The 44,490-nt window shown below is 71.7% G+C and carries 36 protein-coding genes and 3 tRNA genes; 25 read left to right on the plus strand and 14 right to left on the minus strand.

Features of this window, described 5'->3' with window-relative positions:
* Window positions 1-1,566 (minus strand): metallophosphoesterase (locus C1A38_RS21225; RefSeq protein ID WP_102659512.1); only part of this gene is annotated, 1,566 nt, incomplete at its 3' end.
* 66 nt (window positions 1,567-1,632) lie between these two features.
* On the minus strand, window positions 1,633-2,808 hold the full coding sequence (locus C1A38_RS21230; protein ID WP_373306938.1) for a PQQ-dependent sugar dehydrogenase: 1,176 nt from the start codon (window positions 2,806-2,808) through the stop codon (window positions 1,633-1,635).
* 87 nt (window positions 2,809-2,895) lie between these two features.
* On the opposite strand from C1A38_RS21230, the gene C1A38_RS21235 reads away from it, so the two are divergent.
* Window positions 2,896-3,822 carry a 2-hydroxyacid dehydrogenase gene (locus C1A38_RS21235; protein WP_102659514.1) on the plus strand — a complete coding sequence of 309 codons (927 nt, stop codon included), beginning with the start codon at window positions 2,896-2,898 and terminating at the stop codon, window positions 3,820-3,822.
* On the opposite strand, the gene C1A38_RS21240 is transcribed toward C1A38_RS21235, so the two are convergent.
* Complete coding sequence (locus C1A38_RS21240) at window positions 3,816-4,214, minus strand: PH domain-containing protein (protein WP_102659515.1); 399 nt, start codon at window positions 4,212-4,214, stop codon at window positions 3,816-3,818. The genes C1A38_RS21235 and C1A38_RS21240 overlap by 7 nt on opposite strands.
* 220 nt (window positions 4,215-4,434) lie before the next feature.
* Here C1A38_RS21240 and C1A38_RS21245 point away from each other — a divergent pair, with 220 nt between their 5' ends.
* Window positions 4,435-6,771: a bifunctional diguanylate cyclase/phosphodiesterase gene (locus tag C1A38_RS21245; RefSeq protein WP_102659516.1), complete on the plus strand. Its 2,337-nt coding sequence runs from the start codon at window positions 4,435-4,437 to the stop codon at window positions 6,769-6,771.
* A gap of 13 nt (window positions 6,772-6,784) precedes the next feature.
* Here C1A38_RS21245 and C1A38_RS21250 read toward each other — a convergent pair whose 3' ends face one another.
* Window positions 6,785-7,807 (minus strand): LacI family DNA-binding transcriptional regulator, encoded by a 1,023-nt coding sequence (locus tag C1A38_RS21250; protein WP_102659517.1) that lies wholly within the window; start codon window positions 7,805-7,807, stop codon window positions 6,785-6,787.
* A gap of 299 nt (window positions 7,808-8,106) precedes the next feature.
* On the opposite strand from C1A38_RS21250, the gene C1A38_RS21255 reads away from it, so the two are divergent.
* From C1A38_RS21255 to C1A38_RS21275, 4 genes are all read left to right on the plus strand, one after another.
* Window positions 8,107-10,668, plus strand: a complete 2,562-nt coding sequence (locus C1A38_RS21255; protein ID WP_102659544.1) for a glycoside hydrolase family 2 protein — start codon at window positions 8,107-8,109, stop codon at window positions 10,666-10,668.
* A 254-nt stretch (window positions 10,669-10,922) separates the two neighbouring features.
* Window positions 10,923-11,654 carry an alpha/beta hydrolase family protein gene (locus C1A38_RS21265; protein WP_102659519.1) on the plus strand — a complete coding sequence of 244 codons (732 nt, stop codon included), beginning with the start codon at window positions 10,923-10,925 and terminating at the stop codon, window positions 11,652-11,654.
* A 106-nt stretch (window positions 11,655-11,760) separates the two neighbouring features.
* A complete protein-coding gene (locus C1A38_RS21270; RefSeq protein ID WP_102659520.1) occupies window positions 11,761-12,099 on the plus strand; it encodes an ArsR/SmtB family transcription factor in 339 nt (112 codons plus the stop codon).
* 50 nt (window positions 12,100-12,149) lie between these two features.
* Window positions 12,150-13,796 (plus strand): SulP family inorganic anion transporter, encoded by a 1,647-nt coding sequence (locus tag C1A38_RS21275; RefSeq protein WP_102659545.1) that lies wholly within the window; start codon window positions 12,150-12,152, stop codon window positions 13,794-13,796.
* Between the two features lie 39 nt (window positions 13,797-13,835).
* On the opposite strand, the gene C1A38_RS21280 is transcribed toward C1A38_RS21275, so the two are convergent.
* The 3 genes from C1A38_RS21280 to ilvD all read right to left on the minus strand — a co-directional run bounded on the left by C1A38_RS21280 (window position 13,836) and on the right by ilvD (window position 18,156).
* On the minus strand, window positions 13,836-15,077 hold the full coding sequence (locus tag C1A38_RS21280) for an endonuclease/exonuclease/phosphatase family protein (RefSeq protein WP_102659521.1): 1,242 nt from the start codon (window positions 15,075-15,077) through the stop codon (window positions 13,836-13,838).
* A 105-nt stretch (window positions 15,078-15,182) separates the two neighbouring features.
* On the minus strand, window positions 15,183-16,292 hold the full coding sequence (locus C1A38_RS21285) for a DUF4037 domain-containing protein (RefSeq protein ID WP_102659522.1): 1,110 nt from the start codon (window positions 16,290-16,292) through the stop codon (window positions 15,183-15,185).
* 16 nt (window positions 16,293-16,308) lie between these two features.
* A complete protein-coding gene (gene ilvD / locus C1A38_RS21290) occupies window positions 16,309-18,156 on the minus strand; it encodes a dihydroxy-acid dehydratase (protein WP_102659523.1) in 1,848 nt (615 codons plus the stop codon).
* Between the two features lie 110 nt (window positions 18,157-18,266).
* Here ilvD and C1A38_RS21295 point away from each other — a divergent pair, with 110 nt between their 5' ends.
* The 5 genes from C1A38_RS21295 (at window position 18,267) to serA (ending at window position 26,204) form a co-directional block, all read left to right on the plus strand.
* The gene (locus tag C1A38_RS21295; protein WP_233196938.1) at window positions 18,267-20,612 is read left to right on the plus strand and encodes a putative bifunctional diguanylate cyclase/phosphodiesterase; all 2,346 of its coding nucleotides are present in this window, start codon (window positions 18,267-18,269) and stop codon (window positions 20,610-20,612) included.
* Between the two features lie 224 nt (window positions 20,613-20,836).
* Window positions 20,837-22,699, plus strand: coding sequence for an acetolactate synthase large subunit (locus C1A38_RS21300; RefSeq protein WP_102659525.1), 1,863 nt, complete (start codon window positions 20,837-20,839; stop codon window positions 22,697-22,699).
* On the plus strand, window positions 22,699-23,214 hold the full coding sequence (gene ilvN / locus C1A38_RS21305; protein WP_102659526.1) for an acetolactate synthase small subunit: 516 nt from the start codon (window positions 22,699-22,701) through the stop codon (window positions 23,212-23,214). The genes C1A38_RS21300 and ilvN overlap by 1 nt, the downstream gene beginning before the upstream one ends.
* Window positions 23,215-23,292: 78 nt before the next feature.
* Window positions 23,293-24,306 (plus strand): ketol-acid reductoisomerase, encoded by a 1,014-nt coding sequence (gene ilvC / locus C1A38_RS21310; protein ID WP_102659527.1) that lies wholly within the window; start codon window positions 23,293-23,295, stop codon window positions 24,304-24,306.
* Between the two features lie 299 nt (window positions 24,307-24,605).
* Window positions 24,606-26,204 carry a phosphoglycerate dehydrogenase gene (gene serA, locus C1A38_RS21315; protein WP_102659528.1) on the plus strand — a complete coding sequence of 533 codons (1,599 nt, stop codon included), beginning with the start codon at window positions 24,606-24,608 and terminating at the stop codon, window positions 26,202-26,204.
* Between the two features lie 84 nt (window positions 26,205-26,288).
* On the opposite strand, the gene C1A38_RS21320 is transcribed toward serA, so the two are convergent.
* Window positions 26,289-26,645 (minus strand): hypothetical protein, encoded by a 357-nt coding sequence (locus tag C1A38_RS21320; protein ID WP_102659529.1) that lies wholly within the window; start codon window positions 26,643-26,645, stop codon window positions 26,289-26,291.
* Window positions 26,646-26,998: 353 nt separating this feature from the next.
* Window positions 26,999-27,841: an FAD:protein FMN transferase gene (locus C1A38_RS21325; protein ID WP_102659530.1), complete on the minus strand. Its 843-nt coding sequence runs from the start codon at window positions 27,839-27,841 to the stop codon at window positions 26,999-27,001.
* Window positions 27,842-28,061: 220 nt separating this feature from the next.
* On the opposite strand from C1A38_RS21325, the gene C1A38_RS21330 reads away from it, so the two are divergent.
* Both C1A38_RS21330 and C1A38_RS21335 read left to right on the plus strand, forming a co-directional pair.
* The gene (locus tag C1A38_RS21330; RefSeq protein WP_102659531.1) at window positions 28,062-29,093 is read left to right on the plus strand and encodes a 3-isopropylmalate dehydrogenase; all 1,032 of its coding nucleotides are present in this window, start codon (window positions 28,062-28,064) and stop codon (window positions 29,091-29,093) included.
* Window positions 29,094-29,284: 191 nt separating this feature from the next.
* Window positions 29,285-30,382 (plus strand): branched-chain amino acid aminotransferase, encoded by a 1,098-nt coding sequence (locus C1A38_RS21335; protein WP_102659532.1) that lies wholly within the window; start codon window positions 29,285-29,287, stop codon window positions 30,380-30,382.
* 95 nt (window positions 30,383-30,477) lie between these two features.
* On the opposite strand, the gene C1A38_RS21340 is transcribed toward C1A38_RS21335, so the two are convergent.
* Together C1A38_RS21340 and C1A38_RS21345 are read right to left on the minus strand one after the other, a co-directional pair.
* Window positions 30,478-31,218, minus strand: coding sequence for a tyrosine-protein phosphatase (locus C1A38_RS21340; protein ID WP_102659546.1), 741 nt, complete (start codon window positions 31,216-31,218; stop codon window positions 30,478-30,480).
* A 71-nt stretch (window positions 31,219-31,289) separates the two neighbouring features.
* Entirely contained in the window at window positions 31,290-31,754 is a 465-nt protein-coding gene (locus C1A38_RS21345; RefSeq protein WP_199180276.1) for a PRC-barrel domain-containing protein, read from the minus strand.
* Between the two features lie 305 nt (window positions 31,755-32,059).
* Here C1A38_RS21345 and cimA point away from each other — a divergent pair, with 305 nt between their 5' ends.
* Window positions 32,060-33,637, plus strand: a complete 1,578-nt coding sequence (cimA, locus tag C1A38_RS21350) for a citramalate synthase (protein WP_102659533.1) — start codon at window positions 32,060-32,062, stop codon at window positions 33,635-33,637.
* Here cimA and C1A38_RS21355 read toward each other — a convergent pair.
* Window positions 33,616-34,605 (minus strand): endonuclease/exonuclease/phosphatase family protein, encoded by a 990-nt coding sequence (locus C1A38_RS21355; RefSeq protein WP_102659534.1) that lies wholly within the window; start codon window positions 34,603-34,605, stop codon window positions 33,616-33,618. The genes cimA and C1A38_RS21355 overlap by 22 nt on opposite strands.
* Before the next feature lie 376 nt (window positions 34,606-34,981).
* On the opposite strand from C1A38_RS21355, the gene C1A38_RS21360 reads away from it, so the two are divergent.
* From C1A38_RS21360 to arfB, 7 genes are all read left to right on the plus strand, one after another.
* Window positions 34,982-35,476 (plus strand): hypothetical protein, encoded by a 495-nt coding sequence (locus tag C1A38_RS21360; protein WP_102659535.1) that lies wholly within the window; start codon window positions 34,982-34,984, stop codon window positions 35,474-35,476.
* 202 nt (window positions 35,477-35,678) lie between these two features.
* Complete coding sequence (locus tag C1A38_RS21365; RefSeq protein ID WP_102659536.1) at window positions 35,679-36,728, plus strand: AAA family ATPase; 1,050 nt, start codon at window positions 35,679-35,681, stop codon at window positions 36,726-36,728.
* A 26-nt stretch (window positions 36,729-36,754) separates the two neighbouring features.
* Window positions 36,755-37,741, plus strand: coding sequence for a DUF58 domain-containing protein (locus tag C1A38_RS21370; RefSeq protein ID WP_199180277.1), 987 nt, complete (start codon window positions 36,755-36,757; stop codon window positions 37,739-37,741).
* On the plus strand, window positions 37,738-38,697 hold the full coding sequence (locus C1A38_RS21375) for a VWA domain-containing protein (protein WP_102659538.1): 960 nt from the start codon (window positions 37,738-37,740) through the stop codon (window positions 38,695-38,697). The genes C1A38_RS21370 and C1A38_RS21375 overlap by 4 nt, the downstream gene beginning before the upstream one ends.
* A 79-nt stretch (window positions 38,698-38,776) precedes the next feature.
* The gene (locus C1A38_RS21380; RefSeq protein ID WP_102659539.1) at window positions 38,777-39,622 is read left to right on the plus strand and encodes a S1C family serine protease; all 846 of its coding nucleotides are present in this window, start codon (window positions 38,777-38,779) and stop codon (window positions 39,620-39,622) included.
* A 110-nt stretch (window positions 39,623-39,732) separates the two neighbouring features.
* Entirely contained in the window at window positions 39,733-40,029 is a 297-nt protein-coding gene (locus tag C1A38_RS21385; protein ID WP_102659540.1) for a hypothetical protein, read from the plus strand.
* 9 nt (window positions 40,030-40,038) lie between these two features.
* Entirely contained in the window at window positions 40,039-40,464 is a 426-nt protein-coding gene (gene arfB, locus C1A38_RS21390; RefSeq protein ID WP_013732046.1) for an alternative ribosome rescue aminoacyl-tRNA hydrolase ArfB, read from the plus strand.
* A 93-nt stretch (window positions 40,465-40,557) separates the two neighbouring features.
* On the opposite strand, the gene C1A38_RS21395 is transcribed toward arfB, so the two are convergent.
* Both C1A38_RS21395 and C1A38_RS21400 read right to left on the minus strand, forming a co-directional pair.
* Window positions 40,558-41,472 (minus strand): 3-methyladenine DNA glycosylase, encoded by a 915-nt coding sequence (locus C1A38_RS21395; protein WP_102659541.1) that lies wholly within the window; start codon window positions 41,470-41,472, stop codon window positions 40,558-40,560.
* A 33-nt stretch (window positions 41,473-41,505) separates the two neighbouring features.
* The gene (locus tag C1A38_RS21400) at window positions 41,506-42,798 is read right to left on the minus strand and encodes a hypothetical protein (protein WP_102659542.1); all 1,293 of its coding nucleotides are present in this window, start codon (window positions 42,796-42,798) and stop codon (window positions 41,506-41,508) included.
* Between the two features lie 134 nt (window positions 42,799-42,932).
* Here C1A38_RS21400 and C1A38_RS21405 point away from each other — a divergent pair, with 134 nt between their 5' ends.
* The 4 genes from C1A38_RS21405 to C1A38_RS21420 all read left to right on the plus strand — a co-directional run bounded on the left by C1A38_RS21405 (window position 42,933) and on the right by C1A38_RS21420 (window position 44,466).
* A complete protein-coding gene (locus tag C1A38_RS21405) occupies window positions 42,933-43,736 on the plus strand; it encodes a fumarylacetoacetate hydrolase family protein (RefSeq protein WP_102659543.1) in 804 nt (267 codons plus the stop codon).
* 98 nt (window positions 43,737-43,834) lie between these two features.
* Window positions 43,835-43,906, plus strand: a tRNA-Gln gene (locus C1A38_RS21410).
* Window positions 43,907-44,039: 133 nt separating this feature from the next.
* Window positions 44,040-44,112 (plus strand) — tRNA-Glu (locus C1A38_RS21415).
* A 281-nt stretch (window positions 44,113-44,393) separates the two neighbouring features.
* Window positions 44,394-44,466 (plus strand) — tRNA-Glu (locus tag C1A38_RS21420).
* The last annotated feature ends 24 nt before the right edge of the window (window positions 44,467-44,490 follow it).

The raw sequence follows: 44,490 nt of genomic DNA on the forward strand, positions 1-44,490 counted from the left end.
GGTTGGGGTGGTCAGGGGGGTGGGTGGGGGGTTGATGACGGTGCGTTCGAGGTTGACCTGGGCCTGGCCGGTGCCGCCGACGGTGATGTTGTCGTACGCCTGGAGCTGCTTCTCCTGGTCGAAGTAGAGCACCGTCATGGTCAGCGGGGTGGGCTCCTCGCCTTCGAGGCCGCGCAGGCCGGCGCCGCCGGTGGAGCCCTGCACCATCAGCGTGGTGGGCTGCTGGCCGGGGACCTCCGGCAGCTGGTCGATCTGCCGGCGGTGGATGTGGCCGGCGAGCACGAGCGGGGTGGTGCCGGCCAGCGGGGCGGCGATGACCGGGTCGTGCACCAGAGCGAGGTTCACCGGCTTGGGCGCGCTGCGGATCGTGGCGGCGAGCTTCTCACCCGTGGCGGTCAACTCGTCGGCGGTGGGCGGGATGAGCCCGCCGGCGGCCGGTGAGGTGCTCTTGTCCGGGGTGAAGCGGGGGTCGCCGATGCCGGCGATGGTGAGCCCGGCGACGGTGGTGGTCGCGTTGTCCAGCACGATCGCGTTCGGCTGACGGGCCACCGCCGCCGACGTACGCCCCGAGTCGTGGTTGCCCCGGATGTAGACGTACGGCTTGCGGAGCAGGCTGATCGAGCCGACGTAGGACGCCTCCGGTTCGCTGCCCCAGTCGGTGATGTCGCCGGTGTCGATGATCACGTCGATGCCGAACTGCTCCACCACGGTGCGGATGAGCTGCCAGGCGGTCGGGTTGAGGTGCATGTCGGAGATGTGCAGCACACGGGTGGTGCCCGGGTCCTGCTCGTACACGGGCAGCGCCGACACGGTGGTGTAGAGCTGGGTGACGTTGCCGATGAGGCGCTGGAGCTGCTCGGCGTACCGGGTGTAGTCGTTGGCGATCTTGCGTACGTCACCGACGATTGCGGGTGCGTTGACCAGCAGCCCTTCGTACGTCGGCTCCTCGATCGCCTGGGGCCGTAGCGTCGTCGCCGCGGTGCCCAGGCTGCCCGCGGTGATCAGCAGCGCCAGTGCGCCGGCCCAGGCGGCCCGGCGGGTGTTGCGGAAGACCAGCAGGGCCAGCAGCACGGTGGCCAGCACGGTGGCACCGAGCGTACGCAGCCCGAGGCGCAGCACGCCGTCGGTGACCTCGTCGACCGCCGACTGGGTGGCCCGGTTCAGGCTCGCCGGATCGTCCAGCAGTGCCTCGACCCGACTCTGGTCCAGCGCGCCCAGCTCGACGGTCAGCTGGGTCGGCCCGTCGTGGCTGTTGAGCAGGAGCGCCCCCAGCGGTGGGATCTTGACGGTGGTGCCACCGTCGACGGACGGCGAGAGGGACAGTTTGGCCCGGAACGGGCCGATGTCCGTGCCGACCTGCCCGCCGGCGAGGGTGCCGAGCAGCACTCCGGCCAGGGTGACGACCAGCACGGCCAGGGCGACCCCGATCCGGCGTACGCCGGTGAGCCGCCCGGAGCGGCGCGGCGCGGCATCGGTCCGCCGCAGTGACGCAAAGCGTCTCGGACGGCGGGCCGGCGTCTCGGCCTCCCGGCCGTGCTCCGGCTGCTCGTGTTCCTGATCACCCATGGTGAGATTCTGACCTGCCTGCCGAAGGATCTTGACAAACCTGAGGTGTGGTGCTTCGAGGGTGCCTCAGCTTCGCCCAGCTCCGCCACCTGCGAAAACAAGTCGCAACAGTCGGTCGTCCTCGGGGGCGGGTCGACCCCGGCCGTCATGGTTGGAGGTGCTCACCCAGATCGAGCCGTCCGGGGCGGCCGCGACGGCACGCAGTCGCCCGTACTGCTCGGTCAGCAGCGCCTGGGGCTGCCCGAGGACCGTACCGGTGTCGGTCAGCTCGACCAGCCAGAGCCGCTGGCCGCGCAGGCACGCGGTGGCCAGCGTCCGCTCGACGGCGGCCAGCCCCGAGCAGGACGCCTCGTCGGTCGGCCACTGCACGATGGGGTCGACGTACTTCTCGTCGTCGCCCTGGCCCTCGACCTCGGGCCAGCCGTAGTTCTTGCCCTTGGTGATCTGGTTGATCTCGTCCCAGGTGTTCTGACCGAACTCCACCGCGTACATCCGGTCGCCGTCCCAGGCGATGCCCTGCACGTTGCGGTGGCCCAGCGACCAGACGGGCGAGTCCGGGTACGGGTTGCCGGGTGCCGGCTTGCCGTCCGGGGTGATCCGCAGGATCTTGCCGCCGAGCTGCTTGACGTCCTGTGACTGGTCGGTGTCCCCGGCGTCGCCGGTGCTGGCGTAGAGCTGCCCGTCGGGGCCGAAGGCCAGCCCGCCGCCGTTGTGGATGCCCGCCTTGGGGATGCCGGTCAGGATCGGGGTGGGTTCCTCGCCGAGCCGCAGCCGGGCGATCCGGTTGTCCTGTTCGGCGGTGTAGTAGACGAAGACCGTGCGGTCCTGCGCGAACTTCGGTGACACGGCGATACCCAGCAGGCCACCCTCGCCCGAGGCGGCCACGTCGTCGATGGTCTGCACCTCGGTGACCCGCAGGCCGTCCGGGGACGACTCCGGGCCGACCTGGACGATCCGGCCGGTGTCGCGTTCGGTGACCAGAGCGCCGCCGTCGGGCAGGAAGGCGATGCCCCACGGCACCCGCAACCCCTTGGCGAGCACGGTGGCGACGACCTCCTGGCCGCCGTTGCCGGCGCTGGTCGACGGAGTGGGCAGGTTCGGGGGCTTACCGGCCGGGTCCGGCTCCGGTTCGCCGAGGCTGCAACCGGCGGCGGCCAGCAGGAGTGTCGCGCCGGACGCGGCGAGAAGCGTACGGAGCTTAAGGGCGCGGGAGACTGGGGGACTGGCGCTCACCCGGCCCAGGGTAGTCCGCTGCGGACGCGGGCGTCGGTGGGCGCGTACGCGGCCCCTCGGCGGCGGTAACCGTCGCGAGGGCTATCGTCAGCGGGCGTGAAGGTATGGATTCCGCACGAGACCGGCCACGACCTGCTGGGTGAGCTGCCGCCGGAGGTCGTCGTCGAGACGATGAGTGATCCGGCCCGGCTGCCGTCGTCGACGTCCGGCGTGCGTTTCTGGGTGCCACCCTTCCTCGCTCCGGCGGCGGCCACCGCCCTGCTGCGTGACCTGCCCGACCTGGCGGTGGTCCAGTTGCTCTCGGCGGGGGCGGACACCTGGGTCGGGCGGATTCCGCCGGGAGTCGTGCTCTGCGACGCCCGGGGCGTGCACGACCCGTCCACCGCCGAGTGGGTGGTCACCGCCATCCTGTCCCAGCTGCGCGGTTTCCCGGCGATGATCCGCGCCCAGGCGCAGCGGCGCTGGGTGTACGACGAGGTGGCGCCCACCGACGAACTGGCCGGCAAGCGGATCCTGATCGTCGGGGCCGGTTCGATCGGCACCGCCGTGCGTGACCGGCTGGCCCCGTTCGAGGTGCAGTTCGACCTGGTCGCCCGCACCCCGCGTCCCGAGCAGGGCGTGTACGGGGTCGAAGACCTGCCCACGCTGCTGCCACAGGCTGACGTCGTGGTGCTGCTGGTGCCGCTGACCGAGCAGACCCGAGGACTGGTGGACGAGTCGTTCCTGGCCGCGATGCGCGACGGCGCGTTGCTCGTCAACGCCGCCCGGGGGCCGGTGGTCGTCACCGAGGCGCTGGTCGCCGAGGTGGCCGGCGGCCGGATCCGGGCGGCCCTGGACGTCACCGACCCGGAGCCGCTGCCGGCCGATCATCCGCTCTGGGAGTTGCCGAACGTGCTGATCACTCCGCACGTGGCCGGGTCGGTGCGGGGGCTGTTGCCCCGGGCGTACCGCCTGGTGGGCCAGCAGATCCGGCGGTTCGTTGCCGGAGAACAGCCCGACAACGTGGTGGTGGACGGCTACTGAGCCACCGGGACGTCGTCGCGGTCGGCCACCGGGTCGCCTCGGTCGGCCGCCGCCACCAGCAGTGGCAGGTCGACGTGGCGTACCGCGGGCAGGACGAGTTGCCGACCGTCGTCGAGAAGGGCGACCGCCCGGCCGCGGGTGTCGCCGCCCAGCTCGACGATCTGGTCCCAGCGGATCTGGCGGTCGCCGAGCAGCGCCCGTAGCCGCAGACCGTCCGGATTCGCATCGGTGCCGGCCCGCCAGGCCCAGACGGCCACCGCCAGGGGCACCAGCAGCACCGGCAGCAGGTACGCGCGGGCGTCGGCCAGTGGCAGGGCGCCGATGGTGGCGATGATCGCCCCGACCAGGATGGCCTGGTGGTGCCGGAATCGGGTGGTATCGGTGCGGCTCACCCCTCGATGATCCCACCATCGCCGGCCCGGACGGCAGTGGGTTGCGAACCGGTCCGTCCGGGGGCCCTGATTCTGTGTGGTCAACCGAGCGCGTACAGTGATCTGACTCAATGGGCGTCACTGATTGCGTGCTTGCTCGTTCTCGGGGGTGAGTAGCCGACCAGCCGCCCGCCCTCGCACCGCCGCACCGCCCCAGTGCCCCCTCACGAAGGCGAATGTCGTGCCCGTCGCGTCCGTGTTCCGCGCCATCGTCCGACGCTCCGCCCTGCCGGAGACGTGCGTACTCGCGGTGGTGTCTGTGCTTGTCGTCGTCGGTGCGGCCGGCTCGATGCCGGCGCTGGCGGTGGTGGCGCTCGCCGGTGCGGCCGGCTCGACGCTGGCCGGTGTACGGCTGTCCCGGCTCGCCGCCGGCCCCGATGCGCCGACCCTCGGTACGCCCGGCGGGCGGCTCGCCCGCCGTCGGGCCGCTCGGCCGCGTCGGGCCGCCGCCCTGCTACACGCTGCGGTGGTGAGCGCCGGTCTGACCGCGGCGGTGCTGCCGCTGGTCGCCGTCGGTGGTCGCTCGACCGCCGCCGTCGCCGGTCTGGCCGGCACCGCTGCGCTGCTCGGCGGTGGCCTGTTCAGCCTGCCGCGCCGAGCGGCGACGCCGGGCCGGCTGTGGTGGCGTCGACTGCTCGACGGCGCTGTGGCCGGTGCCTGCCTGGTGCTCACCGCCTGGCTGCTGCTGCCGTACGCGGGCGTGCCGACCCCGGTGCGCCTGGTCGCGGCGGTGGCCATCGGTCTGCTGGCCGGCAGCGTGCTCGCCCTGCTGACCGGGCCGGACCGGGCGTCCGGCATCACCCGCTGCCGGGCCGGCGCGGGACTGATCCTGCTCGCGTTGACGCTGCTGGCTGCGCTGCCGACCGGGGTCGGGCGCGCGGCCCTGCTGGCGGTCGCGCCGCTGGTGATCGGCGTGCTGCTGACCGCCGCCGGGGTACGGCGCGTGGTGGAGGCGGACGGGGAACCGCCACTTGCCCCGGTGGTCTGGCCGCGGGTGGTGGTCCCGGCGATCGGGGTGGTGCTGGCCGTCGTGCACCAGTTGCAGTCCGGGCAACTGCCCGACCACACCACCGTCGTGCTCGCCCTCGCCGCGGTGCCCGCCCTGGTGGCTCGTGAACTGCTAAACGTCGGGCCACAGACCACCCCGGCCCAGACCACCCAGGCCCAGACCACCCCGACCCAGGCCACCCCGACCCAGGCCACCCCGACCCAGACCGCCCCGGCTCACACCGCCCCGCCTCCGACCGCCGAGACCGGGGCCGGAAAAACCGGGGCCGGAGCCGTCGTCGGGGAGCCCGTACCGGTTGGACGTGCCGCCCTGCTGCGGGCGCTGGCGGCGCGGTCGGAGTCGGCGACCGGCACCCTGCTGGTGGTGGACCTGCACCTCACCGAGGTGCCCGGGGTGTCCGCGCGGGACGACGTGGCCGCCGAGGCCGTGCGTCGGGCGAGGGCTGTGACGGCCGTCGACGACGAGGTGATCGACCTGGCTGGCAGCGGTTTCGCGGTGGTCACCGGCGTGGCGGCGCTGCTGGCCTACGCGTTGGGCGCTCGGCTGCTCGAGGCGTTGGACCGACCGTACGAGGTGTCCGGCGCGGTGCTGCGCTCGCGGGCCAGCGTCGGGTTGGCCGAACTGGCCCACGGCCGGCCGGAGGACGTGTTGCGCCAGGCGGACCTGGCCCGACGACGCGCGGTGCAGCTGGGCCGGGACCGGATCGAGTGGTACGACGCGTACCTGGAGGAGCAGCTGGTCCGTCGGCTGGATCTGGAGCGGGAACTGCCCGGCGCGGTCGCCCGAGGCGAGCTGGATCTGGTCTACCAACCGGTGATCGGGCTCGCCGACCGGCTGCCGGTCGGTACGGAGGCGCTGCTGCGCTGGCGCAGCCCGGTCCTCGGCACAGTGTTTCCGGCCGAGCTGCTGCCGGTGGCGGAGGATCTCGACATCGTCGGTGAACTGGGTGTCTGGGTGTTGGACCGGGCCTGCCGGCAGGTGGCGGAGTGGTCAGTGGGCGGGCGGCGGCTGTGGATGGCGGTGAACGTCACCACCCGTGAACTGATCTCACCGGACTTCGTACCCCGGACGGCGGCGGTGCTTGCCGCACACGGGGTGGCACCGGACCAGTTGGTGATCGAGGTGGCCGAGCCGCGGGTCTGCACCGAGCTGCCGACCGTCGTGGCCCGACTGGCCGGGCTGCGGTCGTTGGGCATCCGCACCGCGCTTGACGACTTCCGGGCCGAGCAGGCATCCCTCGCCCAGCTCCGGCGACTGCCGATCGACCTGCTCAAGGTCGGGCCGGAGGTGACCGAGGCGAGCCGGGACCGCCCCCTGCTGGACGTGGTGGTCACCGTCGCCGACCGGTTGGGCGCGGAACTGGTGGCCGAGGGGCTGGAGTCCGCCCATCAGGTGGAGGCGGCCTGCCGCGCGGGGTGCCGCTACGGCCAGGGGTACGAGTTGGCGCGTCCCGCGACGGCCGAGCGGGTCGAGGCGTACTTCGAGGAGTTCCCGTCCGCCTCGCGGTGAATGCTTAACCGGTTCATGCCCCTATGCGGGGCGGGCCGGTGCTGCCGCGAGGCGTCAGGTGTGCCTGCTCGTCCTCCAGGTCGGTCGCCGGCGCACCCTCGATCAGTTGCAGGAGTTGCCGGGCGGCGTGTGCGCCGTACGCGGGGATGTCGCGTCCCACCGCGGTCAGTGGCGGATGCACCAGCCGACACAGTGGCGAGTCGTCCCAGGCCACGATGGACAGATCGGCGGGGACGGCGAGACCCATCTCCTGGGCCACCGACAATCCGGCGATGGCCATCACGTCGTTGTCGTAGATGACAGCGGTGGGGCGGATCCGGGAGCTGAGCAGCCGACGGGTCGCCCGCGCACCCTCCTCGCCGGTGTAGTCGGTGGAGGCGACGACCGCCTCGGCGAGACCGAGGCGCTGGCACACCTCGGTGAAGGCCTGCGTGCGGATGGTGGTGTGCAGCAGGTCGGGCAGGCCGGCGACGCGGGCCACCCGGCGATGCCCCAGGGCGTACAGGTATTCCACTGTCTCCACCAGGGCCGCCGCGTCGTTCGACCAGACGCTGGCCAACCGGCCGGTGCCGGTCGGCCCGCCGATCACCACGGCGGGCAGCCGCAACTCCTCAAGCACCGGCACCCGCTGGTCGTCGGTGCGCAGGTCGCAGACGAGCACCCCGTCGACCCGCCGCTCACCCCACCACCGGCGGTAGACCGCGATCTCGGCGTCGGCATCGGCCACCACCTGCAGGGTCAGCGCGTACGACCGGGCGGAGAGTTCCACCTCGACGCCGCTGATCAACTCCATGAAGAACGGTTCGATGCCGAGCGTCTGGGCGGGCCGAGCGAGGATCAGGCCGATCGCCCGGGCGGTCGCGCCGGACAACGCACGGGCCGCGCTGCTCGGGCTGAAGCCGATCTCGGCGGCGATGGCGAGGATGCGTTGTCGGGTCGCCTCGGAGACGCCGGGCTGGCCGTTGAGCGCGTACGACACCGCGCCCTTGGAAACCCCCGCCCGGCGGGCGACATCCGCGATCGTGGGCCGCTTCACCGGCGTGCGCCCCCCTGAGCCAGTCCGTTGTCGCTGGACAGGCTACCCCTCGACCGCCATCGGCCAGGCGCGGGCCGGAACGGCGCTGCTTGTTCGGTTCAGTCCGAACGATGGCGTCGATTCCGGGCTGCACGACGACAAGGTGTCCGGCCTGAAGTCCCGATCAGTAAAGGGTTTTCGGGCCGAAGACGATGTCCCGGTCGCACCGTTGACACTCGGGAAGTGCACCCGTACGGTGGCGTCACTTATCCGGTTCAGTCGACATTTCTCGACCTGTGGGGACGGGGAGCGGTGACATCGTGAGCGACGCGCGGGGGACCGGTCCGCTTCGGCAGGCGCTGCACGACGGCTGGACCCTGCGGGCGGTGTCCGGCCCGCAGGTGCCACCCGAGGTCGACGGCGTGACGGTGCCGGCCACCGTGCCCGGCTGCGTGCACACCGATCTGCTCGCCGCCGGGTTGATCCCCGACCCGTACCTCGACGACAACGAGACCGCGCTGGCCTGGATCGGGCACACCGACTGGTCGTACGAGACGACCTTCGACCGCCCGGGCGGCACCCACCAGCGGCTCGACCTGGTCTGTGCCGGGCTCGACACGGTCGCCACGGTCACCGTCAACGGCGTCGAGGTCGGCCGCACCGAGAACATGCATCGCGGCTACCGCTTCGACGTCACCTCGCTGCTCCAACCCACAGACAACACCCTGGCCGTACGCTTCGACTCCGCCTACCGGTACGCCCACGCGCACCGCGACCGCCTCGGCGACCGGCCCAACGCCTACCCCGAGCCGTTCCAGTTCATCCGCAAGATGGCCTGCAACTTCGGCTGGGACTGGGGGCCGACCCTGGTCACCGCCGGCATCTGGCAGCAGATCGGCCTGCACGGCTGGTCGGTCGCCCGGCTGGCCACCGTACGCCCGCTGGTCACGCTCGACGGCGTCGACGGGCGGGTGGCGGTGCAGGTCGAGGTGGACCGGCTGGCCGACCTGCCGCTCACCGTGCGGGCCCAGGTGGCCGGGGTGACCGCCGAGACGACAGTCGCGGCGGGACAGCGGAGCGCCACACTGACCCTCGACGTGCCGCGACCCGCCCTGTGGTGGCCGCGAGGTCACGGCGACCAGCCCCGTCACGACCTGGACGTCACCCTGCACGGGCCGGACGGCGACCTGCTCGACGCCTGGCACCGGCGGATCGGCTTCCGCTCGGTACGCCTCGACACCACCCCGGACGCCCACGGCGCGCCGTTCACCCTGCACGTCAACGGGGTGCCGATCTTCGTCCGGGGGGTGAACTGGATCCCCGACGACGTCTTCCCGACCCGGGTCACCCGCGAGCGCCTGACCCACCGCTTCGACCAGGCCGTCGACGCCAACATCAACCTGCTGCGGGTCTGGGGCGGCGGCCGGTACGAGTCGGACGACTTCTACGACCTGGCCGACGAACGTGGCCTGCTGGTGCAGCAGGACTTCCTCTTCGCCTGCGCGGCCTACCCCGAGGAGGAGCCGTACGCCGGTGAGGTCGCCGCCGAGGCCGCCGAGCAGGTGACCCGGCTGGCGTCGTACCCGTCGCTGGTGCTGTGGACCGGCAACAACGAGAACATTTGGGGCTGGCACGACTGGGGTTGGCAGGAGCAGTTGGCCGGGCGCACCTGGGGGCGCGGCTACTACCTGGACCTGCTGCCCCGCATCGTCGCCGAGTTGGACCCGACGCGCCCGTACTGGCCCGGCAGCCCCTGGTCGGGCAGCGAGCAGATCCACCCCAACGACCCGGCGTACGGCACCACCCACATCTGGGACGTGTGGAACACCGACGACTACGTGAAGTACCGCGACCACCTGCCCCGGTTCGTCGCGGAGTTCGGCTACCAGGGCCCGCCGGCGTACGCGACGCTGCGCCGGGCGCTTACCGACGAGCCGCTCGCCCCGGACTCGCCCGGCATGGCGCACCACCAGAAGGCCACCGACGGCGACGCGAAACTGCGCCGAGGGCTGGACGCCCACCTGCCCGCGCCGCGCGACTTCGACGACTGGCACTACTTCACCCAGCTCAACCAGGCCCGCGCCATCCAACTCGGGGTGGAACACTTCCGCTCACACCGCGGGCTGTGCATGGGCACCATCGTCTGGCAGCTCAACGACTGCTGGCCGGTCACCTCCTGGTCGGCCGTGGACGGCGACGGCCGGCGCAAACCCCTGTGGTACGCGCTGCGCCGGGCGTACGCCGACCGGCTGCTCACCGTGCAGCCCCGCGACGACGGCCAGTCCAGCACCGGCGGCCAGTCCGGCGACGGCTTCCGAACCGACGCCGGTGGGCTGGTGCTGGTCGCGGTCAACGACGGTGGCCAACCCTGGCGTGCGTCGGTGACGGTCACCCGCCTGACCGTCACCGGGGACCCACGGGCGAAGACGACGCTGGCACTCGACGTCCCCGCGTACGACACGGTCAACCTGGCGCTGCCGGCGGAGCTGACCCGACCCGACGAGGCCCGGCGCGAACTGCTGATCGCCGACGCCGGTGATCCCGCCGGCCGTGCGCTCTGGTTCTTCGCCGAGGATCGCGAGATCGACTACCCGCCGGCCGAGTACGACGCCACGGTCGAGCCGGCCGACAGCGGCCAACTGGTCCGGGTAACCGCCCGCACCATCCTGCGCGACCTCACGCTCTTCCCCGACCGGCTCGACCCGTCCGCCCAGGTCGACGACGCCCTGATCACCCTGCTCCCCGGCGAGTCGACCACCTTCACCGTCCGCTCGACCCCACCGCTCGACCCCACCGCCCTCACCACCCGCCCCACCCTCCGCTGCGTCAACGACCAACAACCGCACGTCCCCGACCCCGTCCCTGGCACTTGCGCTGGTTGATCAAGAGGTTTGCGTCTGGAATCCGGCCGGATCCGACGCAAATCTCTTGATCAACGCTTACTGGGAGAGGTGGTGGGGCGGTAGTAATGCGGTGGCGGGGGGTGGGGGGTGCTGTTAGGTTTCGCGGAGGCCGTGGGCAGAGCGAGGGGGTGGTATCCGTGAATGGGTCGACATGGGTGCTCCACTCAGGGGTCACGGTCGGGCGATAGGTCGTCCGGGAGCGCCGTTCACGAGCACTCCCGAAAGGCACGACCATGGAGTTCACTTCCGAACAGCGCCTCCACGACGGCGTCCTCGAGCGCGAATTCACCCTCGGCGAGATTCCCGGCATTCTGTGGACGCCCGCATCCGTATCCGCTCCGGCGCCGGTGATCCTGCTCGGCCACCCCGGCGGACTGCCGACGATGTATCCCCGATTGGCGGCCCGGGCCCAGCATTGCGCAGCGGTGGGCTTCGCCGCCGCCACCATCGAGCTTCCCGGTGGCGGTAACCGGCCCCGTCTCGTCGCCGTCGAGGAGGCCCGCACCGAGCTGCGCCGGGCACTGAAGGCCGGCGAGCCGGTCGGCGACGAGGTAGTCGACCGGCTTGTTCTGCCACTTGTCGACCAGGCGGTCCCGGAATGGCGGGCCGCCCTGGACGCCCTGCTCTCGCTGCCCGAAATCGGCGGCCCGGTCGGGTACTCGGGCGGAATCATCGCCATTGGCATCCGGCTGGCGGTGGTCGAGCCGCGCATCTCGGCCGCCCTGCTGTTCGCCGGTAGTTTCGTGCCCCGTGCCATGTTCGAGGAGGCCCGGAAGGTCACCATTCCGCTACAGGTTCTGCTGCAGTGGGACGACGAAGGAAACGACAGGCAGCAGGCCCTTCAGCTGTTCGACGCCTTCGGCTCGACGGAGAAGACACTGCACGCCAACATGGGCGGGCACACCGGCGTCCCGCAGTTCGAGGCAGACGACGCGAACCGGTTCTTCGCCCGACACCTGAGGTGAGGCCGGACCGTCCCGGCCCGGCAGCGGACGATCTTCTGACTTGAAGAATCCTGCAAGTGCTAAAGTCTTCAGGGTGCCCGTCCGGGCGCGGCGAGGAGGCTGAGGCGTGTCGGTGCCGCTGTACCAGGCGAAGGCGGAGTTGTTCCGCACCCTCGGGCATCCCGTCCGCATCCGGGTGCTGGAGTTGCTCCAGGACGGCCCCAAGCCGGTGCGTGATCTGCTCGCCGTCATCGACGTCGAGGCGTCCAACCTCTCCCAGCAGCTCGCCGTGCTGCGCCGCGCCGGCATGGTCACCACCTACCGGGACGGTGCCCTGGTGATGTACGCGTTGAGCACCCCCGACGTGGCCGACCTGCTGGCCGCCGGACGGCGGATCCTCGGCGCGGTGCTCGCCGACCGGGACGGCCTGCTCGACGAGTTGCGGGCAGGCGGGCCGAACCAGTGAGCGGCGCCGAGGCGGCTACTCCCGCCACACCGCGTCCTGCCCTCGCCGCCGTGTGGGGGCGGGTCCGTGCCCTGCTGCCCGGCCGGGCCGACCTTGCGGCGGTACGCCGAGCGCCCCGCCGCGACCTGCTCGCCGGGCTCACCGTCGCCATCGTCGCGCTGCCCCTGGCCCTCGCCTTCGGGGTCACCTCCGGGCTGGGGGCGGAGGCCGGGCTGATCACCGCCGTGGTCGCCGGTGCCGTGGCCGCCGTCTTCGGCGGCTCCAACCTCCAGGTCTCCGGGCCGACCGGCGCGATGACCGTGGTGCTGGTGCCGATCGTGGCGCAGTTCGGGGCGAACGGCGTGCTGCTTGTCGGCGCGATGGCCGGAGTGATCCTGCTTGTCCTGGCCTTCGCGCGCTTCGGGCGATTTGTCAGGTATCTCCCTGTCCCGGTGATCGAGGGCTTCACCGCCGGCATCGCCGTGGTCATCGCCCTGCAACAGGTGCCGGCCGCGCTCGGCGTCACCGATGCGCAGGGCGAACGGGTCTGGGCGGTGGCCGCCGACGCGGTCGCCCGTTTCGTCGTACACCCGCACCCGGCCGCGATCGCGGTGGCCCTCGGTGTCGCGGCGGCGATGCTGATCGGTGCCCGGTGGCGTCCCGGCGTGCCGTTCTCGCTGCTGGCCGTGGCCGCCGCCACGATCGTCGCGGAACTCGTACCTGTCGACCTGATCCGCATCGGCGCCCTGCCGCAGACGTTGCCCGCGCCGTCGCTGGACTTCCTCGACCTCGGTGCGGTGGGGGTCCTGCTGCCCGCCGCATTCGCGGTGGCGGCGCTTGCCGCGTTGGAGAGCCTGCTCTCGGCCACCGTCGCCGACGGGATGACTGTCGACCAGCGGCACGACCCGGATCGGGAACTGTTCGGGCAGGGGCTGGCCAACCTGGCGTCCCCGCTGTTCGGCGGCATCCCGGCCACTGCGGCGATCGCACGTACCGCGGTGAACGTCCGGGCCGGCGCGGTGTCCAAGCTCGCCGCGCTCACCCACGCCGTCGCCCTGGCCGGCATCGTGCTGGCCGCCGCGCCGCTCGTCGGTCGGATCCCCCTCGCGGCGCTCGCCGGGGTCCTGCTGGCCACCACGGTACGGATGGTGGAGGCCGCCTCGCTGTGGGCGCTGGCCCGCGCCACCCGGGGCGACGCGCTGGTGCTCGTGCTCACCTTCGCCGTCACCGTCATCTGGGACCTGGTCACCGCCGTGGCGGTCGGCGTCGGCGTCGCCATCGTGGTGGCGCTGCGTGCCGTGGCCCGCAGCGCCAAACTCGAACAGGTCCCCCTGGACGCCCACGACCACACCGCCGAGGAGCAGGCCCTGCTCGCCGAGCACATCGTGGCCTACCGGCTCGACGGGCCGCTCTTCTTCGCCGCCGCGCACAACTTCCTGCTCCAGCTCTCCGACGTGGCCGACGTCCGGGTGGTCATCCTCCGGATGGCCCGGGTCACCACAGTCGACGCCACAGGTGCCCAGGTGCTCGGCGACGCCATCCGCCGGCTTCAGGGGCGCGGCATCACCGTGCTGCTCTCCGGCATCGATCCCGGCCACGACCAGGTGCTGGACACCCTCGGCGTGGCCGACCAGCTCCGCCGCGACAACCTGATCTTCTCCGACACCCCGGCGGCCATCGCGTACGCCCGCGTCCTCGCCCTGCCCGCCCCCGCCTGACCAGCGGGCGACGACCGGACGCCGTTGCGGCGGGCGGCCTCAGCGCAGGTCGAGCCAGACCAGCCGGTGGTCGGAGGTGGGGAAGCCACCCGGCAGGGTGGGGGAGTAGTCGCCGACCAGCCGGAACAGCGGGTCACCCGGCACCGGCCAGAAGACCCCGGCGGCACGGACCGGCAGACCCCGGCTCGGCAGCAGGTAGTCGACCCGCAGGTTGCCGGGGCTGGTGTCGGCGAAGTCGCCGGTGTCGAAGCGCGGATCGCCGCGGTGGTCGAGGTTCGCGCCGCCCTGCCGCTGCGCGGCGGCCGGGCCACCCGCGCTGGCCGGCACGACCCGATCGTCGACGCGGGGGTGGTCGAGCAGTTGCTGCGCCGCGCCGGGCACGCTGTCGCCGTCGTACGGGTCGGCGTTGAGGTCCCCGGCGATCACGAAGGCCGCGCCGGGCCGGAGCCCGCCGCGCCGCCCGGCGTCGTCGTAGATGTAGCCGCCCCGGCCAGGGGAGACGTAGTCGGCCCAGAAGCGGATCTCGTCGTGGTTGCGGCGGCCGTTGCGGTCCTCCGGCCCGTCGAAGACCGGCGGCGTCGGGTGGCTGGCCAGCAGGTGCACGGTACGGCCCGGCAACCGGATCGGCAGGTCCCAGTGGCTCTTCGAGGACAGCCGCAGGTCGGCCAGTTCCGCCGGGGAGTACCAGTCGGCCGGCTCGGGGGTGGACGGGTCGTCGGGCAGCAGGGCGCCGGGCATGTCCCGCCAGCGGAACGTCTGGAACGTACGGACCTTCGCCACGTCGATCGGGTACGCCGAGTAGACCGCCATGCCGTACTGGCCGGGGAAGAGACCGAAGCCGTACGCGTCGTCGGGCCCGCCGACGGTGCCGTCGTTGTTGAGGTCGTGGCCGGAGGGGACGCCGGTGTTCGACGGGGCGGCGTACCGGTACGGGTAGTGGATGGCCCGGCTGCCGTTGCGGGGCACGGAGAGGTAGTTGTCCTGGAAGAGCGCCAACGCCCGGCCGGCCGGGTCGTGGTCGAACTCGTTGATCAGCAGTACGTCGGGGCGTACCCGCTGGATCACCTCGGCGACGTTGGCGGCCTGGGCGTTGTCCCGGCGGGACAGGTCGGCGACCAGCCCACCGGCGGTGTCCCGGTTCAGCGAGGCGTTGAACGTGGCCACCCGTACCGGTGCGGGGTGCCGTCCACCGGCACCCGCCGGTGCCGCCACCGCGAACGTCGCCGTCACCGCGAGCAGCGCCGTCGTGACACCGGCGTAGACCCTCCGCCTCGCACCCATCGACGTACCTCCCCATTCACGATCCACGATCGCCACGCTACCGAAAACGGCACGGCGGCAGGGTGAACCGTGATCGACGATCGTGCGTGCTGCCGGGACGGGTGCTCAGGGTGCGTGTGGTCCGTACAGTGCGCCGGTGACCGCGCGGGCCCGGTCGGCCACACCGAGGACGTCGGTGCTGTCCACGAACTGGTCCACGCCGCCCACGTGCCGTGGCAGCGTCGACACCTCCGGGTCGGTGATCGCCCGGTGGGTGGCGTCGGCGAAGCGGTCCGCGGCCAGCACCCGCATCGGTCGATCGTGGAACGGACGCACCGTGGGCTCGACCGGGTCGCAGAGGCCCAGGTCGTTGTGCGCGCGGGCGAGATGTTCGTACGCGGCGCAGAGCGCGCTTTCACGGTGCGGCCAGTCGGCGGCGGTGAGGGCATCGGTGAGCAGCGGTTGCAGCGTCGGGGCGCAGCGCAGCCGGACGAACGCCGTACCCAGCCATTTGGCGTAGGGCGGGTAGCGACGTTCGACGAGCAGCGCCAGGCGCATCAGGTCGCGGACCAGCCGGGCGGTGACCAGCCGGGAGCCGAGGTCGTCGCCGACCTCCGCACACCGGCCGGGGAAGGCTTCCTCCTGGGCGATGCGCCGCCACTGGCAGGCCAGCAGGTATCGCCAGATGTCGTCGGGATACCAGGCGAGCGCGGCGCGAATCGACGTCAGGTGGCCGAGACCGTCGTGGAAGACCGCACCCGAGGTGACCTCCAGCAGCCGTTGGGTGGGGATGGCCAGCCAGTCGCGGGTGTGCATGCCGTCGCGCGGGTCGGGGCCGAGGTGGGTGGCGAGCCAGGTGTCGAGGTCGAGCACCTCGATGCGGTGCGCGATCGGGGCGTCGCCGACAGGTTGCAGGGTGCGCGAGCGTCCGGGTTCGGGTGGGCTGAAGTTCGTGCTCCAGCCCTGCACCGAGGAGGGCAGCCGCTCGGCGAGCACACCGACGAGGTCGTCGGCGTGCCGCCGGGCGTCCGCGGGTGCCAGGAACAGCAGCAGGCGCGGTCCCCAGTCGTGGTCGGTCGAGCGGGCGGTGTCGTAGCCGAGCACGTCCGAACCCGGGCCCAGCAGCGCCGCCGAGTGCACCAGCCGAGGGAAGGCGACGTCGAGGATCGGCCGTACCGCCTCGTGGTACGTGCTCGCCGCCAGCGACAGACCGGGAACGAACGCCGGTACCCGCACCGTCTGCGCGTCTAGCTCACTCGGGGACGCGACGGTACGCGCCGTCGCTGGCGGAGGTGGCCATCGAGGCGTACGCGCGCAGCGCCGCGGAGACCGGGCGTTGCCTGTCGACCGGGGTGTACGGGCGGTCCCGCTTCTCCTGGGCGACCCGTCGGGCGTCCAGCACGTCGGCCGGCACGTTCAACTCGATCGACCGGTTCGGGATGTCGATGACGATCTCGTCGCCCGGCTCCACAAGCGCGATCAGCCCGCCGGCGGCGGCCTCGGGGGAGGCGTGGCCGATGGACAGGCCCGAGGTGCCACCGGAGAACCGGCCGTCGGTGAGCAGCGCGCAGGCCCGGCCCAGTCCTCGGCCCTTGAGGAACGAGGTGGGGTAGAGCATCTCCTGCATGCCGGGGCCGCCCTTGGGGCCCTCGTAGCGGATCACCACCACGTCCCCGGCGACGATCTCCTTGGCCAGGATGGCGGTCACCGCGTCGTCCTGCGACTCGTACACCTTCGCCGGGCCGCGGAAGGTCAGGCACTCCTCGGGCACCCCGGCGGTCTTCACCACGCAGCCGTCCGGTGCCAGGTTGCCGTAGAGGATGGCCAACCCGCCGTCGGCGCTGTACGCGTGCTCCAGGTCCCGGATGCAGCCCTCGGCGGCGTCGGTGTCCAGAGTGGACCAGCGGTTGGTGGTGGAGAACGGCTCGGTGGTGCGCACCCCGCCCGGCGCGGCGTGGAACAACTCGGTCGCCTCGGGGGTGGCCGAGCCGCCGCGCACGTCCCAGTCGGCCAGCCAGCGCTCCAGAGTGGGGGAGTGCACCGCGTGCACCTCCCGGCGCAGCAGGCCGGCGCGGTCCAGTTCGCCGAGGATGGCCGGGATGCCACCGGCCCGGTGCACGTCCTCCATGTGGTACTGCGGGGAGTTCGGGGCGACCTTGGCCAGGCAGGGCACCCGGCGGGAGATCTCGTCGATGTCGGCGACGGTGAAGTCCAGCTCGGCCTCGCGGGCGGCGGCCAGCAGGTGCAGGATCGTGTTTGTCGAGCCACCCATCGCCACGTCCAGGGCGACGGCGTTCTCGAACGCGGCCCGGGAGGCCACCACCCGGGGCAGCACCGAGTCGTCGTCCTGGTCGTACCACCGCTTGGCGATGTCCACGACGGTGCGGCCGGCCTCGACGAACAGCGACCGCCGCGCGGCGTGGGTGGCAAGCGTCGAGCCGTTGCCGGGCAGCGCCAGCCCGATCGCCTCGGTGAGGCAGTTCATCGAGTTCGCGGTGAACATGCCCGAGCAGGAGCCACAGGTCGGGCAGGCGGAACGCTCGATCTCGCCGAGCTGGTCGTCGGTGACCGCCTCGTTGGAAGAGGCGATCATCGCGTCGATCAGGTCGATCTTGGAGTGGACGATGCCCTCGATGGCCACCGTCTTGCCGGCCTCCATCGGGCCGCCGGAGACGAAGACGGTCGGGATGTTGAGCCGCAGCGCGGCCAGCAGCATGCCGGGGGTGATCTTGTCGCAGTTGGAGATGCAGACCAGGGCGTCGGCGCAGTGCGCGTTGACCATGTACTCCACCGCGTCGGCGATCAGCTCCCGGCTGGGCAGGGAGTAGAGCATGCCGCCGTGGCCCATGGCGATGCCGTCGTCGACCGCGATCGTGTTGAACTCCCGGCCCACCCCGCCGGCCTCGGCCACCGCCTCGGCCACCAGGCCGCCCATGTCCTTGAGGTGTACGTGACCCGGGACGAACTGGGTGAAACTGTTCGCGATGGCGACGATCGGCTTGCCGAAATCGTCGTCGGTCATCCCGGTGGCCCGCCACAGGGCCCGGGCACCGGCCATCGTCCGACCGTGCGTGGAGGTCTTCGACCGCAGCTCAGGCATGTGTACCAGTCTGACACCGGCGAACCGGCAACGAACAGGCGAGCGCACTGTGTCCCAACAGATGCACACCAGATCCCCACGGACGGCGGTGATCCGGCAAAGTTGAGACCGTGCACACACCCCCGGGCATGATCGGCGCCGCGGTGCTGAGCGCGTTGGTCGCCATCGTGGCCGGTGTGTTGCTGGCCGCCGCCGCCCGGCATCGTAGTGGCCCACACCGGCAGGCGTACGTGCTGTTCACCGTCGCCGCGGCGGTGTCCCTGGTCACCCTGCTGCTGGCCGCCGCCGGTGCGCTGAGCGCGAGTGAACACTGGGCGCACGAGCAGTCGCAACGCACCAGTTGGGCGAGTGCGGTCGCCGTGGGCACCGCGGTGAGCGGCCTGCTGTTCTGTGCCGGCCTGCTCCGGATGCCCGGGGTGGCCGGTTCGGTCGGCGCAGCCGCCCGGCTCGCGCTGGACAGCGTCGTGGTGGGGGCCGCGCTGTGGTTCGTCGGCTGGGTGCTGCTCTCCGAGCCGACCAGAGTGCTCGGCGACGCCACCCCGATGGCCTGCCCGGCGATCCTGCTCGCCTCGATCAGCGCGGCGCTGTGCAGTGGCCTCGCCATCATCCTGGTGCTGCGGGCCAGACCGCCGCGCCGTGGCGTCGCCGTGCTGGGCGCCGGCATCTCCGTGGCGACAAGCGGTGGCCTCGGCGTGGCGACCGGGCTCTGTCAGGTCGGTCCCGCGATGACGTCGATGAGCCTGGTGGTGCTCGCCGTGGGCCTGCTGACCGCCGCGGTGGCGATGAGCCGCATCGACCCGGCCGGGCAGCTCACCACCGACGTGATCCGCCACGACGGCGAGTACGCCTTCGTCCCGATGGCCGCGATGGCCGGCTCGGCGATGTACCACCTGCTCCAGGACGGCCGGTTCGACGCGCTGGGCATCGTCGCCGGCAGCGTGGAGGGCTTCGCCCTGGTCGCCCGGCAACACCTCACCCTGCACCAGGTCCGGGCGTACGCCCGACGGCTCGCCGAGCGGGAGGCGCACTTCCGGCAGCTCGCGCACACCGATGCGTTGACCGGGTTGGAAAACCGGCGCGGGCTGCTGCGTGCGCTGCACGAGTGCGCGGCGGCGGGCACCCCCTGCATGCTGCTCAGCCTGGACCTGGACGGCTTCAAGAACGTCAACGACATGCGCGGCCACGACGTCGGGGACGCGGTGCTGGTCGAGGTCGGCCAGCGGCTGCGGGCCAACCTGCGCCCCGGCGACCTCGCCGCCCGCCTCGGCGGGGACGAGTTCGCGGTGCTGATGCACGGCGGGCCGGCCGAGGCGGGGGCGGTCGCCGAGCGGCTGCTGAAGGTGCTGGGCGGGGCCTACCCGCAGCCCGAGGGGCCGGTCTTCTGCTCGGTCAGCATCGGCCTGGCGACCTGGGCGGACACACCGGACGTCGAGCTGCTGCTGCGGCACGCCGATCTGGCGCTGCGCTACGCCAAGCAGCGGGGCAAGAACCGGATCGAGCGCTACGACGGCGCGTACGACCGGCTGCTGCGTCGGCGGACCACACTGGAGCACGAGTTGCGCGGCGCGATCGGCCGCAACGAGCTGCGGCTGGTCTTCCAGCCGGTGGCATCCCTGCCGTCGGTGCGCCCGGTCGGCGCGGAGGCGCTGCTGCGCTGGCACCACCCGGAGCTCGGCAACGTCCGGCCGGACGAGTTCATCCCGCTGGCCGAGGAGTCCGGGATCATCGCCGAACTCGGTGCCTGGGTGCTGCACGAGGCCTGTCGTCAACTGTCCCGGTGGCTCGCCGAGGGGCACGACGTCTGGGTGTCGGTGAACGTCTCGCCGCGCGAACTGCACGCCCCCGCCTACGTGGTCCAGGTCGCCGAGGCGCTGCGTACCCACCACGTCCCGCCGCAGCGGCTGGTGCTGGAGGTCACCGAGCACGCGGTCGCCACCGATCTGGACGAGCTGATCCGGCGGCTGACGGCGCTGCGGCGGACCGGTGTGCGGATCGCCCTCGACGACTTCGGCGCCGGCTACTCCTCGCTGGGGCAGCTGCGCCGGCTCCCGATCGACATTCTCAAGATCGACCACGGGTTGGTGGCCGAGCACGAGCCGGTCCGGCCGGTCGGGCGCGACGGCCCGGCCTTCGCCCCCATGGTCGACATCGTCATGCGGCTGGGTCACCAGTTCGGCCTGGAGGTCATCGCCGAGGGGGTCACCACCCCCACCGAGCTGGCCGCCGTGGTGGCCGCCGGCTGTCGATTCGGGCAGGGCGCGTTGTTCGGTTGGGGCGTACCGGCCGAGCATCTGGAGGCGATGCTGGAGGCGGCCACCTCCCCGGGGGCCCGACCGGCACGGCCGGGGAGTCCGGCATCCGGGCCGACGCCGGCGCCGAGGGCCGGAAACGGCACATCAGAGCACGTCAAGCCGGGTGCAGGTGGCCTTTCGGGGGGTGGTGCGCCACGTCCGTGAACCAAAATGTGGGATCAGTTGACTCATCGCATGAGATGCGTCAGTCTTGAGCCATGTCGTACCGGTCGCTGCGAGTACTTATCTGAGCGCACTCTCTGTCTGAGAGTGCGCTGGCCCCGTGCATCTGGCACGAGGGCTTTTTTGTTGCCGTCGACCCAACGCCCGCGGTTCGTCCGCGTGCACAGTGTGAGCAGCCCAACCAACTCCAGCCGAAGGCAATCGCCATGACGAGACCCACACCAGAGACGCTCGCCCACTCCGTCCGGCGCGCCCGTAGCTCCGCCGAGACCACGGGTGACAACGACCACACCCGCGCCGCCGCTGCGGCCCCGGCGGTACGCCCCGCTCAGGTCTCCGGCGCCGGCTCGCTGGTGCGCTCCCTGGAGGCACTCGGCGTCGACGTCGTCTTCGGTATCCCCGGTGGCGCGATCCTGCCGGCGTACGACCCGCTGTACGACTCGACCGTCCGGCACATCCTGGTCCGGCACGAGCAGGGCGCCGGCCACGCGGCGACCGGCTACGCGCAGGCCACCGGCCGGGTCGGTGTCTGCATCGCGACCTCCGGTCCGGGTGCGACAAACCTGGTCACCCCGATCGCCGACGCGTACATGGACTCGGTGCCGCTGGTGGCGATCACCGGCCAGGTGGCCCGGCCCGCCATCGGCACGGACGCCTTCCAGGAGGCGGACATCCAGGGCATCACGCTGCCGATCACCAAGCACAACTTCCTGGTGCAGGACGCCAGCGAGATCCCCCGCATCCTGGCCGAGGCGTTCCACCTGGCCTCGACCGGTCGGCCCGGTCCGGTCCTGGTGGACATCCCCAAGGACGTCCTCCAGGCGGAGACCACCTTCGCCTGGCCGCCCACCCTGGATCTGCCCGGCTACCGGCCGACCATGCATCCGCACGGCAAGCAGATCCGCGAAGCGGCCCGGCTGATGACCACCGCCCGCCGCCCGGTGCTCTACGTCGGCGGCGGCGTGCTCAAGGCCGGGGCCACCGAGGGGCTGCGCCGGCTGGCCGAGCTGACCGGCATCCCGGTGGTGACCACCCTGATGGCGCTCGGCGCGTTCCCCGACTCGCACCGGCAGCACCTGGGCATGCCCGGCATGCACGGCACGGTCGCCGCGGTCTACGGGCTGCAGAAGGCCGACCTGATCGTGGCGCTCGGCGCCCGGTTCGACGACCGGGTCACCGGCAAGCTGGACTCGTTCGCGCCGGACGCCACGGTGGTCCACGCCGACATCGACCCGGCCGAGATCGGCAAGAACCGGCACGCCGACGTGCCGATCGTCGGTGACGCCCGGTACGTCATCGACGAGCTGCTCGCGGCGGTCACCGCCGAGCGGGCGGCCGGGCGGGTCGCCGAGCTCGGCGACTGGTGGACGCAGCTGGACGACCTGCGTGCGCGTTACCCGCTGGGCTACGAGGAGCCCTCCGACGGCACCCTCTCCCCGCAGTACGTGATCAAGCGGCTGGGCGAGATCGCCGGCCCGGACGCGATCTACGTCGCCGGCGTCGGCCAGCACCAGATGTGGGCCTCCCAGTTCATCTCGTACGAGAAGCCGCAGACCTGGCTGAACTCCGGTGGCCTCGGCACCATGGGCTACGCGGTGCCGGCGGCGATGGGCGCCAAGGTCGGCAGGCCCGACACGGTGGTCTGGGGCATCGACGGCGACGGCTGCTTCCAGATGACCAACCAGGAGCTGGCCACCTGCGCGCTGGAGGGCATCCCGGTCAAGATCGCCGTGATCAACAACGGCAACCTCGGCATGGTCCGCCAGTGGCAGACCCTGTTCTACGGTGAGCGCTACTCCAACACCGACCTGGGCACCCACAAGCACCGCATTCCGGACTTCGTCAAGCTGGCCGAGGCGCTCGGCTGCGTCGGGCTGCGGTGCGAGACCGCCGAGGACGTCGACAAGACGATCGAGGCGGCGATGTCCATCAACGACGCACCGGTGGTCATCGACTTCGTGGTCGGCAAGGACGCGATGGTCTGGCCGATGGTCGCCGCCGGTACCAGCAACGACGAGATCATGTTCGCCCGCGGCGTTCGCCCGACCTTCGACGAGGACGATATCTAATGACGATGCACACGCTCTCCGTGTTGGTGGAGAACAAGCCGGGCGTGCTGGCCCGGGTCTCCGGGCTGTTCTCCCGGCGCGGCTTCAACATCGACAGTCTCGCGGTCGGCGAGACCGAGAACCCGGACGTCTCGCGGATCACCATCGTGGTCAACGCCGACTCCTCGCCGCTGGAGCAGGTCACCAAGCAGCTCAACAAGCTGGTCAACGTGCTCAAGATCGTCGAGCTGGACCCGTCGACCTCGGTTGCCCGTGAGTTGCTGCTGGTGAAGGTGCGCGCCGACCGTAACGCCCGGGGGCAGGTCCTGGAGACGGTAAGCCTGTTCCGCGCCCGGGTGGTCGACGTGGCCGCGGACACCCTCACCATCGAGGCCACCGGCACCCCCGACAAACTCGACGCGCTGCTGCGCGACCTCGAGTCGTTCGGCATCAAGGAAATGGTCCAGTCGGGCCAGGTCGCGATCGGACGCGGTCCGCGTGCGATCACCGCCGGTCCGGCCCTGCGGGCCGCCTGATCACCACCGGTCGGCCTGCGGGCCGGGCGTAACCACAGCCACGACGGGCCGCATCGGCCGCCGTACGAAAGGGAAGTCATGAGCGTTGAGGTTTACTACGACGACGACGCCGACCTGGGCCTGATCCAGGCGAAGAAGGTCGCCGTGATCGGGTACGGCAGCCAGGGCCACGCCCACGCGCTGTCGCTGCGCGACTCGGGTGTCGACGTGGTGATCGGTCTGCCGGAGGGTTCGAAGAGCCGCCCCAAGGCCGAGGAGCAGGGCCTGCGGGTGCTCACCCCGGCCGACGCGGCGGCCGAGGCCGACGTGATCATGGTCCTCGCCCCGGACACCGCGCAGCGCCACATCTACGCCGAGTCGATCGCGCCGAACCTCAGCGCGGGCAAGGCGCTGTTCTTCGGGCACGGGTTCAACATCCGCTACGGCCTGATCAAGCCGCCGGCCGACGTGGACGTGGCGATGGTCGCCCCGAAGGGCCCCGGCCACCTGGTCCGTCGGCAGTACGTCGACGGCAAGGGCGTGCCCTGCCTGGTCGCCGTCGAGCAGGACGCCAGCGGCACCGCCCTCGCGCTGGCCCTGTCGTACGCCAAGGGCATCGGCGGCACCCGGGCGGGCGCCATCAGGACCACCTTCACCGAGGAGACCGAGACCGACCTCTTCGGCGAGCAGGCGGTGCTCTGCGGTGGTGCGGCGGCGCTTGTGCAGACCGGCTTCGAGGTGCTCACCGAGGCTGGCTACGCCCCCGAGGTGGCCTACTTCGAGTGCCTGCACGAGCTGAAGCTGATCGTGGACCTGATGTACGAGGGCGGCATCGCCCGGATGCGCTACAGCGTCTCCGACACCGCCGAGTACGGCGACCTGTCCCGGGGCCCGCGGGTCATCGACAGCCGGGTCAAGGACGAGATGCGCAAGATCCTCGGTGAGATCCAGAACGGCGAGTTCGCCCGCGAGTGGGTGGCCGAGGACGAGGCCGGTCGGCCGAACTTCAGCAAGTGGCAGGCCGAGGGTGCGGCTCACCCGATCGAGGAGACCGGTGCCAAGCTGCGCGGCATGATGAGCTGGGTGGACCGTCCGATCACCGAGACCGCCTGAGGTCTCGTCGGCGCACTGAGAGCAGTCTCACCTCAACGGCACCCGCACCCGGCGTTCTCCCCGACGCCGGGTGCGGGTGCCGTGCTGTGAGCGGCCGGACAACGGGCGTTAACACGCACGTCACGTCCGGTTTGTGAGGGCACTCACCCCGTACTGCGGGGTATGTGGGGCGGCCGGGCCCCTACGATCGCGGGTAGGTGTTCCAGGCCGCTGCACCTGACGGCCATGGCCCAGCCCACGCCGGGCGCAGCGCAGCGTCCAGCGCTGGCCGACCGCTCTGACGACATCTACGAGGACCAATGACTCCTGTCGTACTGATCGCCGAAGAACTCGCTCCTGCCGCAATCGAGGTGCTCGCCCACGACTTCGACGTCCGGCACGTCGACGGCACCGACCGTCCGGCTCTGCTCTCCGCACTCGCCGAGGCCGACGCCGTCATCGTCCGCAGCGCCACCCAGATTGACGCCGAGGCGATCGCCGCCGCACCCCGGCTGAAGGTCGTGGCCCGGGCGGGCGTGGGTCTGGACAACGTCGAGGTGCCGGCCGCCACCGCGCGGGGCGTCATGGTCGTCAACGCCCCCACCTCCAACATCGTCTCCGCGGCCGAGCAGGCCGTCGCGCTGCTGCTCGCGGTCGCCCGCAACACCGCCTCCGCCAGCGCCGCGCTCAAGGCGGGGGAGTGGAAGCGGTCGAAGTACACCGGCGTGGAGCTGCAGGGCAAGACCGTGGGCGTCGTCGGCCTGGGCCGCATCGGCGTGCTGTTCGCGTCCCGCATCGCCGCGTTCGGCACCCGGCTGATCGCGTACGACCCGTACATCCAGCCGGCCCGGGCCGCGCAGCTCGGCGTGCGCCTGGTCGGCCTGGAGGAGCTGCTGCGGGAGAGCGACTTCATCTCCATCCACCTGCCGAAGACCCCGGAGACCGTGGGCCTGATCGGTGAGAAGGAGCTGTCGATCGTCAAGCCGGGCGTACGGATCATCAACGCCGCCCGCGGCGGGCTGGTCGACGAGCAGGCGCTCGCCAACGCGCTGGCCGAGGGCCGGGTCGCCGGTGCCGGCGTGGACGTGTACGCCAAGGAGCCGTGCACCTCCTCGCCGCTGTTCGCCTTCGACAACGTGGTGGCCACCCCGCACCTGGGCGCCTCCACCGCCGAGGCGCAGGACAAGGCCGGCCTGGCCGTGGCCAAGAGCGTGAAGCTGGCGTTGCAGGGCGAGTTCGTGCCGGACGCGGTGAACGTGCAGGCCGGTGGCGTGGTCGCCGAGGACGTACGCCCGCTGCTGCCGCTGGCCGAGAAGCTCGGCCGGGCCTTCACCGCGGTCGCCGGTGGCGTCGCCGCCAGCGTCACCGTCGAGGTACGCGGTGAGATCGTCAACCACGACGTGTCGGTGCTCAAGCTCGCCGCCACCAAGGGCCTGTTCAGCTCCGTGGTGGAGGAGCAGGTGACCTACGTCAACGCGCCGCACCTGGCCGCCCAGCGTGGCGTGGAGGTGGCGCTGACCACCCAGACCGAGACCGTGGAGCACCCGGTGCTGGTCACCGTACGCGGTGCCCTGCCCGACGGTCGTACGGTGAGCGTCTCCGGCACGGTGACCCACGCCGGCACCCGGGACATCATCAAGCTGACCGAGGTGGACGGCTTCGACGTGGAGATCGGGGCGGAGGGCATCCTGCTCTTCCTCCGCTACGCCGACCGTCCGGGCGTGGTCGGCACCGTCGGCACGCTGCTCGGCGAGGCCGGCATCAACATCGCGGCGATGCAGGTGGCCCGTCGGGAAGCCGGCGGCGAGACGCTGATGACCCTCACCGTCGACCAGGCGCTCGGCGCCGACCTGCTCACCTCGGCGGCCGACTCGATCGGCGCGGCCTCGGCCAGCGCGGCGGACCTGCGCGACGAGTAGCCGTTTCAGGCACATGGCGACCAGGGGCCCGGCTTCGGCCGGGCCCCTGGTCGTATCCGTCTCAGTTGTGCCGGGGCGGGATGGTCAGCCGGGCAGCCGGGCTACCGGCGGCGGATAGACCGAGCCGTCCTGGGCGTCGAACAGCATCAGCCGGTGCTCTCCGGCCAGCCGTTCGATGTCGAGCAGCACCTGGTCCGCGCAGGCCGGGTCGAGATTCAACTCGACATGGTCGGCTGCCGCGTGCAGTGGTACCACTGCCCAGGGGCTACCCGCCACCGGCCGGTCGGGGTAGCTGGCGGTGATCGCCCGGTAGAAGGCGACCACCCGTGGATCCGGTTGGCGCTGGCCGTGCTGGCCCTCCCGGCACCGCCGCACCGCCGCTCGCACGTCCTCAGGCGTCGCCCCGTCGGCCAGGGCCCACACGCTCAGATCGAAACTCACGGCCGACAGCGTGCCATCCGCGATTCACCTTGTCGAAAACGCCCCTACCACAACGCGTTCGGCGAGTCGACCGGACTGGGTGGATGGTCCCCTGTAGAACCCTTGCCGGGAAACGCGCGGATTCGCTAGCGTACCGATGCGGTTCTGGCAGCTCGCGACGCGGCCCGTCTTCGGGTGGCGAGGTCGACGTCCCGGTTGGCCGGCCCGCACCCCTCGATTGCGCGAGCCTCGCGCATTCGTCGTCGACCGGCCTCCACAGCCGTTGCCGCGGCAGTGGAGGCCGATCGCTGTTCTCCACGATGGACGTGTCCGTGGCGATGCCGGGACCGGCAGCACTCCCGCCCGGTCGGCGGTCAGTGGTTGGCGATCAGGGCGCGGTAGTCCGATCCGGAGCGGAACCAGCTCAGCCCGCTCGGACCGGCGGCGTACAGCGCGGTGGCGTAGGCGTCGGCGACCGCGAGATTCGGGCCGACCACTGTGGCGGCGACCATCTGGTCGGCCGGTTCGCCGGTGTGCGGGTCCACCACGTGCCCGCGACGGCCGGTGACCCCGGACGTGCCGATCGCGCCCGCCGTCATCTCCAGCATCAGCGGCGGCCGGCGGCGGTCGGTCGGATGGTGCACGGCCACCCGCCACGGGCCGCCGTGCCCGGCGTGACCGCGTACCACCAGGTCGGCGCCGGTCAGTACGGCGTAGTCCTGGACTCCGGCGGCGCGCAGCCGGGCCGCGGCCCGCTCGACCGCCCACCCGCCGAGCAGGCCACCGGGGTCGAATCCACCGGGCACCGCCCAGGCGTCGAACCATCCGTCGGTGGCGGCCCGCATGGCGCCGCACCGGTCCACCAGGTCCGCCAGCGGCGGGTAGGACTCGGGGTTGATCTCGCCCCGGCGCAGCCGGGACACCAGGCTCTCCGGACGGTTCGGGCCGTAGGTGAGGTCGATCGCCCGCAGTTCGGCCACCGCGTCGCGGAGCGCGTCGCCGACGCCACGCCGACCGAGCCAGGCCGGTGCGTTGAGCAGCAGGGTGTAGTCGGCGGTCGAGGTGCGAACCGTGTGCCGCACGGTGAGCCGGTCGCCGGTGGTCGGGCCGGGACGGTCAGGGCGCGGTTCGCGGGTGCCCAGGCGCAGGTCGGGCCGGCGGTACCGGAACGTCGCCGGGTCGACCCAGCGGGTACGTGGCTGCTCGTCGGTCCACATCGCGTCCGCCCCTCCCTCGACGACCAGTCACCCCCTCGTGGTGGTCGTCCGGGCCTGCCCAGCCCGTCGGGCTCACGTTAGGGACCGCAGATGACGGCAGCGTGAGCGAACGCTGAGAAGCTGCTGTGTGTGTCTCGTATCCCGAAAAGTGGAACACCCGTACCGGGAGGCGGGACGGCGGCGTACCGTACAGCCGATACGAGCGAAGGAGCTGACGGACGTGGCACGCATCGCGGTGGTGGCCGGGGACGGGATCGGACCCGAGGTGGTCGCGGAGGCCCGCAAGGTCATCGATGCGGTCCTGCCCGGGGTCGAGGCAACCGAGTACGACCTCGGTGCGGCACGTTACCACCGCACCGGCGAGGTGCTGCCGGACTCGGTGTTGACCGAGCTGGCCGGGCACGATGCCATCCTGCTCGGCGCGGTCGGTGACCCCACCGTCCCGCCCGGCGTGCTGGAGCGGGGCCTGCTGCTCAAGCTGCGCTTCTCCTTCGACCAGTACGTCAACCTCCGGCCGTCGCGGCTCTGGCCCGGTGTGACCAGCCCGCTGGCCACGGTCAAGCCCGGCGAGGTCGACCTGGTGGTCGTCCGCGAGGGCACCGAGGGGCTGTACGCCGGCGCCGGTGGCACGCTGCACCGCGACACCCCGGCCGAGGTGGCCACCGAGGAGAGCCTGAACACCCGACACGGGGTGGAGCGGGTGGTCCGCGACGCCTTCGCCCGGGCCAGCCGCCGCGAACGGCGCAAGGTGACCCTGGTGCACAAGACCAACGTGCTCACCCACGCGGGCTCGCTGTGGGCTCGTGCCTTCGAGGCGGTCGCCGCCGAGTACCCGGACGTGAGCACCGAGTACCAGCACGTCGACGCCGCCGCGATGTTCCTGGTGACCCAGCCCCAGCGCTACGACGTGGTGGTCACCGACAACCTCTTCGGTGACATCCTCACCGACATCGCCGCCGCGGTCACCGGCGGGATCGGCCTGGCCGCCAGCGGCAGCATCAACCCCGACGGCACGTACCCGTCGATGTTCGAGCCGGTGCACGGCTCCGCGCCGGACATCGCCGGGCGCGGGGTGGCCGACCCGGTCGCCGCCGTACTCTCCGCCGCGTTGCTGCTCGACCAGCTCGGGCACGCCGACGCCGCAGCCCGGATCGCCGCCGCGGTCGGCGCGGAGCTGGCCGCCCGTACCCCGGGCGAGGCGGTACGCACCGCCGAGGTGGGCGACCGGATCGCCGCCCAGGTAGCAGCCTGACTCCGACTGGCCGCCGTAACCGGCGGTAGCGGATCACGACCGGGTCGACGGTCGTCTCAGAAGCGGGAACCCGACGGTGCCACCTACCGGTGCGCCTACCCGCTGAACGACCGTTCGGGGTAAGTTTCTGGCACATATCTTCGCGGCGTGCGGTCGGCGCATGCCGTCATCCCCCCAGGGAGGTCAGCGCGATGAGCGGTGGTGACAAGCTCGACTTCGAGATCCGTCCGAATCCCGCGCCGGTATCCGCCGCCGACCGGGCCGCGCTGCTGGCCAACCCCGGATTCGGCCGGGTCTTCACCGACCACATGGTCACCATCCGCTACGCCGACGGCAAGGGCTGGTACGACGCCCGGGTCGAGGCGCGGGGGCCGATCCCGATGGATCCCGCCAGCGCGGCGCTGCACTACGCGCAGGAGATCTTCGAGGGGATGAAGGCGTACCGCACGGCCGACGGCGGGGTGACGATGTTCCGGCCGTACGCCAACGCGGCCCGGTTCAACACCTCGGCCACCCGGATGGCCATGCCGACGCTGCCCGAGCAGACCTTCGTCGACTCGCTGCACCGGCTGATCGAGATCGACCGCGAGTGGATTCCGGAGGGCGAGGACGGCAGCCTCTACCTGCGGCCGTTCATGTTCGCCAGCGAGGTGTTCCTCGGCGTCCGCCCGGCCAACGAGTACCTCTACGTGGTGATCGCCTCGCCAGTGGGCGCGTACTTCTCCGGCGGGGTCAAGCCGGTGACGGTCTGGGTGTCGCCCGACTACACCCGTGCCGCCCCCGGCGGCACCGGCGCGGCGAAGTGCGGCGGCAACTACGCGGCCTCGCTGGCCGCCCAGGCCGAGGCCGCCGAGCACGGCTGCGAGCAGGTGGTCTTCCTCGACGCGGTGGAGCGCCGGTACGTCGACGAACTGGGCGGCATGAACGTCTTCTTCGTCTACGACGACGGCTCGGTGGTGACCCCACCGCTGACCGGCACGATCCTGCCCGGCATCACCCGGGAGTCGGTGCTCACCCTGGCCTCGGCGGCCGGCCACACCGTGCAGGAACGGCCGGTGAGCTTCGCCGACTGGCAGGCGGACGCGACAAGCGGTCGGCTGCGCGAGGTCTTCGCCTGCGGCACCGCTGCGGTGATCACCCCCATCGGTCGGGTCCGCTTCCCGGAGGGGGAGTTCACCATGGGCGGTGGCGAGCCCGGCACGGTCACCATGGCGCTGCGCCAGCAACTTGTCGACCTCCAGCGCGGCAAGGCCGCCGACCCCCAGAACTGGGTGCACCGCGTCCTCTAGACGCTCTGAGCGGTAAGGAAGGGCCCCTTGTTAACGCCTGAGGTGGTGCAGGGGCCCCTTCTTAACACGACCTGCCGTGGACGCCGAGCGTCGGCTCAGCCGAGCAGGTGGGTGCGGAGCGCGGCGAGTTGCTCGTCGGTGACCCCGGTGTGGCGCAGGTAGTCGTCGACCGACCCGTACCCTTCCCGGATCTCGGCCAGGAACAGCAGCATCGTCTCGGCCGGTGAGGCCAGGAAGGCGGCGGGCAGCTCGGGCAGGTGGGGGTAGGCGGTGGCGATCCAGGCGGCGAAGCGCTGTGACGCCTCGCTGCTCAGCGCGTAGTCCGCAGCGATCTCGGCGTCGTCGACGCCGAGCACCGCGAGGGTGAGGCCGCAGACGATGCCGGTGCGGTCCTTGCCCGCCACGCAGTGCACCACCACCGGCGCGTTGGCGCTGTCGGCGATCAGGCCGATCGCCTGGGCGAGCCCGGTGGTGCCGGTACGGGCCAGGTCGGCGTACCGGTCGGCGAGGTAGCGGGCGAGATCCTGCTCCGGCTGGTACGGCTGGGTGGACCAGTCCGCGTGCTCGGGATGGATGTGGCGGTAGGCCAGACCGTCGAGGTCGGGGACCCGGCCGTCGCGTTCGACCTCCTGCGGGCGACGCAGGTCGACGACCGTGCGTACGCCGAGGGCGCTGAACGCGTCCCGGTCCGCGCTGTCCATCCGGTGCAGGGAGTCGGAGCGGTACAGCCGGCCGTAGGGCACCGTGCGTCCGTCCAGGCCGCGATAGCCGCCCACGTCGCGGAAGTTGAACATCGCGGTGAAGGGGATTCTGCGTCTGTCTTCAGTCGCGTCCATCCGGACACGGTAACGGCCGGTGAGAGCCATTCCCACCGGCCGTTACCGTGATTTCAGTGCGTCAGGTTGCCTCAGCGGAGCCCACCGGGCGGGGTCGCGGCGTAGGTGTCGTTGTAGTACCCGCCGAGCTTGTCCCGGTACGACGGGTCGTTGATCGTGTCGTCGTACTCCGGCGCGGCCTTGATCTGGTCCTTGCTGCGGTCGACGAAGACCTTCTGCTCGTCGTGGTCGACGTGGTTGACCGTACCGGCCGGCAGCATGACCTTCTTGCCGAAGATCCACGGCCCGGTGTCGACCACCAGGTAGCTGGCGTTGACCTCGCTGCTGTCGCTGTCGATCTTGCCGATCGAGCCGTCCGTGGCCTCGACCTTGTAGCCGATCAGGTTGGTGCCGGCGACGCCGGCGTCGTCGCGGTAGCTCCACGGGTCGAAGGCGCTGGTGGCGCCGCCGCCGGTCGTGACCACGTCGTCGCGGTCGACGGCGCGCAGGGCGGGGTCCGGCGTGGCGTTCGTGGTGTTCGGGTTCAGCCTGTCCATGGGGATCTCTCCTGCCTCGACTTGATCAGTCGTCTCGGAGGTACGTGTTTCGTTGTCCCGAAAACTCCTACCCCGCACGACTCGGCCTACACCCGTGACACCGAATGAGACCCAACTCATCGTCCCGAGATGTGGATTCTGCCTCCCAGATCCGCTTCCGAGTGGCAGAGTGCAGAGCGTGAACAGCACCGCCCGCATTATTGGCAACTAGCGCGCCGGCCTTCCCTCCGCCGAGCGCGCAGACCTCCCGCACCCGCGGGGGGTCTTTTTGTTGCGCCGGCCGGTGCCAGATGAAGGGGATCCCCATGACGTTCCAGGTGTACGACACGACCCTGCGCGACGGTGCCCAGCGCGAGGGGGTCAGCTACTCGGTGGTCGACAAGCTCGCCGTGGCGCGGCTGCTCGACGAGTTCGGCGTCGGGTTCATCGAGGGTGGCTGGCCGGGCGCGGTGCCCAAGGACACCGAGTTCTTCCGCCGGGCGCGTACCGAACTGGAGCTGCGGCACGCGGTGCTCGTCGCCTTCGGTGCGACCCGCCGGGCCAACACGGTCGCCGCCGACGATCCCCAGGTGCGTGGCCTGCTGGAGGCGCAGACCCCGGCGATCGCCCTGGTCGCCAAGGCCGACCTGCGACACGTCGAGCGGGCACTGCGGACCACCGCCAAGGAGAACCTGGCGATGATCCACGACACGGTCACCCACCTGGTCGCCGAGGGCCGTCGGGTCTTCGTCGACGGGGAGCACTTCTACGACGGCTACCGCCATGATCCGGCGTACACGGCGTCGGTGGTGGAGACCGCCCTCGCCGCGGGCGCCGAGCGGTTCGTGCTCTGCGACACCAACGGCGGAATGCTGCCCTCGCAGGTCACGGCGGCCATCACCGACCTGACCGACCGCATCGGGGTGGCCCCCGAACTGCTCGGCATGCACGCCCAGAACGACACCGCCTGCGCGGTGGCCAACACCATCGCCGCCGTCGAGGCCGGGGTCCGCCACGTGCAGGGCACCGCCAACGGGTACGGCGAGCGGCCGGGCAACGCCGACATCTTCGCGGTCGTCGCGAACCTTCAACTCAAGCTCGGGCTGCCGGTCCTACCGGAGGGCTGCCTGGAGCAGATGGTGCGGGTCTCCCACGCCATCGCTGAGATCGCAAACATCGCCCCCGACATCCACCAGGCGTATGCAGGGGCCGCAGCCTTCGCTCACAAGGCGGGACTGCACGCGAGTGCGATCAAGGTGGATCCGCTGCTCTACAACCACGTCGAACCCGAGGTGGTGGGCAACGACATGCGGATCCTCGTCACCGAGATGGCCGGCCGGGCCAGCATCGAGCTCAAGAGTCGCGAGCTCGGGCTGGATCTGGCCGGCCATCCGGAGGCGCTGTCCCGGGTCACCAACCGGGTCAAGGAGCTGGAGGCCGGCGGCTGGTCGTTCGAGGCCGCGGACGCCTCGTTCGAGCTGCTGGTCCGCTCCGAACTGCCGGACGCCGCGCCGGTACGGCCGTTCGCGCTGGAGTCGTACCGGGTGCTGGTCGAGCACCGCGAGGACGGCGCGGTGGTCTCCGAGGCGACTGTGAAGATCCGGGTACGCGGTGAGCGGGTGATCGCCACGGCGGAGGGCAACGGTCCGGTCAACGCCCTCGACGAGGCGCTGCGGGTCGGCCTGGGCCGCCACTACCCGGAGTTGCGGGAGTTCGAGCTGGCCGACTACAAGGTGCGCATCCTGGAGGGCAGCCACGGCACCGGGGCGGTGACCCGGGTGCTGGTCGAGACGGCGAACGGCCGTGGCGGCGGCTGGACCACGGTCGGCGTGCACCCCAACGTGGTCGAGGCGAGCTGGCACGCGCTTGTCGACGCCCTCACCTACGGCCTCGGCAGGGCGTGAGGAAGGGCCAGTTCGGCCAGGATCATGCGGTGGTCGCTGCCGGGCAGCGGGCGGACGCTCACGTCGCGTACCGCGATGCGCCGGTCGACCAGCACGTGGTCGATCGTGACGGGCGGGATGCGGTCGCCGTCGTACGGCCCCCAGGTCCCGACGAGCCCGGCTCCGACCGCCGCGGCGGCGTCGACGTAGCCGGTACGCAGCAGCGCACGTAGCGGCCCGTGGTCGAGGGTGGCGTTGAAGTCTCCGGCGAGGATGCTCAGCGCCCCCTGCGGGGTGGCCGGTGGTTGGGCGGCCAGGTCGGTGCGCCAGTAACCGTTCTGGTCCAGCGCGTACGGTGCCGCCGGGTGCGCCGACTCGACGCGTACCTCGGGTGCGCCCGGAACGGCGACCGTCGCGTACGCCTGGGTGAAACCCCAGGCACCGCGCAGCGGGCGGATGCCGCCGCCGCTGATCGGATGCCGGGCGTACAGACCCGAGCCGGGCGTGCCCACCACCGGGTTGAGGTGCCGGTACGGCAGCAGCCGGTCGAGGCCGAGCCGGTCCAGTTCGGCCTGCGCCGACGGGGTGAACTCCTGCACGACCAGCACGTCGACCTGCTCGGTGCGGACCAGGTCGACCACCGCGGCCGGGTCGGCGGCGCCGGCCAGCAGGTTGGCGGTGAGCAGCCGTACCGTCGGACCGGTGACCGCCGGCTGCGTCGACGGCAGCGCCCGGGGCGCCACCACCGCGACAAGCGTCGTGGTGACCACCGCCGCGACCACCGCCGGCCAGCGACGCCGCAGGGCGAGCGCGAGCAGCAGTGGCACCAGACTTCCGAGCAGCGCGTACGGCGTGAACGCCAGCAACTGCACAAGCGCTCCCCGGTCCAGGCCGGCCACTCGGGCGAGGGCCCAGCCGGCGCCCGGTGCCACGGCGAGCCAGCAGATCGCGGTGCCGATCCGTCGGCGTCCCGCGTCGGTGATCTTCACAGCGTGAGGCTACTGGGTCGATGCCGCGCAGGGTGCCGACGAAAGAACGGCAGCGGGCGGTCGGGCGCGATCAAACCAATTTCATGAATGAGCGATCCTTCGCTTTTCATTATTGCCACGGGAATTCGCCCGGTTGATTCTGTCCATGATCGAACGTTGACCATTGGCGTTTTCCGGTGTTACGTTTCTGCTGGTCGGGCGGTATGTCGGGGGTGGAAATCCCAGGTCAGGCCCCATGTTCGCCACTATTTGGTCGGTCCTCTGAAGGCGTGATCCCCACCGGGTTTCCGCTCATTGTCGCCCGCCTGGAGTCAGGCAATATCCGATCCCCATCTGGTGGGTCGGCCGCATCCCCACGGTCACAAGGAGATTTGTCATGACCGGTTTTTTCCGACGTAAGGCGGCTGCGGTGGCGATCGCAGCCCTGGCGCTGGCCCTGGCCGGTGGCGGGATCGCTGCGGCGAAGCCCACGACCGGTGCAGTCGAGACGGCCGCTCGTGGTGGCAAGCAGCCGGCGGTCACCGCAGCGTCGCTGAAGAGCGCCAAGGCCACGTTGGCCAAGGGCGACTCGATCAGCACCCAGGCGGTCGGCTTCTACGCCACGGCGGTCAACGGCAACGGCACCAAGGCGCGCGGTGACGGCGTGGTCATCAAGTACGGCGTCGGGCAGTACGAGGTGCAGTTCGGTTCCAACGTCACCGGCGGCGTCTACGTCGCCACGATCGGCCGGCCGGACGCGTGCTGCATCCCGGCGGGTGGGGAGGCCGTGGTGGCCGCTCGCCTGCAGACCCCCAACGGCGTCTTCATCCAGACCCGCAACTCCACCGGCAGCCCCGCCGACCTGCCGTTCCACCTTCTCGTACACCGCTGATCCAGCCGTGCCGTCGCCGGTCCCTCCCGTGGGGGCCGGCGACGGTACGCGCCGTGCCCGGTTACCTCCTCGGCGGTGCTGCCCGACCGGCTCTGCGTGCTCCGGCCCGATCCAGGTCGTAACGGCGTTGCCGCGCGGTCTGGGTGCGTGAAGGCCGGAAATTCCGACGTTTGTCCGACGCCCGGCTCGGGAAGCAAGCACCGTGACGGACATCTCGGACACCATGGCCAGCCTGCCCAGCCCGGCCGATCCGGACGCGACCGCGGCCGAGCTGGAGCAGACGCTCGACGAGGTCAGACGGGTGATCGTCGGGCAGGATCAGCTCGTCGATCGCCTGCTCACCGCCCTGCTCGCCGACGGGCACTGTCTGCTGGAAGGCGTTCCCGGGGTGGCCAAGACACTTGCCGCGCAGACCCTCGCGACGGTCGTCGGCGGCACCTTCTCCCGGATCCAGTTCACCCCCGACCTGGTGCCCTCGGACATCGTCGGCACCCGCATCTACCGGGCCTCGAAGGAGAGCTTCGACGTCGAGCTCGGCCCGATCATGGCCAACCTGGTGCTGGCCGACGAGATCAACAGGGCTCCGGCGAAGGTGCAGTCGGCGCTGCTGGAGGCGATGGCCGAACGTCAGGTCTCCATCGGTGGGCGCAGCTACCCGGTGCCGGAGCCCTTCCTCGTGCTGGCCACCCAGAACCCGATCGAGTCGGAGGGGGTCTACCAGCTGCCCGAGGCGCAGCGGGACCGCTTCCTCATGAAGATCGTCGTCGACTATCCGGACGGCGCCGACGAGTTGGCCATCCTCTACCGGATGAGCGCCGACCGTCCCCGGCCGTACCAGGTGCTGCGGCCGGACCGGTTGCGGGAACTCCAGCTCCAGGCCCGGCAGGTCTTCGTCCACCACGCCATCGCCGAGTACGTCGTCCGGCTCATCCTGGCCACCCGCGACCCGGCCCGGTACGGCATGCCGGAGATCGTCCCCCTGCTCGCGTACGGTGCCAGCCCGCGCGCCACCCTCGGCCTGGTTGCCGCCGCGCGGGCCCGCGCCCTGCTCCGTGGCCGGGAGTACGTGCTGCCGGACGACGTGCGGGACCTGGCCGTGGACGTGCTGGCCCACCGGCTGGTGCTCTCCTTCGACGCGGTCGCCGACGGGATCAGCGCCGAGTCGGTGGTGCACCGACTGGTCGAGGTGGTGCCGCCGCCGAGGGTGGCCAACGGTCAGCCGGAGTACGTCGCCGATCTGGCGGCCGCGTGATGAGACGCGGGCGCGTCCCGGTGCCCGTGGCGGCGGACCCGACGCTCACCGACCTCACCCCGAACCAGCGGCTGCGCCGGCTCGAACTCACCGTCACCCGCCGCCTCGACGGCCTGCTGCACGGCGAACGTCGGGGGCTGCTGCCCGGACCGGGAAGTGAACCCGCCGGCAGCCGCGAGTACCGGCCCGGTGAGGACGAGGTACGGCGGATGGACTGGTCGGTGACCGCCCGGACCACCGTCCCGCACGTGCGGGAGGTCGACGCCGACCGGGAGCTGACCACCTGGCTGCTGGTCGACGCCAGCCCCAGCATGGAGTACGGCACCGCCGACCTGGACAAGCGGGAACTGGCCGTGGCAGCGGTCGCCGCCATCGGCTTCCTGACCGCCGGGGCGGGAAACCGGCTCGGCGCGCAGGTGCTCACCCCGTACGGGCTGCACCGGGTGCCGGCCCGGGGCGGACGCAGCCACCTGGTCGGGCTGCTGCGCGGGCTGCTGGCCGCGCCCCGACAGGCCGGTGAGCCGGACGGCCACCGGACGGCCGACGAGGTCGACCTGTCCGCGGCGTTGGCGGCGGTGCACCGGACGGCCAACCGGCGAGGTCTGGTGGTGGTGATCTCGGACTTTCTGGACGGGCTGCCCGACGATCCACGCTCACCGGCCACCTGGGAACGTCCGCTGCGCCGGTTGTCGGTGCGGCATCAGGTGCTCGCGGTGGAGGTCGTCGACCCCCGTGAACTGGAACTGCCGGACGTCGGACTGATCACGCTCGCCGATCCCGAGACGGGCCGGCGACGCGAGGTGTGGACCGGCGATCCGGGGCTGCGCGAACGGTACGCGGCAGCCGCCGCCGCGCAGCGGGACCAACTCCGGCAGGCGCTGCGCCGGGCCGGGGCGACCCACCTCGCGTTGCGTACCGACCGGGACTGGGCGGCCGACATCGTGCGGCACGTGCACACCCAGCGTCGCCTGGCCCTGGCGCCGGCCGCACCGAGGCGGGGAGGCGCGGCATGATCTGGGAGTCGCCCATCCGGCTCTGGCTGCTGCTCGGCGTGGCCGCCCTGGCCGTGGCCTACCTGATGGCGCAGCGCCGCCGCAGCCGGTACGCCGTCCGCTTCACCAACCTGCGCCTGCTCGACCGGGTGGCACCCCAGCGCCCGACCTGGCGTCGACACCTGCCGGCCGGTCTCTTCCTGGCCATGCTGGCGTTGCTCGTGGTCGGCTTCGCCCGGCCGACGGCCGAGGTGCGGGTGCCCCGGGAACGCGCCACCGTGATGGTCGCCGTGGACGTCTCCACCTCGATGCTCGCCACCGACGTTGACCCGGATCGGCTCAGTGCGGCAAAGAGCGCCGCCCGGGACTTCGTCGACGGGCTGCCCAGGGAGTTCAACGTCGGGCTGGTGGCCTTCGCCGGCAGCGCCGCCGTGCTGGTCCCGCCGAGCACCGACCGGGAGGCGCTGCACGACGGGATCCGGCGTCTCGCCGAGGGCATCACCGGGGTGCAGGGCACGGCGATCGGGGAGGCGATCAGCACCTCGCTGGGCGCGGTCAAGGCGTTGGACGAGCAGGCCACCACGCAACCGCCGCCGGCCCGGATCATCGTGCTCTCCGACGGTGCGAACACCTCCGGCATGGATCCGATGGAGGCCGCCGCCGAGGCGGTCGCCTTGGAGGTGCCGGTGCACACCATCTCGTTCGGTACGCCGGGTGGCTTCGTGGACCGGGGCGGGCGGCCGATCCAGGTGCCGGTGGACGGGGAGACGTTGCAGGCCGTGGCCGAGCAGACCGGGGGCGCCTTCCACCAGGCCGACACGAGCGACGAGTTGCATGCCGTCTACGACGACATCGGCAGTTCGGTGGGTTGGCGCAAGGAACGGCAGGACATCTCGGCCCGGTTCATCGGGCTCGGGTTGGTGTTCGCGATGGGCGCGGCGTTCGGCTCGATGCGCTGGTTTTCCCGCCTGCCCTGACCCGGCTTGACCGGCATCGGCCGGCGGGACCGGTGTCGGCTCGCCGGCGGCAGCGGCCGCAGACGTGAGGAGCGTAGGTATGGCAGTGCAGACCGGGCTGGGCGAGCCCCGTGGACCCTGGTTCGTCTCGCCGGAATTCGACCCGTACGGCCGGGACGGGACGGGGCAGGCCGCCGGGACGCGCGACGGGGCGGCGTGGGGTTGGCGTCGTCGGCTGATGGCCGGGCTGGCGGTGCTGGCCCTGTCGACCGGCTCGGGGGCGGTGGCCGGCGGTTGGGTGGCCAGTAGGGGATTGCCCGAACCGGCCGCGGCGTCGGCCGCGCCGGTGCCGGCCGAACTGGTCACCGCCGCCGAGAAGACCGTGCCCGGGGTGGTGTCGGTGCTGGTGGGAGGCGCCACCGGTTCCGGCTTCGCCGTCGACTCCGAGCAGCACATCATCACCAACGACCACATCCTGGCCAAGGGGCGCAGTGGCCCGGTGACCGTGGAACTGCCGGACGGCCGCCGGTTCGGCGCCGAGGTGGTCGGTCGGGAACCGGGCAGCGACCTGGCGGTGCTGAAGGTGCCGGCGTCCGCCGGGCTGGCGTCGCTGCCGCTGGCCAAGCCGGGCTCGACCCGGGTCGGTGAGCCGGTGCTGGCCGTCGGGTCGCCGCTCGGGCTGTCCGGCACGGTCACCGCCGGGATCGTCAGCGCGCTCGACCGTCAGGTGCGCCTCGGCGACAACCGGCACCGGGCGGTGCAGACCGACGCCTCGATCAACCCCGGAAACTCCGGTGGCCCACTGGTCAACGCCCGAGGCGAGGTGGTCGGGGTGAACACCGCCATCGCCACCATCGACGGCAACGGCTCGATCGGCATCGGCTTCGCCATCCCCATCGAACAGGTGCAGCAGACCGCCGACACGATCATCGGCAAGGGCGGCTGAAATCACGGAGGGTAACTGTCCGATTACGGGGAGATCGGGCGAACTGTCGGGTTCCAGCGATCAGTGATCGGAGAATGGAAATATTACGCTGAGTATGGATACTGGCGTGGGTGGAGCGTCCTCTCATCGCGGTCCTCCTGCTGGTGGGCCTCATCATCGGAACTGGCGTGGGCTCGTCGTACGCCCGCGCGCGGCGGGGGTGGAGCGACTACCAGACCGCCAAGAAGACCGTGCCCGGCGCCCGCCGTGCCGCCTGGCTGCTGATCAAAGTGGTCACCACGAAGATCGGGGTGATCCTGCTGCTGCTGATCGGGGCGGTTGCCTACGCCGCAGCCGGTGGCGACGACGGGTCGGAACCCGCGCCACCGAATCCGAGCAGTACTCCCGACGAGCGGCCGGGGCGCTAGCCTCAGGGCGTGGACGACGGACTGCGGGTGACCGATCGGTGGGTCGTGCCCGCCGCTGAGCTGCGGGAGCGCTTCTCCCGGTCATCCGGGCCGGGCGGGCAGGGCGTCAACACCGCCGACTCCCGGGTGGAGCTGAGCTTCGACCTGGCCGGCTCGCCCAGCCTGCCGGAGTCGCTGCGGGCCCGGGCGCTGGACCGGCTCGCCGGGCGGCTGGTCAACGGCGTGCTGACCATCGCCGCCAGCGAGCACCGGGCCCAGTTGGCCAACCGGGAGGCGGCCCGGGAGCGGTTGGTGGCGCTGCTGCGTGAGGCGGTCGCCCCACCACCACCGCCGCGCCGGCCGACCAGGCCGTCGCGTGGGGCCAAGGAACGGCGGCTGGCCGACAAGAAACGCCGTTCCCAGCGCAAGCGCGACCGCCGGGTGGACGGCGACTAGTCACGCGGCGCTACCGGCCAGCTGGCCCCGCAACCTCGGGCCGGCTCGGCGTCGGCGCGACCCGCAGCCTCGGTTCGGCCCGGCGTTCGCGCGTCAGGCCGGCGTCGGTTGCTCCACTGTCTCCAGCAGCGTCGCGCAGACCTCGATCAGCCGATCCCGGAGTCGACCGGCGCGCTCCGCGAACTCGCGTTGCCGCGTCACGTACTCGGCCTTGCCCTCCGGCGTCTCGATGGCCACCGCCGGCTCCCCGTAGGACGAAAGGTCGTACGGCGACGCCTGCATGTCCAGCAGCCGGATGTCCCGGGCCAGCTCGAAGCAGTCCAACGCCAGCTCGCCAGGCACCGCGGGGCCGAGCTTGGTCGCCCACTTGTGACAGTCCATCGCGGCGTGCAGGCAGCCGGGCTGGTCGAGGTCGACCTGGCTGGCGCGGGTGGGCCGCAACCGGTTCAGGCCGACGGCCTCGGGGGTGAAGAACCGGAACGCGTCGAAGTGCGAGCACCTGATCTGGTGCGCCTCGACCACCGCGTCGGTGCCGTCCTGGCCGAGTCGCAGCGGGAGCGGGTGCCGGTGCTCGCGTTGGCGGTAGACCATCGCCCACTCGTGCAACCCGAAGCAGCCGGTGAAGGCCGGGCGGGTGGCGATCGCGGAGAGCAGGCGGCTGATGAAGCGTACCGATTCGGCCCGGTCGGCGAGGAACGCCGCCGCGTCGAAACCGACCACGCCGTCGGAGTCGGTGACGTACCACCGCCACTGCCCGTTCGGTGCCGGGCCGTCCGGTCCCGGCTCCAGCCGTACGCCCACCCCGGGATGCCAGCGCCGCAGCACCGATGGCCTGGTGCCGTAGTACTCGTACAGGAAGTCGTCGATCGCGTGGCGTTGCCGCGCGGCCCGACGCCCGCGGTGCGCGGCGGTGAGGCCGTCGGCACGCTCCTCGTGCGCCCGTGCGCGGGGCAGCCAGACGGCAGCCGGCAGGCGGTCGGAGCCGGCGGGGGCGCAGGCGGCGGTCACCGTCCCAGGGTACGACCGCCGCCGGCCCGCTGATCAGGGCACGTCCACCCGCACTCCGGCGGAGAAGACCCCGCTGCGCAGTTCCAGTCGCTGCGGCGCCTCGTTGCCGTTGACGGTGAAGACCAGCGGCAGCACCAGCCGGCTACCCGCCGCCATCGGCTCGGCGAAGACGTCCCGCCCCTGGTTGGCCCGCCGGGTGGCCTGCTCGTCGGTGGTCACCCAGTTGCCGTTCGCCAGGTACGCCCGTTGCAGCTTGCCGTGCCAGCTGTGGTGCTCCGGGGCCAGGTTCCGGACCCCGACCGTGGCCTGGCACTGCCGGGCACCCTGACCCGGATCGCAGGTCATCCGGTAGACGGTGAACTCGAACGCGTCCTCGCGCAGCGGCACGCCCAGCCCACCGCTGACCCCGCTGCCCTTCCACGCCCCGTTTGTCGGCTGGCTGTCGGTGTCGATCGCGGCGACCCGCCGGGTGGCGGTCCACGCGGCGGTGCCGAGCGTGGCCGCCAGCACCGTCGCGGCCACCGGCACGATCAACCAGACCGGCGGGGTACGCCGACGTGTGGTGGGTCGGGGCGCGGCCGGTCGGGGATAGATCCGCCCCGGCCCGTCCGAGGCCAGCGCGGCCGCGACCGGGGGCCGCCGACGTCGCCAGGTGACGAACCCCACCACGGCGAGGGCCAGCAGGACGGCCGCGCCGGCCAGCAGCGCGGGGACCTGACCGCGCCACCCCGAGTTCTGCGTCGAGGGGGCCGCCGCGGCAGCGCCCGGGGCCGTCCAGGTGGCGGTCGCACAGTCGTACGGCTGACGACCGTCGACGGCGAAGGCGCACGCCGGGGCGGTCACCGGTTGCCGGGCCGCCGCTCCGGTAAGCGTGGTGTCCAGCGTGGTGGTGCTGCGCGGCGGCAGCTTCACCCGCCAGGTCACCTCGGTCGCTGCCGACCCGCCGGGGCGTACCTCCCGACCGCCGTCGCTGATCGCGGTCGCCGACACCCCCTGGGGTAATTCCTGGCGCACTGTGGTGTCCACCGGGGCGTTGCCGGCGTTGCGCACCTCGATCCGGTAGCCGGGTTGCGGGGTGCTCGCCGGTGCGACCATCACGCTGACCTTCGGCTTCGGCGCCGGCGAGGCGACCCTCGTCGGAGTCGGTACGGCCGGCGGCGCCGAGGGCATCGTGGGTTCCGCCGTCGCCGCTGCCGGGTGCGGACGCCCGGCCGCCGCGGCGTCCGCGGTGGTGAGCGCCGGCAACGCCGGTACGGCAGCGGTGAGAAACCCCACGCAGTGCACGATCGCCGCGAGGGCCTTTTGGTGTCGTGTCGATGCAGGCATACGAACGAACCTCCGCCGCCGACGCTAGGTGGGCGACGTCGTCGGGCGGGTACGAAGCGGTGAATCCGGCACCGAGGGTGACTGTCGGGGGTAAGCTGCCGCAGCTGGTCCGGGGGCGGGGCTAGATTGGCGGGGTGCGTATCGCTCGTTTCGCTCATGCCAAGGGAATGTCGTTCGGGGTCGTCGAGGGAGAGCCGGAGGCGGGTCCGGAAGGGCTCACCATCGCCGAGATCTCCGGGCACCCGTTCGGCCAGATAACGTTCAGCGGTGCCCGGTGGGCGCTGTCCGACGTCCGCCTGCTCTCACCGATCCTGCCCAGCAAGGTGGTCTGCGTCGGCCGCAACTACGCCGAGCACGCCGCCGAGCACGGCAGCGAGGTGCCGAGTGAGCCGCTGCTGTTCCTCAAACCCTCCACCTCAGTCATCGGTCCCCGCGACGCGATCCGGCTGCCCGAGTTCAGCAAGCAGGTCGAGCACGAGGCGGAGCTGGCCGTGGTGATCGGCGCTCCCGGCGCCCGCCGCGCCGATCGGGCCGCAGCCCAGCGGGCCATCTTCGGTTACACCTGCGCCAACGACGTCACCGCCCGGGATCTGCAACGCTCCGACAGCCAGTGGACCCGCGCCAAGGGATTCGACTCGTTCTGCCCGATCGGGCCCTGGATCAGCACCGGCCTCGACGTGAGCGACCTGGAGATCCGGTGTGAGGTGGGACCCGACCCGGAGGAGATGGAGGTCCGTCAGCTGGGCCGTACCCGGGACATGGTCTTCGACGTGCCCGCTCTGGTGTCGTACATCTCGCACGTGATGACCCTGCTGCCGGGCGACGTCGTGCTGACCGGCACCCCGGCGGGGGTTAGCCCGCTCGTGGACGGGGATACGGTGACCGTCCGGATCGAGGGGATCGGCGACCTGACCAATCCGGTGGTATCCGCGACCTGACCGGGGCGTTTCAGCAGGTCAGATGCGGTTTGGGGAAGTCGATTTGGCCTCCCGGTGCCGGGAGGGTAAGGTTTGATCCCGGCGCCGCAAGGGGCCGATGGGGTATGGGGTAATTGGCAGCCCAACTGATTCTGGTTCAGTTAGTCTAGGTTCGAGTCCTGGTACCCCAGCGCAGCCGAGGTTCGTGAGAACCGAGGACGCTGGATTCTGGTAGGAATCCGGCCGAAGATCCGCAAGGGATTCGGCCGGAAGGTCTGGTAGAGTTCGGCGGCACCACCGCTAAGGTGGTGTCGCATTTGTTCTGGCCCCGTCGTCTAGCGGCCCAGGACGCCGCCCTCTCAAGGCGGTAGCGCCGGTTCGAATCCGGTCGGGGCTACAGGTAACAGTCACGGCTCGTCCCACTCGGGACGAGCCGTTTCGCTTTCCGGCCCCCCCAATGCTCCCTGCCCCGACTGGCCAGGTTCCTCGCGTTCCGTTCCCCGGCTGGTCAGGTCCCTCGCCGGATGGGCACGGATGCAGAAAGACCAGCTCAGGCAGACCCTCCGGTACCGCTCACGGCCGGCACGCCGATCCCACCCCACCCCGATGATCCAGCGCGCGGAAACGCCGCTAGACTACTGCCGCACCGCCGGAGACGGCGGTGAACCAGGAAGTTCTGGCCCCGTCGTCTAGCGGCCCAGGACGCCGCCCTCTCAAGGCGGTAGCGCCGGTTCGAATCCGGTCGGGGCTACAGGTAACAGTCACGGCTCGTCCC

The organism is Verrucosispora sp. ts21, assembly GCF_002879555.1.
In the GTDB taxonomy this organism is placed as follows: domain Bacteria; phylum Actinomycetota; class Actinomycetes; order Mycobacteriales; family Micromonosporaceae; genus Micromonospora; species Micromonospora gifhornensis.

Coding starts and splice junctions, on each gene's coding strand:
- C1A38_RS21265 (WP_102659519.1), top strand. CDS start 10,923: ATGGAGTTCACTTCCGAACAGCGCCTCCACGACGGCGTCCTCGAGCGC.
- C1A38_RS21280 (WP_102659521.1), bottom strand. CDS start 15,077: ATGGGTGCGAGGCGGAGGGTCTACGCCGGTGTCACGACGGCGCTGCTC.
- ilvD (WP_102659523.1), bottom strand. CDS start 18,156: ATGCCTGAGCTGCGGTCGAAGACCTCCACGCACGGTCGGACGATGGCC.
- C1A38_RS21300 (WP_102659525.1), top strand. CDS start 20,837: ATGACGAGACCCACACCAGAGACGCTCGCCCACTCCGTCCGGCGCGCC.
- ilvN (WP_102659526.1), top strand. CDS start 22,699: ATGACGATGCACACGCTCTCCGTGTTGGTGGAGAACAAGCCGGGCGTG.
- ilvC (WP_102659527.1), top strand. CDS start 23,293: ATGAGCGTTGAGGTTTACTACGACGACGACGCCGACCTGGGCCTGATC.
- serA (WP_102659528.1), top strand. CDS start 24,606: ATGACTCCTGTCGTACTGATCGCCGAAGAACTCGCTCCTGCCGCAATC.
- C1A38_RS21325 (WP_102659530.1), bottom strand. CDS start 27,841: ATGTGGACCGACGAGCAGCCACGTACCCGCTGGGTCGACCCGGCGACG.
- C1A38_RS21335 (WP_102659532.1), top strand. CDS start 29,285: ATGAGCGGTGGTGACAAGCTCGACTTCGAGATCCGTCCGAATCCCGCG.
- C1A38_RS21340 (WP_102659546.1), bottom strand. CDS start 31,218: ATGGACGCGACTGAAGACAGACGCAGAATCCCCTTCACCGCGATGTTC.
- C1A38_RS21345 (WP_199180276.1), bottom strand. CDS start 31,754: ATGGACAGGCTGAACCCGAACACCACGAACGCCACGCCGGACCCCGCC.
- cimA (WP_102659533.1), top strand. CDS start 32,060: ATGACGTTCCAGGTGTACGACACGACCCTGCGCGACGGTGCCCAGCGC.
- C1A38_RS21360 (WP_102659535.1), top strand. CDS start 34,982: ATGACCGGTTTTTTCCGACGTAAGGCGGCTGCGGTGGCGATCGCAGCC.
- C1A38_RS21375 (WP_102659538.1), top strand. CDS start 37,738: ATGATCTGGGAGTCGCCCATCCGGCTCTGGCTGCTGCTCGGCGTGGCC.
- C1A38_RS21380 (WP_102659539.1), top strand. CDS start 38,777: ATGGCAGTGCAGACCGGGCTGGGCGAGCCCCGTGGACCCTGGTTCGTC.
- C1A38_RS21400 (WP_102659542.1), bottom strand. CDS start 42,798: ATGCCTGCATCGACACGACACCAAAAGGCCCTCGCGGCGATCGTGCAC.